The sequence below is a fragment of the Streptomyces sp. NPDC005784 genome (genome assembly GCF_042871525.1).
GTDB lineage: Bacteria > Actinomycetota > Actinomycetes > Streptomycetales > Streptomycetaceae > Streptomyces.
This window is the reverse complement of sequence record NZ_JBIAIQ010000003.1, coordinates 399,339-457,009: the sequence shown is the minus strand read 5'-3', so window position 1 is coordinate 457,009 and position 57,671 is coordinate 399,339. Positions and strand designations below refer to the sequence as shown.

Sequence of the window (57,671 nt, the reverse complement as noted above, 5' to 3'; positions counted from 1 at the left end):
CGCACCCGTGGTTGCCGCAGTGGCACAGCCGGCCGTCCAGCACGAGGGTGGTGTGGCCCCACTCGCCGGCGCTGTTGCTGACACCGCGGTGCAGCCCACCGCCGAGCGCGAGACCGGCGCCCACGCCCGTACCCAGATTGACCACCACGGCGTCACCGCGACCTCGGGCCGCGCCGAACCACAACTCGGCGACGGCACAGGCCCGTAGCGGGTTGTCGAGATAGAGGGGGTAGGCGATGTGCTCCGCGAGCAGATCGAGCAACGGCACGTCATGCCAGTCCCAGTTGGGCGCGTACTCCGCGATCCCCGAGTCGCGGTCGACCTGCCCGGGGACGCTGACGCCCACGCCCAGGACCCGGGCGCCCTCCACCCCGGCCTGCGCGACCACCGAGCCGACGGCGGCCGCGACATGCCCGACGACCTGCTCCGGGCGGCTCTCGCCGGGGCGCATGTCCTCGTCGGCGCGGGCGAGCACGTTCAGGGCCAGGTCGAACAGCTCGACGCGGACGTACGTTTCCGCGATGTCGACGCCGATGAGGGCGCCACCCGCCGCGTTGACCGCCACCAGCCCCCGCGGCCGGCCGCCCGCGGAGTCCTCGAACCCGACCTCGGTCAGCATCCTGAGGTCGAGCAGCTCACCGACGAGCGTGGCGACCGTGGCCAGACTGAGACCGGTCGCCGTCGCCAACTCCTGCCGCGAGGTGGGGGATTCGGCGATGATCTGGCGCAGCACCTCGTAACGGTTCGCGGTGCGGATGTCGCGTGATGTACCGCGCTTCATGGGACTCTCCTCGCTTCCGCGCACCGGGTACCGGGCGCGTCGGCCGACCAGATCTTCGGGCCGCGGTCCGGGAGTGCCCCGGGGCGGCACGGCGCCGAGCGGTGACCTCGGTCCCTCCGCGCCGTGACGAGGCCCGTCGGCCCCGGCGCTGCGCAAGGCTATGGCCTGGTGGGGACTTTCGACAAGGGGTTAGGAAAGGGGGTGGAGGAAGGTCGGGGTTCGGCCGGGCACGGGTCCTGGAAACCGGACTCACTCCCGCTCAGTCCCTAGGAACGGTGGAGGAAGTCCCCCACGAAGGCGTTCGTGAAGGTGCCCGCCGGGTCCAGCTCGTCCACCAGTGCCCTGAACTCGGCCAGCCGCGGGGACCGTTCGCGCAGCACCGTCGGCGGCACGGTGAACACCTTGCCCCAGTGCGGCCGCGGCCCGAACGGCTCCAGCGCTTGCTCGACCCGCCGCACCACAGGCAGCACGGCCTCGGTGTCCTCGACCCAGGTGAAGTGCAGAGCCACGGTGTCCCGGCCGTACGCCGGACTCAGCCACTGGTCGTCGGCGGCCACGGTCCGTACCTCGCAGATCTGCAGCAGTGGCGCGATCGTCCCACGGATCGCGTCCAGGGCGTGCAGCGCCGCCAGGGCGTCCGAGCGCGCCAGCAGATACTCCGACTGCAACTCGGCCCCGCTGCTCGGGGTGAACTCGGCCCGGAAATGCGGCAGTCGCTCGTGCCAGGGTCCCGGGACACCCAGCTGCTCGGTGCAGTTGCGGGCGGGCATGCCCGGCACGGGATGCATCGCCACGGTCGCGGGCGCCGCCCACGGGAAGTCGGGCAGCGGCTGGTCCGTACGCCGCTTGAGCCACACCTGCCGGAAGCCGGGGTGCCCCCAGTCGGTGAACAGGCTCACGCTGTACGCCGACCCCGCGACCGTCTCGAAGTCCAGCCCCTCCAAGGGGAGTTCGGTGAACACGTGCTGGCTCACCTCGAAGTCCGGCTCCAGGTCGAGCGTGAGCGCGGTGACCACACCGAGCGCGCCCAGCGAGGTCACGGCTCCGCCGAAGCGCGCGTCACCCCGGCCGATCGTCAGGGACGAGCCGTCCGCCGTGATCAGTTCGACCTCGCGCACGGCGGAGGCGAGCGACCCGTTCGTGACCCCGGACCCATGGGTGCCGGTGGCGACCGAGCCCGCCACGGAGATGTGCGGGAGGGAGGCCATGTTGTGCAGCGCGAACCCGTGCTCGTGCACCCGGCGGGCGAGTTCGGCGTACCGGACGCCGCCCGAGACCCGTACCGTACGGGCCGTCGTGTCGACGTCCAGCGCGGGCGGCAGCGCGGTCAGCGACAGCAGTACGCCGTCGGCACCCGGTTCGGCGATCTCGTTGAACGAGTGCCCGCTGCCCAGCACCCGCACCCGGGAGCTGTCCGCGACCAGCGCGCGCAGCGCGTCGAGCGAGGAGGGCCGGTGCAGCTCCTTGGCCGCGTACGTGATGTTGCCGGCCCAGTTGGTCAGGGTCCGAGTCATCCCTGTCGTCCCTTCCCGTGAAGTCGCTGTACGTGGCCCGTGCGATGACCACCCGGGGAACCTACCCTGCCTGTCCGCCCAGGTGGCAGACCTGTCCGTTGACCCTCTCACGTGGCGAGACCTACGGTGGAGAGCGGTTGCTGTCGCCGAAGTCACCGAACCGGAAGGCCACCTCCTTGCCCGAGCGTCCTGTGGCGATGTTCGCCATGACCGCCGAGAACGTGACCCGGATCTTCCCTCCCGACGCACTCGCCCGGCTGCGCGAGTCGGTGGACATCGACCTCTCCTTGGCGGCGGACGACTTCACCGATCCGCGGGTACGGGCCCGCCTCGCCGACACCGAGATCCTGATCACCGGCTGGGGGTGCCCCGTCCTCGACGCCGACATGCTCGACGCGGCCCCGAGGCTGCGGGCCGTGCTGCACGCCGCCGGCTCCGTCAAGAGCTTCGCGACCCCGGCGGTGTGGGAGCGCGGGATCGTCGTGTCGTCGGCCGCCGCTGCGAACGCGCTGCCCGTCGCCGAGTACACGCTCGCCATGATCCTGCTCGCGGGCAAGGACGTCTTCGCCCACCGCGAACGCCTGCGCACCGAACGGACCTTCCCCTACGGAGAGATCCTCCCCGGCCTCGGAAACTTCGGCCGCCGCGTCGGCGTCGTCGGCGCCTCCCGCATCGGCAGGCGCCTCATCGAACTGCTCCGGCCCTTCGACCTGGCGGTGAGCCTCGCCGACCCCTACGTCGACGCGGCCGGGGCCGCCGCCCTCGGCGTCCCCCTGCTGCCGCTCGACGACCTGCTCGCAGGCAGCGACATCGTCACGATCCACGCACCGGAGACTCCGGAGACCCGGCATCTGATCGGCCGCCGCGAACTCGCGCTGATGCCCACGGGATCGGTCCTCATCAACACCGCACGCGGCTCCCTGATCGACCACGACGCCCTCGTCGACGAGCTGCGCGCCGAGCGGATCAGCGCGATCCTCGACGTCACGGACCCCGAGCCGCTCCCCGTCGACTCCCCGCTGCACGACCTCCCGAACGCGTTCATCACCCCCCACCTTGCCGGTTCGCAGGGCAACGAGGTCGCCCGCCTCGGCCTGACCGTGCTCGCCGAGGCCGAACGCCTGCTGTCGGGAGGGGAACTTGAGTTCCGGATCGACCTGAAGGGCCTGGAGCGTGCCGCCTGAGCGGGGTGTTTGAGCGTGCCGCCTGAGCGGGGTGCTTGAGTTGGCCCCTGAGCGTGGCCCTGAGCGTGGCCCTGAGGGGGGCTCCGCGGCGGGGTGCTCGGGGTGGGCCGCCTGAGCGGGGGCTGGGTGGGTCCCCTGAGCGGGGCGCTTGAGTGGGGCGCCCGGGGGGCCCGTGAGCGTGGCCCGATTGGGGGCTCCGCAGAGGGGCGCTTGCAGGGGTGGCGTGCGGGCGGTTGGCGCGGGCACGCGGTCGATCACGCCACGCCTACCCGGCAGGCGGCCACCCCCAGGTGTCCTCCTCCTGGGGGTGGCCGCCTGCCGGGGGAGCACCCTTCGGGGTGCCCCGCCCGGCACGCGTCACACGGCAGGTCGTACGCCGTCGGCGGGAAGCCGCCCGGCCGGCCGGGCGAAGAACCCTGCGGTCGTCGCCACGAACCGCTCCCGGTCGTCGAGCCACGGGAAGTGCCCGGCCCCGGGCTGGACGGCCGACTCGGCGCGCGGGAACAGGGCGGCGACCTCGGCTATCGCGGGAGGCGGGGAGTTCAGGTCGACCTCCCCGGCGAGCACCAGCACCGAGGACGGCAGGTGGGCGAGCGCCGCCCGGGTGGCGTCCGGGGCGAAAGCGCCGTCGGCGTAGCGGGCCGCGGCCTCGTGGTTCTTGTGCGCGTCCTCCGCGTCCCGGTGCGCCCGGGCGGCCTCGTCCCAACGGCCGTACCAGAAAGGGGCGATGGCCCGGAACGCGTCCGCGTCCCCGTTTCCGGCGACGATCGCCTCCAGAGCCGCGAACGCCTCCGGGAACCACGGTTCGTCCCGGCGCAGCAGCGCCGTCTCCCGCCTGACCTCGGGAGCGATCTCGATCCCGACGGCGTAGACACTCGGGGTGATCAGCGCGAGCCGCGCGACGCGCTCCGGATGGCGCTGTACGTAGAGCAGCGCCAGATTCGTCCCGGCGGAGTGCGCGAGCAGGTCCATCCGGTCGAGGCCGAGGTGCTCGCGCAGCGCCTCGACGTCGTCGACGAGCCGGTCGCAGCGGTACGAGGCCGGGTCCGCCGGGATCGCGGACCCGCCGGTCCCGCGCGGGTCCGCCATGATCAGCCGCCGGTGCGCGGACAGCCCGCCCAGATCCCCGAGATACCCGCAGTCCTGCATCGGCCCGCCGGGCAGACACACCACCGGTGAGCCGTCCCCGAAGGTGTCGAAGGACAGCTCGGTCCCGTCGTACGCGGTGAAGGAAGGCATGGCGACGACTCTCGCAGCGGCGCCCGGACGGGGCAAACGAGATCCGGTGCTCCGGCGGACGTCGCACGGCGCGAGGGGACCCGGCACGGCCGATGTCCGAGCGGGGGCATACCGTGAGGAGTCGAACAACGACAGACGAAGCAGTCGGGAGCGAGGAGAACGGGATGGGCAGCCGTACCGCGCTGGTCGAGGATCTGATGGAGCGGTTCCCGCACGTGCCGCGGGAAGCCGTCATCAAGGAGGACCTGCTCCGCGGGGGCGTGGCCTTCGACGCGTCCGCCCTCAGCGACAACGAGAGCGGCGAGGTCAAGCCGAAGTCGTACTTCATCTTCTCCTTCGACCACGGCACCCTGCCCGAGCTCGGCGAGGCCGCGCTCCGGCGCCCGCCCGAGGAGATCATCCTCACCGGCGGCCCGTACGACCTGCGGCGAACCGTGGTCTCCGTACGCGTCAACCCGTCCTCGCCCTACCGGGTCGCCGCCGACGACGAGGGCGTCCTCGGGCTCTACCTCGACGGGAAGCGGATCTCCGACGTCGGGGTGCCGCCGATGCCCGAGTACTACCGGCACACCCTCTCGAACGGGAAGTCCGTGATGGAGGTGGCCCCGACGATCCAGTGGGGGTACCTCATCTACCTCACCGTCTTCCGCGTCTGCCAGTACTTCGGCGCCAAGGAGGAGTGCCAGTACTGCGACATCAACCACAACTGGCGCCAGCACAAGGCCGCCGGCCGCCCGTACACCGGCGTGAAGGACGTCGAGGAGGTCCTCGAAGCGCTGGAGATCATCGACCGCTACGACACCGCGAAGGCGTCGACGGCCTACACCCTCACGGGTGGCGCGATCACCAAGACGGTCGCCGGGCGCGACGAGGCCGACTTCTACGGGCACTACGCCAAGGCCATCGAGGAGCGGTTCCCGGGGCGGTGGATCGGCAAGGTGGTGGCCCAGGCGCTGCCGCGCGACGACGTGCAGCGGTTCAAGGACTACGGCGTGCAGATCTACCACCCCAACTACGAGGTGTGGGACCGCTGGCTGTTCGAGCTGTACTGCCCCGGCAAGGAGCGCTACGTCGGCAGGGACGAGTGGCACAAGCGCATCCTCGACTCCGCCGAGATCTTCGGCGCGCGCAACGTGATCCCCAACTTCGTCGCGGGCGTGGAGATGGCCGAGCCCTTCGGCTTCACCACGGTCGACGAGGCCATCGCGTCGACGACCGAGGGGCTGCGCTTCTTCATGTCGCACGGCATCACGCCCCGCTTCACCACCTGGTGCCCCGAGCCGACCACCCCGCTGGGCAAGGCCAACCCGAGCGGCGCACCGCTGGAGTACCACATCCGTCTGCTGGAGGCCTACCGCGCCACGATGGACGACTTCGGGCTCAAGTCGCCGCCCGGATACGGAGAGCCCGGTCCCGGCCGAGCGGTCTTCTCCGTCAGCTCCTTCATGGACAGCCTTCCCGCGCAGGAGCCCGCCTCCCAGGTGTGACCAGCGCCCCGAGGCGTACCCCGCACGGCCCGGACGTCATCCGTACGTCCGGGCCGCACGTGTCTTACCACGCCTGTACCGCGCCCGGACCACGAGCTGCCCTGCCCGGGGAGTGGTAGGTCCTGTGAAAGTTGAAGCAATCGGTTCCTGCCGGCCCGCGTTCCGTACGACACTCAGGGCGACCGGAGTCGGTCGGTCCGCCGGAGTCGGTCGGGTCACCGGAGTCGGACGGTCCACCCCGTGATCGCGCGACCGCATGATGTGACTACGTCGCTTGTCAGTTGTGTCGAACCCGTGAAAGGCTCTGGCCCGTTGTTGAGATGGTCCCCAACTCCGGCCGAAACATGGCGAGTTGGGCGTTGTGCGACGTCGCACATGGAAGCAATGGATGCAGGAGCCCCCCATGCCAGACCTGCCGACCCCCCAGGATGCCGCCGAGGCCGCGCTGTTCTCGGAATGCTGGGACGCGGTCCTGTCGTACGCCGATCTGTGCACATCCGGCTCCGCCGCGGCCACGCAGCTGGCCACCGAGGCGTTCACCCATGGCATCCATGAGGCGCGCTCGGTCATGGCCCGCACGAAGAATACCGGCCGCCGAACCCCCCGGCTGCCCCGAATTCCCTTGCTGCTGAACTCGGTTCGGACCACCGCCGCCGCCTGGGAGGCGCACGGCCAGGGCCACCGGCTGGACCCCGACCTCAGACTCTGGCTCAACTCCGAGAAGGCCGACCGCTATACCGGACCTCCGCTGCACCGCCCGATCGCGCTGCGGGGCTTGAGGGATCTTCAGGAACCCGACGCGGCACTGCTGTGGCTGGTCGAGGTGGAGGCGCTCCCGCTGCCCGCGGTGGCCCGGCGGCTGGGGCTCGACCCGGTGGCGGCCGCCGAGGAACTCGGCCAGGTGCGGGCGCTGTTCAGGGACCGGTGCCATCGCAACCACCTCGACACGCCGATGGACGCGAACTGCCGCAGCTACGCCCGCCTTCTCGACGCGGTCACCCGCTCGCCGGGCGCCGAGACTCCCGAGGACCTCTCGCAGCATCTCTCCCGCTGCGTGGAGTGCGCGGAGGCCGCCGCCTGTCTGCGGCTGCACGGCGGCGGACTGCCCGCGGCGCTCGCGGGCGGGGTGATCGGCTGGGGCGGCCTCGCCTATCTGGAACGCAGACGCCGCGCCGCCGAAGCGGGGCTGGTGGGCGGGCGCACGGACGCGGCGGTCGACACCGGTGTCGCCGAGGCCAAGGAAGCCGCGCCCAGAGTCGGCCGCACCGGACTGCTGGTCGCCGCCGTCATCGTCTCCGGCCTCGCGCTCACGGTCTCACTGATGCCCTTCGGTGCCGGGAACGACGGCGGCGCCGCCGCGCGTGGCGACTCGGCCGACCGTCAGCCGGTGGCCGACCCCGGTGTGTCGTCCCCGCTGGCGACCACCCGCGCCGAGGGCACTCTCGTCTCGCCCGAACCCGCGGACCCCAGCGCCGACGCGGGCTCGAAACCCGACCCCGAACCGCAGAGCACGTCGTCGCCCTCGGCCCACACCCCCGGCAGCACTCCGGGCTCCAAGGTCTCCACGAAACCCACGGACTCCACGAAGAGCCCCGCGTCCTGCCAGGTGAAGTACGACATCGTCGACCAGTGGACGGACGGCTTCCAGGCCACCGTCACCGTCACGTCCGCCGAAGCCCTCGACTCCTGGCAGATCGCCTGGACCTTCGACGACGGCCAGCGGGTCACTCAGATGTGGGACGGCACGGTCGCCCAGAACGGCTCCCACGTGACCGCGACCGCCGCCGACTACAACAAGTCGGTCGCCGCGGGCGGTTCCTTCGCCGTCGGCTTCCTCGGCAGCTGGCACGACAAGAACGCGGCCCCGGACGCCTTCACCCTCAACGGCGGACGCTGTACGACCGCTCACTGACCCGTCGGCCCGTCGGCGCGTCGATTCCCCGGGCGATGGACGGGCGGGCGAGGACCCCGTACGGATCCGCCGGCTCCGCGACTTCGCGGCTGCACCGAGCACTCCACCGGCACCGGGCCGGGCAGCCCCGCCGTCGCCTACGCCGAGTGCCGCGTCGGCGACGTCACCTGCTGGGGAGCGGGCTGGGACACCTCGGTCCTGACCGCATCGGTCCACGCGGTCATGTCAGCCGTCAACCGTTCCGGCCAGGCCGCCTCGTAGGCCGACTCTGGATACCGCACGTCACAACTCCGTGTGGCGCGCGGGGTGCTGGTTCGGTGATCGGGGCACACAACGCAGAAAAGGGCGGTTGCGCCACCGGGAAATCGGTGGCGCAACCGCCCCTGACCGTACGGAGGATCAGGCCGCGCCGATGCTTTACCGGCCGCAGGAGCCCGCATGGGATTCGACTTCGCTGAAGGCCTGCGGTGGGAGGCTGCTCGTCTCGGCGACCCGGTCGTTCTCGCGTACAGAGCCACGGCGGCCCTGGTGGGGGGACCCGTCAGGCGGTTTCGGCGTTGAGGACCGGCCTCGCGGGCTTGCGGGTGTGGGCCCATGAGGGCTTCCTGTGTCCAGGGCCCGACTCACTCTGCTTTCACTATCTGTGACGGTGAGACAGGTCGGCTGCAGTCAGTCAGACCCACTCAAGCTCCAAGGCCCGCCGTCGGGGCCCTCCGCACGGCCGGAGTGAAGAACATCATGGCCGGCCTGCGCCCCAACGCCCGCAACCCCCGCCCTCCTCGCGCTCCTCGGCCTCGGATGAGCGCGAACCGGACATCACGCGACTACGTCGAAGCCTTGGCTCCCGGACCATCGATGACAGGGACCACGGCTGGGGTGTCAGTCTGCTGAAGTATCCTTCCCGGCGCCGCACACCGACTGGGAGGACCAAGAGAATTGACTGGCCTGGCTGCTTTCCCACTGCCCTTTCATGCTGCCCGTTCCATATCGTTCGCGACACCGCGAACGCTGCGGGAACTTGAGATGATGCAGTGCAGCGCACACATTCGAGCGAAGCCGGCGTGGTTCGACAAGATGAACGACGCCGACATCGTCGCCAGGTGGACGCAAGAAGCGGTCGCCCAGGGCCTCACCGAAGCGCAGGTTCGTTACGTGCTTGCCGAACTCGTGCATTACGCCGCGCTGCGGGACGGACGAACCGGCGTCGAGGTGTCCGCCGTCGACGGGGTGTGGCAGTCGGACGCACTGGTCGACGACAAGCTCGGATCCCGGCTGCGCGAGGCGGTTCGGGTTCTGGAACAGGTCCCCGAAGCAGAACGGGACTGGCATCCCGGATCCGACGGCCAGGTGCTGGATCTGGTTCATCCCTCACTGTTCTGCCTGGTGAGAGGGGTGAGCGGCGGGCCCGAGCGGGCATGGCAGAACCCGACGAACCGCTACTCGAAGTACGAGTTCTCGGAGAAGTTCCAGTGGCTCCCCACGGACGTCGACGTCAGTGACGACGGCGATGTCACCTTCCGTTCGTACGTCAACAACGTCCACCCCGAGACTCATCACGAACTGGCTTCCGTCCTGCCGGACTTGTTCGCACGCTTGCGCCCGCTGCTGGAGAACGTGCTCACCGATCTGCGCCATCCGCGCCCCTTGCGGATCGAGGCCGATCCTTACGGGTGGTACGAGTCGCGGGAGCCGGAGTGTCCGGACAAGTCCTCCTACAGTGATGGTGAGGCCTACGAAGAAGCCTTCCGCGCATGGGAAGAGGCCCACGACGAGTGGTGGGAAAACCGTCGCCCGACCATCCCGGACGCCCCGGCCTTCACCCCGCCCGAGCTGCCTGACGAATCCGCCCGAGTCGACCTGCGCGGTCGCCGTCTCCAGGTCATCGTCAAGCTCGCCACCATTCATCTCACCCCGGACAAGCCCGAGTACCCCGGCGGTTCCTGGCATGTCGAGGGGATGCTGAACGAGCGGATCGTCTCGACCGGCATCTACTACTGGGACAGCGAGAACATCACCGAAAGCCGGCTGAGTTTCCGGGCGGCACTCGACGACCCGAACTACGAACAGAACGACGACAACGGGCTGCGTGAGGTCTACGGCCTGGAGGACGAGGACGCACTGAACCAGATGCTGGGCTCGGCATCGACCCCGGCGGGCCGCTGCCTGGCGTTCCCGAACATCCTGCAGCACCGCGTCGGCTCATTCCGCCTCTCGGACCACACCCGCCCGGGACATCGCAAGATTCTCGCCTTCTTCCTGGTCGACCCGTCGGAAGAGATCACCTCGACGTCCGACGTGCCACCGCAACAACCATGGTCCGACACCTCGACCATGACGCTTGAACAGGCCAAGAGCTACCGCGAACAGCTCATGCAGGAACGCAAGTTCTTCGTCGACGAACACAACGAGCAGCTCTACGAACGAGAGTTCTCCCTCTGCGAGCACTGAACCTCTTCTGTCCTGAATACGTGCAGGTCAGGAGGGTGTGGACGGCCTGGACGATGATGCCGATGCGGCGGGTGGAGTATCTGGCCCGCCGGAGCAGTCGCCAGAAAAGAACTGGCCCCCCGCTGAGACATGCGGCTAGGGTCAAGTTGTTCCAAGGCGGCCACTGGTCGCCGTTGTCGGCTGAGCGTGATGGGGAGGTGTGACCGATGGCTGTCGTTGCGATGGGCGTTGCCCGCATCCAGAGGTTCATCAAGTCCACCTCCGTGGCCGCCGGCTGACCTTCCTCTTCCTTCGCGCCGCAGTGCGCGTCGCCGGGGCCGCCCTTGTGAAGGGTCTCCCTTGACTTCCAGCTCCGCCCTCCCGACCTCGTCCGCCTCCCTGGGCCTCTCCCCGCTCGTTCCGTACGGCTGGGACGACGCCTGGGCGGAAGAGTTCGCTCCCTACGACGCCGAAGGGCTCGTCGCCGGACGAGTGATCCGGGTCGACCGTGGCCAGTGCGATGTCGCCACCGCCGACGGGGTCATCCGCGCCGACACCGCGTTCGTGACACCGCACGATCCGCTCCGGGTCGTGTGCACCGGCGACTGGGTCGCTGTCGAACCGTCCGGCAACCCGCGCTACGTACGGGCGTATCTGCCGCGCCGTACGGCCTTCGTACGCTCCACCTCCTCCAAGCGGTCCGAGGGACAGATCCTCGCGGCCAACGTCGACCACGCCGTCGTGGCCGTCTCGCTCGCCGTGGAACTCGACCTCGGCCGCATCGAACGCTTCCTCGCGCTGGCCTGGGAGTCCGGCGCACAGCCCGTGGTCGTCCTCACCAAGGCCGACCTGGTTCCGGAGGCGGCGACCCTCGGGCATCTCGTCCAGGACGTGGAGACCTCCGCGCCCGGCATTCCCGTGCTCGCCGTCAGCTCCGCGACGGGGGCGGGGCTCGACATCCTCGAAGCGGTGCTCGCCGGTGGTACGGCCGTCCTGCTCGGGCAGTCCGGCGCGGGCAAGTCGACCCTGGCCAACGTGTTGCTGGGCGAGGACGTCATGGAAGTACAAGCCATCCGCGACATGGACGGCAAGGGGCGGCACACCACGACGACCCGCAACCTTCTCGCGCTGCCCGGCGGCGGTGTCCTCATCGACACCCCGGGGCTGCGCGGAGTCGGACTCTGGGACGCCGCGAGCGGGGTCGGGCAGGTGTTCTCCGAGATCGAGGAGTTCGCCGCCGACTGCCGCTTCCAGGACTGCGCCCATGTCGCCGAGCCCGGGTGCGCGGTGCTGGCGGCCGTCGACTCCGGCGAACTGCCGGACCGACGGCTGGAGAGCTACCGCAAGCTGCTCCGCGAGAACCAGCGGATCGTCGCCAAGACGGACGCACGCGTCCGGGCCGAGATCCGCCGCGACTGGAAGCGCAAGGGGGCGGAGGGCCGCGCCGCCATGGAGGCCAAGCGCGGGCGCTGGTAACCGGCGACGGGGTGGAGGACCGCAGACTCCCCACGGCCCTCCACCCCGGACTACCGGACCCCACCGGACCACCGGACCACCGGACGAGCCCGGACCACTTCGGACTGCTGGACGAGCCCGGACCACTTCGGACTGCTGGACGAGCCCGGACCACTCCGGACTGCTGGACGAGCCCGGACCACTCCGGACCGCCGGACCGTCCCGGACCGCCGGACCGTCCGACCGTCCCGGACCGCCGGACCGTCCGACCGTCCCGGACCGCCGGACCGTCCGACCGTCCCGGACCGCCGGACCGTCCGACCGTCCCGGACCGCCGGACCGTCCCGGACCGCCGGACCGTCCGACCGCCCGACCGTCGGGTCCCGTCCCGGGCCGGTCCGGGACGGGACCGGCCTGCGCTCGGGCCGGTGTGTCGTGGCGTGGGTCCGGGCCGTAGTGTCGTGTCCGATTTCCGCCAGCTCTGTCGTGGGGTCCGGGCCACACTGGAAGGGTGGACGACGAGGACGCCAGGTACGAGGACACCAGGTACGAGGCCGTGCGGAGCCGGGACGCCCGGTTCGACGGGGAGTTCTTCTTCGCCGTGCGGACGACGGGAATCTACTGCAGGCCCAGCTGCCCCGCGGTGACGCCGAAGCGGCGGAACGTGCGGTTTTACGCGACGGCCGCCGCCGCGCAGGGTTCGGGCTTCCGGGCCTGCCGCAGATGTCGCCCGGACGCCGTTCCGGGCTCGGCGGCCTGGAACGTACGGGCAGATGTCGTCGGCCGCGCCATGCGCCTGATCGGTGACGGCGTGGTGGACCGCGAGGGCGTCGGAGGCCTCGCCACGCGCCTCGGGTACAGCGCCCGCCAGGTCCAGCGGCAGCTCACGGCGGAGGTCGGCGCGGGTCCGGTCGCGCTGGCCAGGGCCCAGCGGGCGCACACCGCGCGGATCCTGCTCCAGACCACGGAACTCCCCGTCACCCAGATCGCGTTCGCGGCGGGGTTCGCCAGCGTGCGCCAGTTCAACGACACGATCCGCACGGTCTACGCGTCGACACCGAGCGAGCTGCGTGCCGCGGCGCCGCGCACCGGCCCGGCCGCCCCGAGCGCGGCCACCCCCACCGCGGGTGTTCCGCTCCGGCTCGCCTACCGGGGGCCCTACCAGTCCACCGCCGTCTTCGACCTGCTGGCAGCCGAGGCCGTTCCGGGCGTCGAGGCCGTCGGCGGCACCCGTGGCCGTCGTACGTACCGGCGCACGCTCCGGCTGCCGTACGGCACCGGAATCGTGGCCGTGGAAGAGCGGCCGGGCACCGGCGCGGGTCGCCCCCGCTCCGGAGGGACGAGCGGCACCGCGCGAGCACCGGGCCCCACCGACGCCGCCCACCCCGGTGGCTGGCTCGACGCCCGGCTGCACCTCACCGATCTCCGGGACCTCACCACCGCCGTACAGCGGCTCAGGCGCCTGTACGACCTCGACGCCGATCCGTACGCCGTCGACGCGCGGCTGGGAGCCGACGCGCGGCTGGGTCCACTGGTCGCGGCACGGCCGGGCCTGCGGTCGCCGGGCGCCGCCGATCCGGACGAACTGGCGGTGCGCGCGCTGGTCGGAGAGGCGGAGGCCGAGCGGCTGGTGCTGCGGTACGGGAAGGTGCTGGACGCCCCGTGCGACACGCTCACGCATCTCTTCCCCGAGGCCGCCGTGCTCGCGGAGGCGGAGCCGGACGGCCCGCTCGGCGCGCTGACCACCGCCCTCGCCGACGGCACCCTGCGTCTCGACCCGGGGGCCGACCGCGAAGAGGCGCGAGCGGCGCTGCTCGCGCTGCCCGGCGTCGACGAAGGCACCGCCGCCGTCATCCGCACCCGGGCCCTCGGCGACCCGGACGTGGCACCGCCCGGCGCCGAAGCCCCGGAGACTTGGCGCCCGTGGCGCTCGTACGCCGTCCAACATCTGAGGGTGGCGCAGGAGTTGTAGCGGAACGGCGCGAGCAGGGCGGTGGCCGCTCAGTCGTCGAGGCCCCAACTGTGGATCCGTCTCGGATGGATCCGGATCAGTTCCTCACTGAAGTGGGGTCCCAAGTCGTGTGCGCCGGTGAGGAGTTCAGCTTCACCGCGGATGTCGATGCCGCGGACCTTCCACGGCTTGAGGCTGACGATGTCGTCGACGACCAGGGCGACCTTCGGGTTCTTCTGGAGGTTGCGCCACTTCTTCGTGGTGCCCATCGCGTAACCGCCGATCAGGATCGTCCCGTCCTCCTGAGGGAAGAAGCCGACGGGGTTGGCCTGGGGCTGCCCGAGAGGGTCGACGGTGGCCAGTCGCCCCAGCCTCTGCGACCTCAGATACGCGCGCTCGGCTTCACTGAATTCGGTCATGACAGCAGCCAAACACGCCCCCGCCCGCGGCGCATCGGGTTCCGGCCCCAGGACCGGGGGAGGAGGGGTCTCGTACCCCGTCCGGTTCAGTCCGGTCCGTTCGGGCGCGGCCGATGGTGTGACGGTGCGTTGTGGGGGGACCAGGCTCGGGGAAGCCATGGCCCCATGACCCGCGCGATCATTTTCCGGCGTCTTCTCGTCCTCCTGGTGACCGCCCTGGTCGTCACCTCGCCGAGCGAGATCGCCGAAGCGCGGTCCACACCCGCCCGCGTCGCCTCGAAGCCGGCCGGGACCTGGACGGGCGCCTGGACAGGCACCTGGGAGGCCGCGGCCTCCGGTACCGTGCCCGCGCTGCCCGGCGCCTCGATCCGCAACGTCGTGCACACCAGCGTCGGCGGTCGGGCCGCTCGCGTCCGTCTCTCCAACCGGCTCGGCACGAGACCGCTCCGACTCGGTTCCGTGGCACTGGCATTGCAGCGGCCGGGTGAGCCGAGGAGCCCCCGGGCCGTCGAGGGCTCCGTGCGCGCGGTCACCTTCGCCGGGGCCAGGTCGGTCACCGTCCCCGTCGGCCGGGACCTGGTCAGCGACCCCGTCGCCCTGCCGGTCCCCGCCGACGCCAACCTCCTGGTCTCGGTGCACACCCCGGCCGACTCGGGCCCGGCGACCTACCACCGCTCCGCGCTCCAGGCCAACTTCATCGCTCCCCGGGGCGATCGGACCGCCGAGGAGAGCGGCGCCGCCTACACCACCACCGTCGACAGCTGGTACTACGTGACCGGCGTCGACGTGCTCGGCTCTTCGGCCGCGGGCAGTGTGGTCGCGCTCGGCGACTCGATCACCGACGGCACCGGCTCCTCGCCGGACGCCAACCACCGCTGGCCCGACCGGCTCGCCGCCCGGCTGCGCGGCCTTCCCGCGCACCGCGGGCCCGGCGTGCTCAACGCGGGGATCGCCGGGAACCGCGTCCTGCTCGACGACCGGGGTCCGAGCGCTCTGACCCGCCTGGACACCGACGTCTTCTCCCGCGCGGGCGTCCGCACGATGATCGTGCTGGAGGGCATCAACGACATCAAGGGAACACCGGAGCAGAAGGACCCCCGCGCCCTGGAGAACGCCTACCGGCTCGTCGTGCGCCGCGCCCATGCCCGCGGCATCCGGGTCATCGGCGCCACGATCACCCCGTACGGCGGTCATGTCGCGTACACCCCGGCCCGGGAAGCCGTGCGGCAGGCGGTCAACGCCGCCATCCGTACGCACCGGATCTTCGACGGGGTCGCGGACTTCGACGCCACCGTCCGGGACCCGGCGCGCCCGAGCCGTATCCTCCCCGCCTACGACCCCGGCGACCATCTGCACTTCAACGACGCCGGCATGCGCGCGCTGGCCGACGCGGTCGATCTGCGTTCCCTCGCATAGAACTCGCATAGAAGACGTACGCGCGCCGGCCCTGATCGGCGGAGGCCCGGACACGGGTCCCCCGCCAGCGGGCTCAGCCCCAGATCACCGCGCCCAGCCACGCGCCCAGGATCAACAGGCAGGCGAAGAGTTCCGTCAGCACGCTCCAGCCGCCCGCCCGCATCGCGGTCCGCACCGAGGTCTTCGCCGGCCCGTGCCCGCCGAGGCGCAGCCGCTCGCTGAGGTAGATCCCGCCGACGAAACCGGGGACGGCGCCGACCACCGGCACCAGGAAGAATCCGAGGATCGCCCCGCCACCCGCGTACACCGCCATCCGGGTGGTGGCGCCGCTCTCACGCAGCCGTCGTGGCGGCAGCATCCAGCGGATGGCCTGGGCGAACAGCAGGACCGCGGTCGCCCCGACGAGGACGGCCCAGGACAGGGTCTGCGGGTAGCTCAGCGCCCACCACAGGACCGCGGCCCAGACGAGCCACGACCCCGGCAGACCGGGTACCAGTACTCCGACCAGGCCGAGCAGAATCACCACGCCGACCAGCAGGAGTTCCCACACTCCCATCTGCCCAGCCTGCCCGAGCGGGCGGGAAACCGCAGGTCAGTCCCGCGCCACCCAGTCGCGCTCGTACGCGTGCCAGCCCAGTTGCAGCCGGGTCGTCACGCCTGTCAGCTCCATCAGGCGCTTGACCCGGCGCTGTACGGTCCTGAGGCCCAGGTCGAGCTGTTTGGCCACGCTCGCGTCGGTGAGCCCCGCGAGGAGGAGGGAGAGGATCTCCAGATCGGTGCCGTCCGGGCCCTCCGGTTCCTGCTCCAGCACGCCCCGGCTGCCCAGCCGCAGCGGCAGCGCGTCCCGCCACACCGACTGGAACAGCCCCGACAGCAGCTCCAGGAGTCCGCTGGCATGCACGACCAGCGCGGCCGGCTCCGCGGTGTGCGAGGTGAGCGGCACCATCGCGAGCGCCCGGTCGGCGATCACCAGCTTGGTCGGCACCTGGTCCACGACCCGCACCTGCTCGTCGCGGCCGAGAGCGGCCGACAGCTCGGAGATCCCACCGGGCTGGTCGAGGACGGACCGTTCGACGACCACGCGGTAAGCGACACCCCGGCCCGCGGCCTGCTCCTCGGCGTCGTTGTCCGCGCCGGAGACCACCATCGGGGTCCCGGTGACCAGCGCGCACACCTCGTCGCTGGCGCCCAGCTGGAGCTGGAGGAACCGCTGCGAGACCGCCGCCGCGCCGATCACCACCTCGACCAGGTCGTGCACGGCCGGCTCGCCGGCCGCGCCCCGGTACTCCTCGGCCAGCAGCGCGGCCGCCAGCTCCGCCTTCTCCAGCTCGTGGCGCTGCTGGGTGAGCAGCGCGCCGAGGGCGACTCCCGGCGGCGCGGCGACCCAGCGTCCGGGCCGTGCCGAGGACTGGGCGGCCAGACCGTGCCGCTCCAGCCGGCGCAGCGCGCGCTCCGTCTCGTACTCGCCGAGCGTGAGCCGACGCGCGAGATCGGGCACCTCGGCGGCGCCCACGGACACCAGCGCGCGGTACGCCGACTCGTGAGTCTCGTCCAGACCTATCGCTCCCAGCATGCGGCGATGTCCCTCCCGTGGATGCGTTCCGGCCGGTCGGCGGAGCCGTGGCGGAAATCGGCCACGGCACAAACCCGCCGCGGCACATCATCGCCGTACCCCCCGCCCCTCTGACAAGCTCACGTCACCGCAGCATCAACTACCGTCCTTAATGCCCCGCTTGGGGCAGTCCAGTAGGAAAGAGGCTGAACCGGCTCGCGGACCGCGACCCTTCACGGCTCGCAGACAGTCGGGATCGGACTCGGGACCGAACCAGGTGCTGAACTCACTGCTCGACTGGCCGACGCCGAACGGCATTCGGCCATCCGGACAGTGACCCGGGTCTGTCCGCCAGGTGCGTCGGGCCCCGGTCGTCCAGGCGCCGCCGGGCGGTTCTCCCGTGGGGGGTGGGACCGCCCGGCGGTCAGGTGTTCGCACGTTTCAGTGCGCATTCCTGTTCGACGGTTCACTCGGCACGCCGTTCGACGGGCTGCACCTTGGCCGGTTTTTCCGGATGCCCCGTTTTCAACCGGCTGTCTCGGTGGACAATCGGGAGCATGAGCCAGCAGGGGGAGAAGCCCACCGGTCACGAGGACGACTGGTGGAGGCAGTTGTACGACGACTCCACCGAGGACACGGGGCCCGCGGCCGTGGCCGATTCCCTCGACGACCGGTTCGAGTCGGCGTCGGGAACGGTCGGGGGCGGGCTCGATCCGGGTCCGGAATCCGGGTCGGACACGCGGCGAGCATCGGAACCGGCGCAACCATCGGAACCGAGGCCCCCGTCCGATGCGAGGCCCGTTTCGGATTCGAGGTCTGTGCCGGATTCGGCATCCGTGTCCGACTCGGCGGCCGACCTGGGGCGCGGCTCCGTCCGGCGGTCCGACGCGGGCGGGCTCGACGGTCCGCCGCGCCCGGAGCGGCCGCCCGCCGTGCCGGGGTCCTCGTCCCCCGAGCCGGGGAAGCAGCCTCCCCCGCTGCCGAGGCAGCCTCCCGCCGTATCGGGACAGCGCGGTGGCCCCTCGGCCTCCGCTGCCCGGCCCGACGCGACCCCGCACGACGAGTCGGTGTCGCGGCCCGGCCGGTGGGAGCGCGGCCCGGTGCCGGGGCCCGGTGCCGACATGGGCCCGCCCGGCCGGGGCGGAGCCCCTTCGGAGCCGCCCTCCTGGGAACCCACCCCCTGGGAGCCCACGGCTTGGGAGCCCCCGTCCTGGGAGCTCCCGCCCCCCGCCCAGGCCTCTGCCCCGGCCCAGGCCGTTCCCGCGCCCTTCCCGCCCGGCCCGAAACCGCCGGGGTTCACCGCGCAGGAGCCGTCCCCGGACGCGTCCGGGGACACCCGGAGCGACACGTACTCGGAACCTCCCGCGGCGCGGGTGCCCGCGTCGAGGGCGCCGTCGGGCGTGCCGCCGAAACCCGTGTCGGCTCCTGCCCCACCCCCGGGCGCGGCTCCCCCCGGCCCCGCAGCGGCCGTCCTGCCCAGCACCACCGGGGGCTTCCGGACACCGCCCGAGTCGGCCCCCGAGGACATGCCCGCGGGCGAGCCCCGGGAGACCGTCCTCTCCGTCGTCCAGCCGCCGCCCTCCGTCGGCCACGTCGGCTCCGGCCCGCCCACCTACGACCCCGAACCGACCGCTCTGCCGCCCGCCGAGCCGGACGAACTCGCCGACCTGGTCGCCGACACCGTGCTGGACGGCGCACGCTACGGAACGAGCACGCTGCGGGCCGTGTCCGTACGCGGGGACTCCGCGCGGTACCGGGGCGAGCCGCGCCGGGACGCGCTGCTCACCGCCCGTTTCGGGACGGGCGAGCAGGCGCTCGTGCTGGTGGCGATGGCGACCGGCGCCCGCGCGACCCCGGGAGCGCACCGGGCCGCGGCGGAGGCGTGCCGGTGGATCGGGCAGGCCGTCGGGCGCAGCCACGAGCGGCTGGCCGACGACATCAGGGCCGCCCGGCGCGGCGACCTGAAGTCCGGGCTGCAGCGGCTCACCGACCGCAGCCTCGGCAAACTGCGGGCGAGCGCGGCGGAGCAGGGCGTCGAACCCGAGGAGTACGCCGCCGGCCTGCGCTGTCTGCTGCTGCCCGCAGATCCGGAGTGCCGTACCCGGGTCTTCTTCGGCGTGGGCGCGGGCGGTCTGTTCCGGCTGCGGGACGGCGAATGGCAGGACATCGAACCGCGCGTCGCCGACACCATCGGGGAGCCCGTCGTCGGCTTCGGATCGCCGCCCCACGAGACCCCCGAGGGCGACCGGCTCACCATGGACCTGGGCATCACGACGCCCCCGAGCCCCTACGAACCCGCTCCGCGGCCGCCGCACGCCCCCTTCAGGTTCCGGGCCTCCATCGCCCGTCCGGGTGACACGCTCCTGCTGTGCACGGGCGGCCTGGCGGAGCCGCTGCGCGGCGAACCCGAGCTGGCCGAGTATCTGACGACACGGTGGTCGGCGGGGGAGCCGCCCGGCCTCGCCGCGTTCCTCGCGGACAGCCTCGTGCGGGTCAAGGGGTACTCCGACGACCGGACGGCCGCCGCCGTGTGGGAGGCGTAAGCGCGCAGGCTGTGAATTGATGGAACCGAGGGACGGGCCGAGGGGCAGGGGGACCCGAGGCACCCGAGGGCATCGAGGATCACGAAGAGGTGCGTGCAGCATGGCCAAGCAGAACGTCGCCGAGCAGTTCGTCGACATCCTGGTCCGCGCCGGCGTCAAGCGGCTGTACGGAGTCGTGGGCGACAGCCTCAACCCGGTCGTGGACGCGATCCGGCGCAACGCGGCCATCGACTGGATCCAGGTCCGCCACGAGGAGACCGCCGCCTTCGCCGCGGGCGCCGAGGCCCAGATCACCGGCAAGCTCGCGGCCTGCGCCGGCTCCTGCGGCCCGGGCAACCTCCACCTCATCAACGGTCTGTACGACGCGCACCGCTCGATGGCCCCGGTACTGGCCCTCGCCTCGCAGATTCCCTCCAGCGAGATCGGTCTCGGCTACTTCCAGGAGACCCATCCCGACCAGCTCTTCCGCGAGTGCAGTCACTACAGCGAACTCATCTCCAGTCCCAAACAGATGCCGCGGCTGCTCCAGACCGCCATTCAGCACGCGGTGGGCCAGTCCGGTGTCAGCGTGGTCTCGCTGCCCGGCGACATCGCCTCCGCGCCCGCCCCGGACAAGACCGTCGAGACCGCGCTCGTCACCTCCCGGCCCAGCGTCCGGCCCGGCGACACCGAGATCGACAAGCTCGTCGCGATGATCGACGAGGCGGAGAAGGTCACGCTCTTCTGCGGCGCCGGCACGGCGGGCGCGCACGCCGAGGTCATGCAGTTCGCCGAGAAGATCAAGTCCCCGGTCGGGCACGCGCTGCGCGGCAAGGAATGGATCCAGTACGACAACCCGTTCGACGTCGGAATGAGTGGGCTTCTCGGCTACGGCGCGGCCTACGAGGCGACCCATGAGTGCGATCTCCTCATCCTGCTGGGCACCGACTTCCCGTACAACGCCTTCCTCCCGGACGACGTCAAGATCGTTCAAGTCGATGTGCGGCCCGAGCACTTGGGGCGCCGGTCGAAGCTGGACCTGGCGGTGTGGGGCGATGCGAGGGAGACGCTGCGCTGTCTGATCCCGCGAGTGCGACCCAAGGGCAATAGGCGCTTTCTCGACAAAATGCTGAAGAAACACGCGGACGCCCTCGAAGGGGTCGTCAAGGCGTACACCCGCAAGGTCGACAGGCACGTCCCGATCCATCCCGAGTACGTCGCCTCCGTGCTCGACGAACTCGCCGACGACGACACGGTGTTCACTGTCGACACCGGGATGTGCAACGTCTGGGCGGCCCGCTACATCTCGCCCAACGGCAGCCGCCGTGTGATCGGTTCGTTCTCGCACGGGTCGATGGCGAACGCGCTGCCGATGGCGATCGGCGCCCAGTTCACCGACCGGAGGCGGCAGGTCGTGTCGATGTCCGGCGACGGCGGATTCTCCATGCTGATGGGCGACTTCCTCACTCTCGTGCAGTACGACCTGCCGGTGAAGGTCGTACTCTTCAACAACTCCTCCCTCGGCATGGTCGAGTTGGAGATGCTCGTCGCCGGGTTGCCCTCCTACGGCACCGCCAACAAGAACCCCGACTTCGCGGAGGTGGCCCGTGCGTGCGGGGCGTACGGCGTCCGGGTCGAGAAGCCCAAGCAGCTCGCCGGCGCCCTCAAGGACGCCTTCCGCCACAAGGGGCCGGCCCTCGTCGACATCGTCACCGACCCGAACGCGCTCTCCATCCCGCCGAAGATCAGCGCGGACATGGTGACGGGCTTCGCGCTCTCGGCGTCGAAGATCGTGCTGGACGGCGGAGTCGGCCGCATGGTGCAGCTGGCCCGCTCCAACCTGCGCAACGTGCCCCGCCCGTAAGGGCGTCGGCCCCGTGCGCCGGTGGCCCCGCTCAGTCCGTGAGAGTCCAGCCGCCGCTCGCGTACCAATAGTGCGGCAGGCCCTTGGTGCCGCTGGTGCGGAAGGGGACGCCGTGGTCGTCGATGCGCTCGGTGCCGGTGCGGCCCTGCGAGGACCATTCGAGCTCCAGATACCAGCGGCAGTCGCAGCCGACGGTCCGGGCGTCGACCATCAGCACCTCGGGATCCGTCACGGACACCCGGTAGGGCATGCGCATCGCCGCAGTGCTCGTTGCGCCTTCCCAGCCCGGGACCGAGCGGGCGATCGGCCGGCCCTTGTCCAGATCCACGATGAACGAGCGGGGAGCCATGCCGCCGCCGCAGCCCTGGCCCGTGGAATAGACGTTGCCCTTCACCGGGGCGTCCCGTCCCACGACGCGGACCCGCAGCGCCTCCAGGACGACGGCCGCGTCCGTCCGCCCCTGTACGGAGATGTCCACGAGTGTCTGGCCGCCGTGGACCGCGTTCTGTGTCCGCGCCCAAGGGGAGGCGTCCTGCGGGGCGGGGGGCGGCGGCACCTGCTGGGGTGCCTTGTCGATGACGTAGTCGTGCTCGCAACCGGTCGCCCAGCGATGGGAGTTCGCGGTCCAGGTGAGGGGGGTGGCGGCGGAGGCGGCCGTGGGGGAGGGGCTCGCGGACGGGCCCGGCGAGGCGTCTCGTTTGCCGGATGCCTTCGGGGACGGCGTGTCGGCCGGCAGGCCGCGCGTGGTGGAGGGGAGTGCGGACGGTGTCGCGGAGCCGCTCCGAGCGCCCGCCGTCCTCGCGGTCTTCGTGCCGGACGCCTGCTCGTCGGCGGTGGCCGAGGAGTGCCCGGACGGCAGGGCGGAGAGGCCGCCCAGGGTGGCGAGCAGCGCGGTGACGACAGCCGCGGCGATGGCGACACGGCGACGGTGCCAGGGCTTTCGCGGTGTGGGACGTGACGCCGCGTCATGCTCGGACGGCGAACCGGGGAGGCCTTCCACTGGAGCCGTTCGGGGACCGGGCGAGGCGGCGGGTGCTGCCGCGTGCACGGAGCCGGCGGCGGACTTCGGGACGGAGTCCGCGGCCGTCACAGAGTGGGAACTGGCGGCCGTGTCCGAGACCGAGCCGGTGACCGTTTCCGGCACAGAGTCGTCAGCCGTCGCGGAGTCGGAGTCGGAGTCGGTGGCGGCCGCCGGCTCCGGTCCAGTGCCGTCGGTCGGCGCCGGGACGGGGTCGACGGCCGGCACGGACACCGGTTCGGCAGCTCCGGCGGTCGTGGGGCTCGCGCCCGCCGACAGGGCTTCGGCGACTCCCGCCACGGACTCGACTCCCGCCACGGACTCGGCCACCGTCGGTGTCCGGGACCGCTGTCGTGCCGCCACCGCCAGGATCCAGCGTCGGTGCAGCTCGACCCGTTCGGCCGGACCGGCCTGGCACAACGCGGCGAACCGCTCCACAGGTGCGAAGCCGAGCGGTACCGCCTCCCCCGCGCAGTACCGGTGCAATGTCGAGGCGTTCATGTTCAGCCGACGCGCGAGTGCGGCGTAACTGCGGTCCGTCCGCGCCTTCAGACGCCGCAGCAGCGCCGCGAATTCCTCCACGTCGTCCTGGGATGACACCGGTTCTCCCCGCCTCGCGTCCCAGGACGGCATCCCAGGCACTCCCGGTAAAGAGAGGTCGGAAGGCCTGGGACGGTTCCACCGTTGCGGATGGGGCGCCGTCCGTTGTGCCCGGACCGAGGGGCCGCCGATGCTCAAGGCGTCGCCGGAGCGGCCTCCGCACCACGGACAACCGAGGGGGCCACCCCGTACAGCGCGACACACTTCCGCACCGACCGAAACCGGGGAAGCACACTGATGAACAGCAACACGACCGCCCGCAAGCACGTCCGCCGCACCGCCCTGATCGCCGGCCTCGTCGCCGCAGCGGCCCTGCCGCTCGGGCTCACCGCCTCGGCACAGGCGACCACGGGAGGGACGGCCGCGGGGGCAGCCGCGCAGCGGACGGTCAGCGGCACGGCGTCCGACGACGTGACCCGCGTCGCCGACTTCTACGGCGCCTACATCGACGCCAAGAGCGACCCGGACCACGGCGGCAGGCTCGCCACCGAACTCCGGAAGTACTACGTCCAGGCCGGCGGGCTCCGTGAGTTGACGGCCTGGGAGAACCGCAACCACGCGGACGGCGTCCTGCGTGCCCAGAACGTTCCGGGGAAGTGGACGGTCAAGGACGCCGGCGCGGCCGGACACACGAAGGTCAATGTCACCCTCACCTGGGGCGGCGGGCAGACCACCAAGCTCGTCGTCGGCCTGGACCGCAACCACAAGATCATCCGCATCGACGGCAACTGACCTCGCCCGTCCTCCGGGGGCCGCGGGCCGGGCACGCGTTCCGCGGGCCCGGCCCCTGGGTCCCGGCCGCCCTACCGGGCCGGCCGCAGCCGCAGGGTGAGGATCTGGAACGGCCGCAGCTCGATCTCCGACGGGGCTTCGCGCAGCGGCCGTTCCAGCAGGTCGGTCACCTCGGCCCGGGAGACCGGGAAACCGGCGGTCACCTTCGCGCGGGCCCGCCCGCCCCGGGACTCGTACAACCGCACCACCACATCGCCGCTGCGGTCCTCCGCGAGCTTGACCGACTCGACGGTGACGGCCGGGTCGTCGACACTCACCAGCGGTTCCAGTGCCCGCACCGCGACCTGCCGCAGCGGCAGATTGAGCGCGAGCCCCTCCGCCACGGCGTCCCCCACGCCTGCCCCCGGCAGCAGCGCGTACGTGAACCGGTGCGTGCCGAGATCGGTCTCCGGGTCCGGGCTGTGCGGGGCGCGCAGCAGGGTCAGCCGTACGGTGGTGCCGAGGCCGTCGGCGTGCGGTGCACGGGTCACGTCATGGCCGTACGTCGAGTCGTTGAGCAGCGCGACACCGTACGACTCCTCCGCGACGCGCAGCCAGCGGTGGGCGCAGATCTCGAAACGGGCGGCGTCCCAGCCGGTGTTGGCGTGGGTCGGACGGTGGACGTGCCCGAACTGGATCTCGGCGGCGGACCGTTCGGCCTGGACGTCGAGCGGGAAGGCGGCCTTGAGGACCTTCTCCGACTCCTGCCAGTCGACGTCGGTCACGATGTCCAGCCGACGGCTCGCGGCCGTCAGCCGGATCTCCTGGGTGATCCGGGAGGAGCCGAAGGCCCGGGTGACGCGCACGGTCGCCCGCAGCGGCCCGCTCTCCACCAGCTCCACCGACTCGGCGGCCGTCAGGTCCTTGTGCGTGCGCCGGTAGTGCCGGTCGATGTCCCAGGCGTCCCAGGCGTTGGGATGGTCGGGATGGAGCTGGAGCAGATTGCCGGGACCGCACAGCACCTCCCGGCCGTGCGCGAGATCCCGTACGGAGGTCAGCAGCCCGTCACCGTCGATCCGCACCCGGAGCCGGTCGTTCTCCAACACGATGCTGCCGTCGGCGTGTTCGGCCCGCACGGTGGGGCCGGGTCCGGCCGGTACGGCGGCGCCGCCCAGCCCCGGCACCGTCACCAGCCCGTCCCCGACCACCTCGGTCCGCTCGTACGGCGAGGCGTTCAGGACCCCAGGGGAGGGGCCGGTGCCCAGAGCCCCTACCGCCTCCGCGGTGATCTCCTCGAGTTCCGCGAGCACCCGCGCGTACGTCTCGCGTGCCTCCCGGTGCACCCAGGCGATCGAGGAGCCCGGCAGGATGTCGTGGAACTGATGCAGCAGCACCGTCTTCCAGAGCCGGTCCAGGGCGTCGTACGGGTAGGTGTACGACGGATCGCGCACGGCGGCCGTGGCGCACCACAACTCGGCTTCGCGCAGGGCGTGTTCCGAGCGCCGGTTGCCCTGCTTGGTCTTGGCCTGCGTGGTGTAGGTGGCCCGGTGCAGCTCCAGATACAGCTCGCCCGACCACACCGGCGCGTGGACCCCGTACTCCTCCTCGGCGGCGGCGAAGAACGCCTCCGGTTTCTCGATCCGGACCCGCGGTGAGCCCTCCAGGGACCGCAACCGCCGGGCCTTCTCCAGCATTTCGCGGGTCGGGCCGCCCCCGCCGTCGCCCCAGCCGAACGGGACCAGTGAGCGGGTGGCCCGGCCCTTCTCCGCGAAGTTGCGCTCCGCGTGGGCGAGTTCGCGGCCGTGGAACTGGGAGTTGTAGGTGTCCACGGGCGGGAAGTGGGTGAAGACCCGGGTGCCGTCGATGCCTTCCCACCAGAAGGTGTGGTGCGGCATCTTGTTGGTCTGGTTCCAGCTCAGCTTCTGGGTGAGGAACCAGCGGACACCGGCGAGCTTCGCGAGCTGCGGGAAGGCCGCCGTGTAGCCGAAGGAGTCCGGCAGCCAGATCTCCTCGGTCTCGACCCCCAGTTCCTCCCGGAAGAACCGCTTGCCGTGCACGATCTGCCGGGCCAGCGCCTCACCACCCGGCATATTGGCGTCGGACTCCACCCACATCGACCCCACCGGAGACCAATTGCCCTCCTCCACGGCCTTCTTGATCCGCTCCCAGATGTGCGGCTGGTGCTCCTTGACCCAGGCGTACTGCTGGGCCTGTGAGCAGGCGAAGACCAGCTCCGGGTAGTCGAGGGCAAGCGCCGTGACGTTGGCGAAGGTCCGGGAGGCCTTGCGGACCGTCTCGCGCAGCGGCCACAGCCAGGCCGAGTCGATGTGCGCGTGCCCGGCCGCCGAGACGCGGTGCGCGCTGGCCGACGCGGGCCGCGACAATGCCTCCGTCAGCTCGGACCGGGCCGCCGCCGCCGTGCCGGAGACGTCGTGCAGATCAAGGGCGTCGAGCATGTTCTCCAGCGCGCGCAGGATCTCGTGCCGTCGCGGCCGCTGCGGATCCAGCTCGTACATCAGCTCCGAGAGGACCTCGACATCGAGGACCAGATGCCACACGTCCTCGTCGAGTACGGCGAGATCGGCAGCCGCGAATCGGTAGATCGGCCCATCACCGGCGGTCAGTACGTCTCCCAGACGCGTGGGCTCGAAGCCGTGCAGGACGGCGGGGTTGGCCGCCGCCTCCAGCAGCAGACGCACCTCCTCGCCTCCCGTCGCCGGTGCTCCGACCGTCAGGTGGCGGTTGCGCGGGTGGATGCCCTTGAGGGGGATGCCAGCCGCGTCGTACAACAGCCCCTCCGCCTGGAATCCGGGCCCGTCCCCCGTGAACCCGGGGTCGATCACCACCTCCACCGGGCGGCCCGCCCACTCCTCGGGCACCCGGCCCTCGATCCGGAACCAACTCGTCGACCAGGGCTTTCCCCAGACCGTGCCGGTCGTGAAGGGCTCGTAGGAGGCCTGGAGCGCCTGGCCGACGGGCACCGGCTCGCCCGGCACCTGCCATACGGAGAGCGTGAGCGGCACCCGATCCGCGTACTGCGCGGGGCGCATGCACTGCCGCAGCGCGCGCTCCAGGCGCGCCTCCACCAGCGAACGGTCGTCGTGCACGGCGGCTCCTCGGTGCTCGGACGGCTCTGTCGAACCCTTCACTTCCCCGTGCCGGCGTCGCGCACCCGTGACGGTACGGCAGTCGGTCGACGATCGACATGACTGCCACCTTCCCGATGAGGGCATGGATTCCCGTGAACGTGTTCGAGCAGAGGGGAACCGACATCGGCACGCAGGCGGGGGTCATGAAGCGGCATGCACCAGGAGGTGGTCCCATGACCAGGGGGGCCTTCTCCACCGATCCAGTGGAGGAAGCGTCCGACGGGGCGATCGACCAACCGGACGGCGCGCAGCTCCGGCGCCGGCTGGGCAAGGCGGATCTGCGAGCGGTGCCCGAGGCGCGCAAGGCGCTGAGGGAGCTGTTACGGCACTGGGGGAAACCGGGAAGGTCCGAGATAGCCGAGCTCCTGACCAGTGAGCTCGTCACGAACGCACTGATTCACACCGACGACGACGCCCTTCTGACGGCGACGATCGGACCGCGCGGACTGCGCGTGGAGGTCCGGGACTTCGTGGCACGCAGGCCCAGAATGCGCGTACCGAACGCCGACGACGGTACGCACGGCAGAGGTCTCGTCCTCGTCCATTCCCTGGCGGACGCGTGGGGCGTACGGGCGCACGGGGTGGGCAAGGCGGTGTGGTTCGAACTGAACGGCGGCACGGTGTAGGAACACCGCGCCGCCATTGTCGTGTCCGGGCCCGGCCGGAGATCCCGGCCGGGCCGTCCGGGCTGCCGCCCGGGGTCGGTCGAGTGCGCCTCAGCCGAACTGCTGTTCGAGATCCTTGAGCTTGCGCTCCAGGGAGTCGAGCCGCGGCAGGGCCATCGTCTCGTCCTCCGTGGTGAGGTCGACGGTGATCGGCTCAGTGCTCTTGCGGACGGGGGTGAGGGAGGGCCGCGATCGCACGGGCAGCTGCTCCGCGGTGGATATGGCAGGCTCCGTGGAGGCCTGGGCGGGCGCCCGCTCCACGGTCGCTGTCTCCAGTTCCCGGGCGCCACCGCGTCCGGCGAAGCCGCGGTGACCACGGCTGAGCGCCTTGAGGTGCGCTCGCTCGACCCGCTGCTCGTTCCGGCGGCGCAGTCGGTTCTGCTCCTTCTGGCGCCGGTCCTCGCGCACCTCGTCCACGGCCTCGTCCAGGGAGCGGACGTTCTCCAGGAGCATCAGCGACCACGCGCTGTACGTCTCGCGGGGCGCGCGCAGCCAGCGGACCATACGGATCTGCGGCAGCGGACGCGGCACCAGGCCCTGCTCACGCAGCGCGGCACGACGGGTCTGCTTCAGCGCCCTGTCGAACAGCACCGCGGCCGACAGGGACATGCCCGCGAAGAACTGCGGAGCACCGGCGTGGGCCATGCCCCGGGGTGCGTGCACCCAGTTGAACCACGCCGCCGCACCGGCGAAGGTCCATACGAGTATGCGGGAGCCGAGTGCCGCGTCACCGTGGCTGGCCTCGCGCACGGCGAGGACGGAACAGAACATGGCCGCGCCGTCCAGGCCGAACGGGACGAGGTACTCCCAGCCGCCGGAGAGGCCGAGGTTCTCCTCGCCGAAGCCGACCAGGCCGTGGAAGGAGAGTGCCGCCGCGACCGCGGCACAGCAGAACAACAGAACATAGGAGGCCGTGCCGTAGACGGCCTCCTTACGCCTGCGGCGCTCCTCGGTGCGCTCCCACGAGTCGTCGCTGCTCGTGCTGTCCCCGGACCGCTTGCCGCGCGCGAGCACCGCCACCGCCGCCAGCAGGCCCAGGAGCAGAACGGCGCCTGGAAGCAGCCAGTTCAGCGATATGTCGGTAAGTCTCATCTGGGGTCCCTTGCATTGGGATAGGGCGTAACGCCCGCCATAGTGGCCCAATCACGTCGGCCCTCAGGGGGTTTCGGGGCAAGAGGCCGCCAAGGAAGTGCAAGGAGGTACGCAGGGCGACTCTCTGCTCGAACTGCCGCGCGAGGGACGGGAGTTGAGTACGAATAAGACTACCCGTAAGGATGGTTCCACGGAGAGTTCCCGTGACAAGTGAGGAATTTGTGAAGCACCTGTGATCTGTGGGCGGTCCGAGGGGCCGCGATCGGTGACGGGCGCCGGGCGCATCGGGGCAGGTGCTCGCGCCGGGAGTCTCAACTCGCCGCGGCGGCCGTCAGCTTGGTGATCCGGTCCGCGTCGCAGGTGCGCGGGCAGGTGGCGCACGTGTCCGCGGGGCGCAGTGTGTAGAAGAGGCAGCAGCTCACCCGGTCCCGGGTGGGCAGCGACTCCCCGTCCGGACCGGTCAGCTCGCGGAAGGCCGCCGAACCCACGTACGGCCGCGTCGAGCCGGGCAGCAGCAGCTCCAGCTCGCGCGTCGCACGCCGCTCCTCGCCGAACAGCTGGGCGACGTACCAGAGGCCCTCGACGATCTCGTCGGTCGCCATGCCCCACAGTGCCCGGCCGCGCCGTCGCATCCGCGGCCCGAACCCGCCGAGGACCGGCTCCAGGTGTTCGGCCACGGCGGCCCGCACCTCCGCGCGCAGCGCCTCCTCGTCCGGTACGACCCTGGCGCCGGGCAGTGTGGCGGCCGGGTCGTCCGGCAGGCAGGCGAACGTGGTGACGCGGACGGCCATCCGGCCGGCCTCACGCTTGAATGTGACGTCCTCCACTGGCAGGCGCGGAACCCGGCGCAGCAGGAACCACGGCACGGTGATCAGCAGGCAGGCCGGCCAGGCGTACCGGTGCAGTCCGAAAGTCGCCACGACATCGGGCCGTGCCCGTCGGCCGTGGTCCCGGACCACCTGGCCCTCGTCCCAGGCGAGGAACGCGTCGAGGTCGGGGCCGCCCTCCGCGAGCCGGGCGGCGGGGGCCCAGCCCGGGCCCCGCGGGGCCGCTTCGCCCGCGGCCAGCTCGGTGACGCCCAGTCCGGGGAAGACCTCACTCAGCCGCGCGTACGCGTCCGCCACGGCCGACGCGGCGACGGGTGGCGTGCCGGGGCGGGCCGCCGGGTCGGCCGGGGTGCTTGCGCCGGCGTCGGCGGACAGGGTGGGAGCGGACATGCGGAACCATCGCTTCACGATCGTTAGCAGGTAAGCCTTACCTTACCCCGCCTCGCGGGTGTTTGAACTGAGGCCATGTGCGCCTATCGTGCTTGACGGACGAGTAACAACCGACACCATGACCCCAAGTACCACCGACCCGGAGGAGGACCCGTGGAGCAGGCCGGTCCGCGCAGCGCGCACGGCTCCGCCGGGTCATGGGACCCGGACATCCAAGCGAGCGCCTTCCGGGTTCCGCCGCAGCCGGGGCCCGCGGACCTGGGCCGGGCGAGGGTGGTCCCCGCGGGAGTCCCGGGCGACTGTCCCGGTGCCCGGCCGGGTGGTGGGTCGGACGGTGGGTCGGTGAATGGTGGGTCAGGTGGTGGGCCGGGTGGCGGCCCCGCCGTGGCCTCGGCCCGCGGCGAGCACACGCACAGTGAGACGCCGATCCCGCACCCGCGCACCGAGGACACCCGCCCCGCCGCAGGCACGGACGGCGCACGCCCCGGGAACGTCCGGCCCGTACACGTCGACGAGACGCGTCCCGCCGTACGCGCGGAGACCGCCCGCCCCGTGCAGGTGGAAGAAGCTCGCCCCCGAGTGCGTGACGAGAACGTCCGGCCCGCGCGCGCCGAGGAGACCCGTCCTGCCCTGCGCGGGCAGAACACCCGCCCCGCGCACGCCGAGGAAACCCACCCCGCCGTACGTGCCGAGAACGTCCGCCCCGGACGCGGCGACGACGCCCGCCCCGCCGTACGTGCCGAAGCCGCCCGGCCCGTCGTGCAGCGTGCCTCCGTGCGTGGGCAGATCCTCGATGCCCTGCGCACGGCGCTCGTCGTGGGTGAACTCGCCCCCGGCGAGGTGTACTCGGCACCCGCGCTCGGCGAGCGCTTCGGGGTGTCCGCGACGCCCGTCCGCGAGGCGATGCAGCAACTCGCCCTGGAAGGCGCCGTCGAGGTCGTACCCAACCGGGGCTTCCGCGTCATCGAGCGCGGCACCCGGGAACTGGCCGAACTCGCCGAGATCCGGGGCCTGATCGAGGTCCCGGTGATGCTCCGGCTCGCGCGCACCGTGCCCGCCGCCCGCTGGACCGAGCTGCGCCCGCTCGCCGAGGCCACCGTGCGGGCCGCGTCCTCGGGCTGCCGCGCGACCTACGCGGAGTCCGACCGGTCGTTCCACCGCGCGGTCCTCGCGCTCGCGGGCAACGCGCAGTTGGTGCGCATCGCCGACGATCTGCACCGCCGCGCCCAGTGGCCCCTCGTCGGCGGTCCCGTCTCCCGGGGCCGCGCCGACCTGGTGGCGGACGCGGCCGAACACACCGCGCTGCTGGAGGCGTTGATCGCCGAGGATCTGACGGTCGTCCAGGCCCTGGTACGGGAGCACTTCACCGGCGCGTCCTGAAGAGCCCGGCTCGTCCCGCCCGCCTGCCCGCCTCTTCGGCGGGGCGGCCGGCACGGGCTGTACGTATCCCGTGCCGGTCGGGCCGTACGCGTCCGTGCCGGTCGGGCCGTACGCGTCCGTGCCGGTCGGGCCGTACGCGTCCGTGCCGGTCGGGCCCTCACATCCGTGCCGCGAGGGCCGTGCGGGCCGTACGCATCCCTGCCGGACAACTGGAGCTTGCCCCGAACGGCCGGTGCCCGCGGCCGGTGCCCGCGGCGGCTGGTGCCCGGGGCGGGCGGAGCGTCCGCCCGCCCGTGCGTGATCAGGCCGTCGCCGCGGGCGGAGTCAGCTGGCCCGCCAGCCAGATGGGCACGCCCCCGAGCAGCCGGAACAGCCGTCCCGCCTCCGCCCGCAGCCGCGACGCCTCCGGCTCGACCTCGGCGTCGGCCAGGGACGCCAGCGCCGGTGCCGTACCCACGAGGTACCCCAACTCCTCGCGGATCCTGAGGGATTCGGCGAAGCCGTGCCGTGCCTCCGCCAACTCCCCCTCGCGCAGGGCGAGTCCGGCGAGATGCCGCCAGGTGAAGGACAGCAGCAGTGCGTCGTTCTGGGCGGTCGCGCCCGCGTGCGCCCGCCGGTACGCCGCACGGGCGGCCTGCGGGGCGTGCGCGAGGTTCTCGGCGAGCAGCCCGCGCCGGAAGTCCAGCAGGGCCCTGCCCGGCGCGCCCGGCGCGAGCAGCGCCGCGGCCCGGCCGAGCGCCGCACGCGCCTCGTCGGCCCGGTCGCGCACGGTCAGCAGCGTTGCGGCGTAGGCGAGTTGGCCCCGCTCGCAGGCCGCCGCGCCCCGCTCGTCGTCGCTCTGCGCCAGCGCCTCGGCGGTACGCAGGGCGTCCTCCGCCTCGGCCCAGCCCTGCTCGGTGTAGAGACAGCGCTCGACCAGGAGCGACGCTCTCTGCAGGGCGGCCCCCGCCGTGCGCGGCTGGATCAGCGCCGCCGCGTCGGCCCAGCAGGCGCGCGAGCGCAGCCGCCATACCGCGGTCTGGAGTGGATCGTCCCCTGCAGTCGTTCCGGTACCAGACATGGCGGTATGCGCCACGTTGCCCTCCCCGAGCACACCATTGAGCTGTTGAGTGGTGGCATCTCAGCACGGATCACCGGGCCCGGCCAAGAGGGTGGGTGAAGGATTTCACAAAGTCATTGGATGCGCGCGGCCCACCCGGGGCTCCTGAGGTCAGCTCATCCGCAGTGCCAGGAAGAAGTCCAACTTGTCCTCCAGGCGCGACAGATCACGACTCGTCAACTGCTCGATACGGCCGACGCGGTAGCGCAGCGTGTTGACGTGGAGGTGCAGACGGGCGGCGCAGCGCGTCCAGGAGCCGTCGCAGTCGAGGAACGCCTCCAGGGTCGGAATCAGCTCCGCGCGGTGCCGGCCGTCGTACTCGCGCAGGGGGTCCAGCAGACGGGCGGTGAAGGCACGGCGTACGTCGTCCGGGACGAACGGCAGCAGCAGGACGTGCGAGGCCAGCTCCTGGTGTCCGGCCGCGCAGACCCGCCCGGGGCGCGCCGCGGCGACCCTGCGGGCGTGCCGGGCCTCCTCCAGGGCGCCGCGCAGCCCCTCCGCCGAGTGGACGGCGGCGCTGACGCCGAGCGTGAGCCGCCCGTCGTCGTTCAGGCCGGCCGACAGCGGGTCCCGTACGGCCGCCAGGAGCGTGTCGGCGTGCAGGCCGGGCTCCGGGCCTTCCTCGTCGGAGGGGACCGCCGGAAGGGGTACGAGCGCGACCGCCTCGTCCCCCGTGTGGGCGACGGCGATCCGGTCGGAGTGCTCCGGCCCCGGCGACAGCGGGTCCACGAGGATCTCCTCCAGCAGCGCCTGGGCGACCGGGCCGCCCTCGATCTCGCCGCCGTCCCACTCGACGCGTGCCACGACGACCTGCCAGTGCGGGGCCGCTCCCAGGCCGGGCAGCAGCACCGGCGCCGCGACGCGCAGCCGTGCCGCGATCTCGGCGGGCGCCGCCCCTGCCTGGACCAGTTCAAGGACCTCCTGCGCGAGCCGCCGCCGAACCGTGCGCGCCGCGTCCCGCCGGTCCCGTTCCACCGCGATCAGCTGGGTGACGCCCTGGAGCAGGTCGAGCCGCTCCTCGGGCCAGTCCCCGGCGTCCGCCTCGACCGCGAGCAGCCAGTCGGAGAGCACCGTCTCGCGCACGTCCCGGGAGGCGCCCGCGGCACGCACCGACGAGCGGATCGGGAAGAGCGAGTACATCGCCGGGCCCACCGTCACCCGGTGCGGTCCGCGGCGCCCGGTGCGGGCCGCCGCCAGATGTTCGGCGGCCAGCTTGGCGCAGGTGTCCGCGGGCAGCGCGCCGCCCGCGACCTTCGAGCCCGCGATGGGCCGGCCGGCGGGCGAGAGGACCCAGGCACGCAGGTCGAGGTCGCTGCCGAGCAGATCGAGGACCACGTCGGGGCCGCCGCCCGCCGGGCCCGAGGTCATCATCCGCCGGTGCCGGTCGACCACGGCGGCCAGATCCCCGGCGCGCTCGCCCGACACCTGGCGCACGACGTGTTCGGTGATCGTGGCGAAGGCGACCGACTCGTTCACGGCGAACAGCGGCAGCCGGTGCCGGGCGCAGGCCACGACCAGGTCGTCGGGGATGTCGCCGAGCTCCGCCTCACCGGCGGCCAGGGCCGCGACCCCGGTGCTCGCGAGGATGCGGACGAAGGGCTCGGAGTCCTCGGCGTCGTGCCGCCAGGCGAGGCCGGTGAGGACCAGTTCGCCGCCGGAGAGGTAGCGGCTCGGGTCCTTGAGGTCGGTGGTCATCACACCGCGTACGGTGCGGTCGAGCTCGTCCTCGCCGCCGAGCAGCCGCAGGCCCAGCGCGTCGGTGTCCAGCAGTGCGCGCAGCCGCATTCTCGTCGCCGCCGTTCTTTGTCTCGAAATCTACGATGGATACGTGGTGAGGCCCGCCGGCGGTCCCCGGGCTCCACGGAGCCGGTCCGTGGGTTCCGAGGATCGGTGGTCCCGGCCCCTGTGGGCCTGTGTCCTGGGCTTTCGAGAGCTGTGCTCACTGTTTCCGGGACTGTTCTCAAAGTTTCCAGAAAAAACCGAAGAGGTTGCTGATGACCTCGGTTCATACGAATCTACAAGATGCACGCGCTGGCCAGCCAACTCCTTCATGGTTTCGGTGACTGACCCCGGTGCGGGACGCGGCTGTGTACTGGCCCCACTCCGCGTAAACACCTCATGAACGAGCCGGGCCGCCCGCACACGATCTGGCTTGATCAGAACGACCCACGATACGAATGAAGAGAGCCACTCATGGACTTCCTTCGCCCCGCCAGTTGGGAGGAGGCGCTCGCCGCCAAGGCTGAGCACCCCACCGCTGTGCCGATTGCGGGTGGCACCGATGTGATGGTCGAGATCAACTTCGATCACCGCAGGCCCGAGTACCTACTCGACCTGAACCGCATCGGAGAGCTGAGCGAGTGGGAGGTCGGCGAGGGGAGCGTGCGCCTGGGCGCCTCCGTCCCGTACACCCAGATCATGGAGAACCTGCGCGGCGAGCTCCCCGGGCTGGCCCTCGCCTCCCACACCGTGGCCTCCCCGCAGATCCGCAACCGCGGCGGCGTCGGCGGCAACCTCGGCACCGCGTCCCCGGCCGGCGACGCCCACCCCGCCCTCCTCGCGGCGGGCGCCGAGGTCGAGGCCGAGTCGGTGCGCGGCTCGCGGCTGATTCCGATCGACGCGTTCTACACCGGCGTGAAGCGCAACGCGCTGGCACCCGACGAGCTGATCCGCGCCGTCCACATCAAGAAGGCCGACGGACCGCAGCAGTACTCGAAGGTCGGCACCCGCAACGCGATGGTGATCGCGGTGTGCGCCTTCGGCCTGGCCCTGCACCCCGAGACCCGTACGGTCCGCACCGGCATCGGCTCGGCCGCGCCGACCCCGGTCCGCGCGAAGACCGCCGAGGAGTTCCTGAACGCGGCGCTCGACGAGGGCGGCTTCTGGGACAACGGGAAGATCATCACCCCGTCGGTGGCCAAGCAGTTCGCCGCTCTGTGCTCCGGTGCCTGCAACCCGATCGACGACGTCCGCGGTACGGCGAGCTACCGCCGCCACGCGGTCGGCGTCATGGCCCGCCGCACACTGACCTGGACGTGGGAGTCGTACCGCGGCACCGCCGCCCGCACGGAGGGAGTCGCGTAATGCGTGTCAATTTCACGGTCAACGGCCGTCGGCAGGAGGCCGACGACGTCTGGGAGGGCGAGAGCCTCCTGTACGTCCTGCGCGAGCGTCTCGGTCTGCCCGGTTCCAAGAACGCCTGCGAACAGGGTGAGTGCGGCTCCTGCACCGTCCGGCTGGACGGCGTGCCCGTGTGTTCGTGTCTGGTCGCCGCGGGCCAGGTCGAGGGCCGCGAGGTCGTCACCGTCGAGGGGCTCGCCGACTTCGCCGAACAGCGGGCGGAGCACGGAGGTTGCGCCGCGGACGCGTGCAACACCCCGGAGGGGAACGGGATTTCCCTCGACGAGGCCAAGGGCTGGGCGGCCAAGGGGCAGGACTCGCACACCGGCGAGGGCACGCGACTCGCGCCCATCCAGCAGGCGTTCATCGACGCCGGAGCCGTCCAGTGCGGCTTCTGCACCCCGGGTCTGCTGATCGCGGCGGACGAGATGCTGGAGCGCACCCCGAACCCGACCGACGCGGACATCCGCGAGGCGCTCTCGGGCAACCTGTGCCGCTGCACCGGCTACGAGAAGATCATGGACGCGGTCCGCCTCGCGGCCGCCCGGCAGTCCGAGGCGGTCTGACCATGGGAACGACCGGTACACCCACGAACATCACGCAGGGCTCCCGGACCAAGGGCGGCATCGGCGAGTCCACCCTCCGCCCGGACGGCACCCTCAAGGTCACCGGCGAGTTCGCGTACTCCTCCGACATGTGGCACGAGGACATGCTGTGGGGCCAGATCCTGCGCTCCACGGTCGCGCACGCCGAGATCGTGTCCATCGACACCTCCGAGGCCCTCGCACAGCCCGGTGTGTACGCCGTCATGACGTACGACGACCTGCCCACCGCGGTGCGCAACTACGGCCTGGAGATCCAGGACACCCCGGTTCTCGCGCACGGCAAGGTCCGCCACCACGGCGAACCCGTCGCCATCGTCGCCGCCGACCACCCGGAGACCGCGCGCCGCGCCGCCGCCAAGATCAAGGTGGAGTACAGGGAGCTGCCGGTCATCACGGACGAGGCGTCCGCGACCGCGCCCGACGCGATCCTCGTCCACGAGGGGCGCCGGGACCACCACATCGGCCACGTCCCGCACCCGAACATCGTGCACCGCCAGCCGATCGTCCGCGGCAACGTCGAAGAGGCCGCGAAGAAGGCCGACTTCATCGTCCGGGGCGAGTACACCTTCGGCATGCAGGACCAGGCCTTCCTCGGCCCCGAGTCCGGCCTCGCCGTGCCCTCGGAGGACGGCGGAGTCGAGCTGTACATCGCCACCCAGTGGCTGCACTCCGACCTGCGCCAGATCGCCCCGGTGCTCGGTCTGCCCGAGGACAAGGTCCGGATGACGCTCTCCGGCGTCGGCGGCGCGTTCGGAGGCCGCGAGGATCTGTCGATGCAGATCCACGCCTGCCTGCTGGCCCTGCGCACCGGCAAGCCCGTCAAGATCGTCTACAACCGCTTCGAGTCCTTCTTCGGACACGTCCACCGCCACCCCGCCAAGCTGTACTACGAGCACGGGGCGACCAAGGACGGCAGGCTCACGCACATGAAGGCGCGGATCGTGCTGGACGGCGGCGCCTACGCCTCGGCCTCCCCGGCGGTCGTCGGCAACGCCTCCTCGCTCAGCGTCGGCCCGTACGTCGTCGAGGACGTCGACATCGAGGCCATCGCCCTCTACACCAACAACCCGCCCTGCGGCGCCATGCGCGGCTTCGGGGCGGTCCAGGCGTGCTTCGCCTACGAGGCCCAGATGGACAAGCTCGCCGACCAAGTGGGCATGGACCGGGTCGAGTTCCGTCAGTTGAACGCGATGGAGCAGGGCTCGCTCCTGCCGACCGGGCAGCGCGTCGACTCGCCGGCCCCGGTCGCCGAACTCCTGCGCCGCGTCAAGGCGATGCCGCTGCCGCCCGAGCAGCAGTGGCTCTCCGCGGGCGAGGACGCCGACGTACGACAGCTGCCGGGGGGTCTGTCCAACACCACGCACGGCGAAGGCGTCGTCCGCGGGATCGGGTACGCCGTCGGCATCAAGAACGTCGGCTTCTCCGAGGGCTTCGACGACTACTCGACCGCACGGGTCCGAATGGAGGTCGTCGGCGGTGTGCCGGTCGCCACCGTGCACACCGCGATGGCGGAGGTCGGCCAGGGCGGCGTCACCGTCCACGCGCAGATCGCCCGCACCGAACTGGGCGTCGCGCAGGTGACCATCCAGCCGGCCGACACCCAGGTGGGCAGCGCCGGTTCGACGTCCGCCTCGCGTCAGACGTACGTCACCGGTGGCGCGGTCAAGAACTCCTGCGAGCTGGTCCGAGAGAAGGTCCTGGAACTCGGCCGCCGCAAGTTCGGCACGTACCACCCCGCGTGGGCCACCGCCGAACTCCTCCTGGAGGGCGGCAAGGTCGTCACCGACGGCGGCGAGGTCCTCGCCGATCTCGCCGACGTGCTCGAAGGAGAGGCCGTCGAGATCGAGGCCGAGTGGCGGCACCGTCCGACCGAGGCCTTCGACCTGCGCACCGGCCAGGGCAACGGCCATGTCCAGTACTCGTTCGCCGCGCACCGCGCCGTCGTCGAGGTGGACACCGAACTCGGCCTGGTCAAGGTCATCGAACTGGCCTGCGCCCAGGACGTCGGCAAGGCCCTCAACCCGCTGTCCGTCATCGGCCAGATCCAGGGTGGCACCACCCAGGGCCTGGGCATCGCGGTCATGGAGGAGATCATCGTCGACCCGAAGACCGCGAAGGTGCGCAACCCCTCCTTCACGGACTACCTGATCCCCACCATCCTCGACACACCGACCATCCCCGTCGATGTGCTCGAACTCGCCGACGACCACGCCCCGTACGGACTCCGTGGCATCGGCGAGGCCCCGACCCTGTCGTCCACCCCGGCCGTCCTCGCGGCGATCCGGAACGCGACGGGTCTGGAGCTCGACCGGACGCCGGTACGCCCCGAACACCTCACGGGTACCGCGTAGGCGCCGGGCAGTTCTCTCCGGTCGGCGCCGGGAACGTCACACTTCGTCGCGCCGCCCGGAGCACCCGGTCACCGCACCGCTCGCGGAACCGGGACCCAGCAGGGAGCAGTAAGCAACAGGCACGTACCGCAGCAGAGTTCACATCGTTCTTCACGTTCGTCCCGGGCCGTCCCCCGGGTCGTGCGGCCCAAGCACCATCCCAAATCCCGCAACCGCTCTCGCGGTTGACCAGCCGTCAGGACGGCTGTCCGGGTGCCCCTTTGAACCTTGGGAGCAGGCCCACATGACCCAGCAGTCACTGGAGCCGAAGACCACCGCGCAGGACGCGGGCGCGGGCAGCCGCGTTCCGGCGGGACGGTCTTGGCTCGACCGGTACTTCCACATATCCCAGCGGGGAAGCTCGATCGCGCGTGAGGTGCGCGGCGGCGTCACCACCTTCATGGCGATGGCGTACATCCTGCTGCTCAACCCCCTCATCCTGTCCGGCAAGGACGTGGCGGGGGACATGCTCGGCCAGAAGGCCCTGATCACCGCGACCGCGTTCGCGGCGGCCTTCACCACACTGCTCATGGGGTTCGTCGGCAAGGTGCCGCTCGCCCTCGCCGCCGGACTCTCGGTGTCCGGTGTGCTCTCCTCGCAGGTCGTCCCGCAGATGACCTGGCCGCAGGCCATGGGCATGTGCGTGCTGTACGGCGCGGTCATCATGCTCCTGGTCGTCACCGGGCTGCGCGAGATGATCATGAACGCGATCCCGCTGGCGCTCAAGCACGCCATCACCATGGGCATCGGCCTGTTCATCGCGCTGATCGGCCTGGTCAAGGCCGGCTTCGTGCACCAGGGCAAGGCGACTCCCCTCACCCTCGGCCCCACCGGCGAACTCGCCGGCTGGCCGGTGCTGCTCTTCGCCGCCACCCTGCTGCTGATCTTCATGCTCCAGGCGCGCGGCATTCCCGGCGCGATCCTCATCGGCATCGTCTCCGGCACGGTCGTCTCCGTCGTCCTCGACGCCGCCGGGGTCATCGACCCGAAGCAATGGGCCGGCGGCGCCCCCGAACTGCACGGCAGCGCCGTCTCGATGCCGGACTTCTCGCTCTTCGGCAAGGTCGAGTTCGGCGGCTGGGGCCAGGTCGGCGCGATGACGGTCGGCATGATCGTCTTCACGCTCGTGCTCGCCGGGTTCTTCGACGCGATGGCCACCATCATCGGCGTCGGCACCGAGGCCGGACTCGCCGACGCCCAGGGCCGGATGCCGGGCCTGTCGAAGGCGCTGTTCATCGACGGCGCGGGCGGAGCGGTCGGCGGGGTGGCCGGCGCCTCCGGTCAGACGGTCTTCGTCGAGTCCGCGACCGGCGTCGGCGAAGGTGCCCGTACCGGCCTCTCCGCCGTCGTCACCGGCCTCTTCTTCGCGGCCTGCCTGTTCTTCACCCCGCTCACGGCGATCGTCCCGGGCGAGATCGCGGCGGCGGCCCTGGTGGTCATCGGCGCCATGATGATGATGAACGCCCGCCATGTCGACTGGGCCGACCGCGCCACCGCCGTCCCGGTCTTCCTGACCGTCGTGATCATGCCGTTCACCTACTCGATCACAGCGGGCGTGGCGGCCGGCGTGATCAGCTACGTCGCCATCAGGATCGCCCAGGGCAAGGCCCGGGAGATCGGGGCCTTCATGTGGGGTCTGACGGCGGTCTTCTTCGTCTACTTCGCGCTCAACCCGATCGAGAGCTGGCTGGGCGTCCACTGACGCCCGCGCCCCTTCCACGCAACCGCAGACAAGCGGACAGGCAGACAAACAGCCAAGGAGACCGAGAGATGCTGGACATCGCCGAAGAGCTCCACCGGTGGGTCGAGCAGGGCCGCGACTTCGCCGTCGCCACCGTGGTGGCGGTCGGCGGCAGCGCGCCCCGCCGGCCCGGCGCCGCCCTCGCCGTCGACTCCGACGGCACGGCGATCGGCTCGGTCTCCGGCGGTTGCGTGGAAGGAGCGGTCTACGAACTGTGCCGGCAGGCGCTGGAGGACGGCGAGACCGTCCTCGAACGCTTCGGCTACAGCGACGACGACGCCTTCGCGGTCGGCCTGACCTGCGGCGGCGTCATCGACATCCTGGTCACCCCGGTCCGCTCGCGGGACACCGCCCGCCGGACGGTGCTCGCGACCGCGCTGGCCGCCGCGGCGGGCGGGGAGGCGGCGGCACTCGCCCGCGTCGTGAGCGGGCCCGCCGAACTGATGGGCCGCGCCCTCGTCGTGCGCTCCGACGGCTCGTACGAGGGCGGCTTCGGTGCCCATCCCGAACTCGACCGTACGGTCCTGGGCGAGGCGGCGGCCCAACTGGACGCGGGCCGCACCGGCACCCTGGAGATCGGAGAGCAGGGCTCTCGTTGCGGAGCACCGCTCACGTTCCTGGTGGAGTCGTCGGTCCCGCCCCCGCGCATGATCGTCTTCGGCGCCATCGACTTCGCCTCCGCCCTGGTCCGCATGGGCAAGTTCCTCGGCTACCGCGTCACGGTGTGCGACGCCCGCCCGGTCTTCGCGACGGCGGCCCGCTTCCCCGACGCGGACGAGATCGTCGTGGACTGGCCGCACCGCTATCTGGAGCGCACGGAGGTCGACTCCCGCACCGTCCTGTGCGTCCTCACCCACGACGCCAAGTTCGACGTCCCGCTGCTCCGGCTCGCGCTGCGGCTCCCGGTGGCGTACGTCGGCGCCATGGGCTCCCGCCGCACCCACCTGGACCGCAACGAGCGGCTGCGCGAAGTCGGCGTGACCGAGATGGAGCTGGCCCGCCTCCGGTCACCGATCGGCCTGGACCTCGGGGCGCGCACACCCGAGGAGACGGCACTGTCGATCGCCTCGGAGATCGTGGCCGACCGGCGCGGGGGCAGCGGGGTTTCCCTCACGGGGGCGCACACGCCCATCCATCACGACGCGTCCTCGGTTCCGGCGCGGCGGATCGGGTCGGTGGCCTGAGAGACGGTTGCGGGAGGGGGGGGGCGGAACCAGCATCGGTCATCGGTGCCTACTCATCCCGGCTCCTCGTCTCCTCCCCGGCTCGTCTTCTCCTTCCGGCTCGTCTTCTGGGCCTGTCCACTGTTTCTGCGCGTGTTCTTCTGTGTCTTGTATTGACGCAGGCATGCCTCTCGGCGAATCTCCTGTGGGAGCGCTCCCGCAAGTCCCTCGTGACCGTTGCGAACCAGGAGTGAACGCGCATGAGACGACGTACCCACACATGGCTCGCCGCCCTGTCCGTCGGGCTGGCCGCCCTCTTCGCGGTACCCCCGGCGCACGCCGCGCAGTCCACGGACCGCGGACCGTCGCTGTACGTCCCGGACCCCAACCCGGCGGCGTACCAGCAGGCCCTCGGCCTCGCCCGGGCCGGCCGGTTCCGCGACGCGGCCGGCCTCCTGGCGATGGTGAACACCCCGCAGGCCGTGTGGTTCGGCGATGAAACACCGGCCGAGGTGGAGCGACTGGTCCGCACGGTGGTGCGCGACGCGGGCCGTGACCACGCGATTCCCGTGCTGGCGCTGTACGACATCCCCGGCCGGGACTGCTCCAACTACTCCGCGGGCGGCGCCGCCGACACCGCCGAGTACCAGGCGTGGATCGACGCCGTGGGGCGAGGGATCGGGCGCGGCGACGCGATCGTCACCCTCGAACCCGACGCCCTCGCCCTGCTGCCCTCCGACTGCGGCCAGGACGACGCACAGGGCACGAAGACCGCCGCGCGGTACACCGAGGTCAACTACGCGGTCGACGCCCTGGAACCACTGCCCGGGACGCGGGTCTACCTCGACACCGGGCACCCTGGCTGGCACACCGTCAACTCCATTGTGCCGCGCCTGATCGAGGGCGGGGTGGCCCGGGCCTCCGGCTTCTACACCAACGCCTCGAACTACCAAACCGATGACGCCAACTCCTGGTACGGCAAGCTGATTTCGTCCTGTCTGGCCTACGCCGACGGCGGTGGTGACGTCGCCGACTGCCCGAACCAGTGGTGGCCGCGCGTCGACGCGCAGGCCTGGCTCGAAGCGCACGTGCGGACGTCGCCGTCCCGGATGAAGCACTTCGTCACGGACTCCAGCCGCAACGGCCGGGGCACCTGGACCCCGCCCACGGGCAAGTACACGGACGCGCAGGACTGGTGCAACCCGCCGGACCGGGGGCTCGGCGCCCGCCCCACGCTGCGCACCGGCGACCCGCTCCAGGACGCCCGACTGTGGATCAAGACGCCTGGTGAGTCGGACGGGCTCTGTCTGCGCGGAACGGCGGGGCCCGAGGACCCGGAGCGGGGGACGGTCGACCCGAAGGCGGGGGACTGGTTCCCGGAACAGGCCCTGGAACTCGCCCAGTTGGCCAATCCGCCCCTTCTTCCGGAGGGCTGACGGATACGGGACGGGGTGTGGGCGTCGACCTCTGGGCCGCGTCCCGCCGCTCTCACCCCGCCCCCCGCCGCTTTCCCCTCAGCCCGCGCCGCTCTCCCCTCGACCCCGCCCCTTTCCCCCGACCCCGCAGCTCTCCCCTCGACCCCCGGCGCTTTCCCCCCGACCCCGCAGCTTTCCCCTCGGCCCCCGCGCTTTCCCCCCGACCCCGCCGTTCTCACCTTGACCCCGCCGCTCGCACCTTGTCCCCGGGCGCTCTCCCCCGACCCCCGCCGCTCCCCCCGCCCCTGCCGCTGTCACTTTGACCGCGCCGCTCTCACCCCAGCCCCAGCAACCCGTCCATCGCCCGCCCGAACATCCACCGTGCCGACCACCCCAGCGGCCGATCGGTGAATCCCGGCAGCCCGCGCACGCTCAGATCCTCCCGCCAGACGACCCGCGAACCGCAGCCGCCGCCGTCCGTCGGGCGCACCTCGAACTCCGCCCAGCCCGTGACGAACATGCCGCGCTTGACCAGCCGGCACGTCCCTGGGCCTCCGTCGACGGGCGGCCGCCACGCGACGACCTCCATCGGGTCGTCGAAGGCGAGCGGCCCGAGCCCCGACCGCGCCACGAACACCGTGCCCTCCCGCGTCGGCGGCGGTGTGCGCACGGTGACCCGGGTCAGCGGGACGACGTCCGCGTGCCGGGGCCAGTCGGTCAGACGCCGCCAGCTCTCGGCGACGGAGTGCCGGGACACGCGTTCCAGGACGAAGAGGACCACGGCGTGATCGTAGGCGCCCGAAGGCCGTCGAACCGAAGGTGAACTCTCCCGCAACCGGATGAAATCGGCCGCCTTCGCCCCAGCCTCTTCCTCCGGTCGGCGGGCAATGCCGCCCTGCCCACGCGGGGAGTTGGTCACCAGGCCGCTGAAGGCGTACGGGGTCCTGATCGCACGGGCCCCGACACCCATCGGGAGGGTGCGTCCAGCAGGCCCGCAGGCCCGACGCCAATGCTGGACGGGAGTGTTCTGCGGCTCCGCCGTCCCGCCCACCGTGCGGCCGCGAGCCCCGCTGCCCCGACCGGACCCTTTCGGCCGGGAGCGCCGCTGCCCCGACCAGCCCCTCTTGTCGGGACTCCTGACCGGGGCCCGCTCGACTCCCCCGCGCAGCAGGCGTGTTGAGCGCTCTCTCTGTGCTCCCCGGTCCGGAGGTCCACCCGTTACGATGCGGCCGAACGTGATCCACCGTTTGCCCGAGAACCGCACCTCGACTGGTGCCACTCCCGCGACAGGAGCCCGCGTGCCGGACCAGCCCTTCGTCATCGACCCCACAGGTGCCGACATCCACGGGGAGGCCCAGCGGTTACGCGGCCTCCGTCGCACCCCGCACGACACGGGAGCCGCCCCCGCCGCCGCCCTCGTCGAACTCCCGGGCGGGATAGCGGCCTGGTTCCCGACCCGGTACGAGACGCTCAAACAGCTCCTCGCCGACGAACGGGTCTCCAAGGACCCCAACCAGCACTGGCCCGCCTGGATCGACGGCGCCCATCACGAGAGCTGGGTCGGCCTCTGGGTCGGCGTCACCAACATGTTCACCGCGTACGGCGCCAACCACCGCAGGCTGCGCAAGCTCGTCTCTCCCGCGTTCACGAAGCGGCGTACGGACGCGCTGGGGCCCCGGATCGAGGAGATCGCCGCCGAGTTGCTCGACCGTATGGCCGAAGCACCCGGCGACCGGGCCGACCTCCGGTCCGCCTACGCGCACCCGCTTCCGATGCGGGTGATCTGCGAACTGTTCGGCCTGCCGGAGGAGAAGCGGCCCGACATCGCGCGCCTCATCGAGGCGAACATGGACACCACCCTCACCCCCGAGCAGGCCATGGCCACTTACCGGGAGGTGCACGAACTGCTCGCGGGGCTCGTCGAGTCGAAGCGGGAGCAGCCGGGCGACGACATGACGACCGCGCTCATCGCGGCCCGCGACGAGGAGGGATCCCAGCTGGCCGAGGCCGAGTTGATCGACACCCTCCTCCTCGTCGTCGGCGCGGGCCACGAGACGACCGTGAACCTCATCGGCAACGCGGTCCACGCCCTGCTCGCCCACCCCGACCAGCTCGCCCGCGTGCTCGCCGGCGAGATTGCGTGGGGCGAGGTCATCGAGGAGACCCTGCGCTGGGACCCCTCGATCGCCAACCTCCCGCTCCGTTACGCCGTCGAGGACATCAAGCTCCCCGACGGCACCCTGATCCCGCGCGGTGACGCGATCCTGGCGACCTACGCGGCGGCCGGCCGTGACCCGTTGCGACACGGCGAGAGCGCGGCCCGCTTCGACATCACCCGCGTGGACAAGGAGCATCTCGCCTTCGGCCACGGCGTCCACTACTGCATCGGCGCGCCACTGGCCCGGCTGGAGGCCTCCATCGCGCTCCCGGCACTCTTCGAGCGCTTTCCCGCCCTGAGCGCGGACACCTCGCGGGGTCCGGCGCGCCTGGCCGAGTCGTTCATCGGCCACGGCTATCGGACGCTGCCCGTGCGCTGGAGCTGATCACCAGTCAGGATGGGGCGCGGGAGCGGTGGTTGGGGAGTCGACCTCGGGAGCGAACGGGCGGCCCCTTCGAGAGTTATGGACCGTCAGGGGCGGTACACCGTACCGGGCTCGGCCTTCCCCGGTGCCAGCAGTTGCGGCACCGTCACGAACACGTACCCGCGCTCCTTCAGCGCGTCGATGATCCCGGGTACCGCGGGTACGGTGCCCGGGTAGAGATCGTGCAGCAGGATGATCCCGTCCCGGGAGGACTGCTGCAGGACGCGCTCGCGTATCAGGCCGGAATCGTTCGTCCGGTAGTCCTTGGCGGTCACGCTCCACAGGATCTCGGCGAGCCCCTGCTCGCGCGCGATCTTCTGCACCGTGCCGTTCGTCCGGCCCTGCGGCGGCCGCATCAGCGTCGGCTTGTGCCCGGTGAGCCGCTCTATCTCCTCGTTCGGACGGCGCAGTTCCTCTCGTATCTCAGCCGGCGAGATCCGGGTGAGGATCTTGTGGTCCCAGGTGTGGCTGGCCACCTCGTGGCCCTCGTCGGCCATGCGCCGCACCAGCTCCGGGTACTTCTCGATGTGCCGCTTGCCGAGCAGGAAGAAGGTCGCCTGGACCTTCTTCTCCTTGAGGATGTCGAGCAGTCGGGCCGAGTGCTCGCTCGGCCCGGCGTCGAAGGTCAGGGCGATGCACTTGGCCCTTCGGCAGTCCACCGTGCCGAATGCGGCCCGTCCGGCGGCGCCCGCTTGCGCCCTCGCGGCGCTCGGCGCTGTGGTCTTCATGGATGTGCACCCCGTCAGTGGCAGGGTCAGCGCGACGGCGGCGGAGATCGCGGCCGCCGCGCGGAACCTGGTCGCCGGTCTTTTCATCTTCCTGGTCAGAGAAGGCATGCGGCGACTATATATGGGGTGTATACACTCGATGTATAGCACTGTGAGCTGCGTAAACGCGCTGATCGGCTGAGGTCGTCAGGAGTCCTTGCCGCGCCGTTCGGTGGTGCTCACGAGTGGTCGGATCGTTGCTCCGGCCGTCAATCCGGCCGTTGCTCCGGCCTCGGTTTGTGGCCGGGGCGGTGTACGCCGGCCGTGCGGCTCACGAGCATCGCCATGGCGAGCAGTCGCCGCCAGTCCAGGGCGGGTTGGACCGTGGGGACACCCGGCCGCTTCTTCGGGACGCGGACGCGGAGCACGCCCGGTTCGACGCGGCAGTGCACCGGGGTGGGCAGGATCATGGCCTCGCCGTCGATGCCGACCTCCAGCTCGTCGCTGTCGGCGCCGACGACCACTTCGAGCGCGGTGAGGACCGACAGTCCCTGCGGGTCCGGGGAGAGCAGCAGGGCGGCGGCCTCGACCGCGCTGTCCACCTTGACGCCGAGGATGCCGAGCAGCCCCGAGTCGAGCCGCTCGCGGCGGCCCAGACCGGCCGGATCGTCCGTGCGGTAGGGGTTGTTGCTCACCAGCAGCGCCTGCGGCGCGTCGAGCGTCGTGCCGGCGGCCCGGGCGGTCAGCCGCGGTCCGCGCTGGCGGGTGAGCAGGTCCGGAAGGAGCTGCATGATGGTGCCGATCTTGTCGTCCCGGTAGGCGGGATCCTGGACGACCGCCGCGTACGCGCCGAACGAGGCGTTGTTGACGAAGGGATGCTTCCCGGCGAAGCCGAGGTCCACCCGGAGTTCGACACCGTTGCTCAGCGCGTCGAGGCAGGTCGCCGGATCGGCGCGGTCGAGGCCGAGGTCCATGGCGAAGTGGTTGCGGGTGCCGGCCGAGACGACGAGGAACGGGAGACCGTGTTCGGCGGCGACGGCCGCGACGAGAGCCTGTGTCCCGTCGCCGCCCGCGACGCCCAGCAGATCCGCTCCGTCCGCGACCGCTTCCCGGGCCAGCTCGGTGACGTCCTGGTGGTGCTCCGGGTCGAGGAGGACGACGCGGGCGCCGAGTCGCTCGGCCTTCTCCACGAGACCGAACCGCTCCACCTTGCCGCCACCGGACCGGGGGTTCATGAGGACGAACGGCCGCAGCGGCGGTGGGGTGCGCCGCTCCTTCATGGGCCGGACCCGGCCGCGGGCGCTCCGCAGCGCGTATCGGCCGCTCCACACGGCGACGATCCACAGCACGGGGGACAGCAGCAGGGTCCACAGCAGCGTCACCGCGAGGACCACGATGACGGCGATGGGCACGACGACCGCCAGCAGCCCCGCGATCCAGCGCACCGGGCCGCGCAGGGTCAGCATCCACCACAGCGCCGCCGCCGCGACGGCCATGCCGGCGAGGGCGGCGAGGAGGAGCAGGAACCCGCGTACGCCTCCGAAGACGAGCGGCAGTGCCACGGCGAGCGCCGCCGATGTCAGCGAGGCTCTCGCCGCCCACCGTTCGCGGGCCGGCGGCCCCGTATCCGTGCTCATCGTTCCTCCACTGGTCGGCCCTCGCGCGCCGCGGTCACCGGGCGGGAGGCACCGTTCCATCCGTCACGCGAACCTGGCATCCGTGGGGTGGACGACCATGGCCGACGTGCCGGAACGGCCCGTATGGGGTCACGCTGTCACGAGCCGGGCTCCGGCACCACGAGGCGGCCTGTGTCCCGGCCCGTTTCCTGGCTCGCCTCCCGGCCCGTTCCCCGTCCGGATGCCGGTCGGCCGACGGCGGGGTCCGCGTGCCTCGCCGACGGGCCGGGGCGGGTGCGTGCCTCCGGCGGAATCAGCGCGCCGTGCCCGGCGCCGCACACGACGACCGTGTGTACCTGCTCGCCGCAGTCCGCGTGCACGACCTCCAGGGGCGGGCCCTCGGGATCCGCCGTGTAGCGGTCGCCCCACTGCTTGAGGGCGATCATGGCGGGCCACAGTTCCCAGCCCTTGCGGGTGAGCCGGTACTCGTACCGGGTGCGGCTGCCGGGCTCGCTGTACGGCACCGTGTCCAGGATCCCGGCCGCGACCAGCTTCCTCAGCCGGTCCGCCAGCACGCTCTCGGAGAGCCCGACATGCCGCCGGAAGTCGTCGAAGCGCCGTACGCCGTTCATCGCGTCCCGCAGCACCAGCATCGACCACTTCTCGCCGACCAGGTCGAGTGTCCGCTGGACCGTGCAGTTCTCGGTACTTGTGTCGAGCCACGTCATGCGCCCCATCGTAGGCTGACTGTGAGATTGACAGCCAGGGGTCGCGCTGGCTAGCTTCGAAAAGCAGAGTCAGAGGGACGGAACCGGATCGCCGAAGAACACGGAACCGGATCGCCGAGGAACAGGGAGAGTGGCAGCGCCATGGGCAGGTCTCGTAAGTACGACTGGGAGGACCCGGCCGTCTCCGCGGCCGCCGTCGGCCAGTACAGCGGTCTCGACTTCCTCCGTGAGGTGCAGGCCGGACGGCTCCCCGCAGCGCCGATCTCGGCGACCCTCGGCATGACCCTCGAAGAGGTCGAGCACGGCCGGGTGGTCTTCGCCCTGGTTCCGGGGGAGGAGCACTACAACCCGATCGGAAGCGTCCACGGAGGCATCTACGCCACCCTGCTCGACTCCGCGGCGGGCTGCGCGGTGCAGACGGTGCTGCCCCGGGGCACCGGATACACCTCACTCGACCTGAACGTGAAGTTCCTGCGGCCGATCACCCTGGACACCGGCAAGGTCCGCGCGGTCGGCACCGTCCTCAACAGCGGCCGCCGTACGGCCCTCGCCCAGGCGGAGCTCTTCGACGCGGCCGACCGGCTGCTCGCCCACACCACGAGCAGCTGCCTGCTGTTCCCCGTCTGACCTGCTGCCTGCTGCCTGCTGCCTGCTGCCCGCTGCCCGCTGTTCCTCGTCCGAGGATGAGGACGGGTGATGCGCCGAGCGGTGCCGTCACCCTCGGCCGGGGCGACGTGTTCCGCCGGGCCGACGGGCGGTCCCGCGGGATACCGTGGCGGCATATGAGGAAGACCCTGCCGCGCCTGCCCCGGGATGCCGTGCCGCGCCTGATCGGCGCGGTGGTCCTCGGTGCCGCGGTCGGCGCGGTCGTCGGACTGTCGACCGACGTCTTTCTGGGTCTGCTGGCCGGGATTGCCGCCACGGAGCTGTTCTTCGTCCTGGCGGGCTGGGCGGTGCTGTGGCCGATGACGGCCACGGCCACCCGCGACAACGCGCGACGCGAGGACTTCCGGCCGCTGACCGACGAACTCGTGGTGGTCGCGGTCGCCCTGTGCGGGCTGTTCGCCATCGTGCTGCTGCTCCTGCGCGGCAAGTCCGACAACGGCCACGCCGCGGCCGTGACCGCCCTGTGCGGGGTGTTCCTGGCCTGGTCGGCCCTGCATCTGATGTACGCCACCCGTTACGCCTACGTGTACTACGAGGCCGGCGGCGGCATCGACTTCAACACGGACAACCCCCCGGCGTACCGCGACTTCTTCTACTTCAGTTACAACCTCGGAATGACCTACCAGGTGTCCGACACCGGCGTCTCGAGCTCGAAGATCCGCTCGATCGTGCTGAGGCACTCCCTCCTGTCGTACGTGTTCGGCACCAGCATTCTCGCCACGGCCATCAACGTCGTCGTGGGACTCGTGGGCGGCTGACGGCATCGACGGTTCGCCTGGTTCTGGTGCGGTTTGTCGGAGGACGAAGCAGGATGGGAGGAAGAACCGACCGGTCCGCGTACGACGGACACCTCCGCGTCTCATGAGGAGGCCGACTCTTGGCCGAGCCACAGGCTGTGATCTCCCGACCGGCCAGGGCCACCGTGTTCCTCGTGGTCACCGTCACGCCGGGGCACGAGGACACGGTCCGTAGCCTGCTGGAGGATGTCTCGGGACTGCGCCGTTCCGTCTCCTTCCGGGCACCCGGCGACGACCTCGGCTGTGTCGTCGGTATCGGATCGACGGTCTGGGACCGGCTGTTCAGCGGGCCTCGCCCCCAAGAGCTGCATCCCTTCGTGGAGTTGGCGGGCAGGCGCCACCGGGCCCCGTCCACGCCGGGAGACCTCCTGTTCCACCTCCGGGCCCGCCGGACGGACCTCTGCTTCGAACTCGCCCGGCTGATCGTGGAACGACTCGACGGCGCGGTCACGGTCGTCGACGAGGTCCATGGATTCAAGTACTTCGACGACCGGGACCTGCTCGGATTCGTCGACGGCAGCGAGAACCCCGAGGGCCGTCCGGCCGCCGACGCCGTGTTCATCGGCGACGAGGACCCCGCCTTCGCGGGCGGCAGTTACGTGATCGTCCAGAAGTACCTGCACGATCTGCGGACATGGAACGCGCTGCCCTCGAACGAGCAGGAGAAGGTCATCGGGCGCACGAAGCTCGCCAACGTGGAACTGCCCGACGACGTCAAGCCGGCCGACTCCCATGTCGCGCTCAACACCATCACCGACGAGGACGGCGACGAACGCAAGATCGTGCGGGAGAACATGCCGTTCGGCACCCTGGGGGAGGGCGAGTTCGGCACCTACTTCATCGGCTACGCCCGCACCCCCGGAGTGACCGAGCAGATGCTGCGGAACATGTTCCTCGGAGACGGCCGCGCCTCGCACGACCGCATCCTCGACTTCTCGACCGCGATCACCGGATGCCTCTTCCACGTGCCGACCGTCGACTTCCTCGACGACCTCCCCGCCGCCCCGGGCGAGCAGGCGGCGGACGAGCGGCCGGCGGACCTCCCCGCCGCCTCCGGCGTGCGGGTGGCGGCGGACGGCTCGCTGGGGATCGGCAGCCTCAAAGGAGTCCGCACATGACGACCACGCCCGATGCCACCGCCTCCGCTTCTGCCACCGCCTTCACCACCGGCAACCTGCACCGCGAACTCGCCCCCATCACACCCGCCGCGTGGAACGAGATCGAGGACGAGGCGCGCCGCACCTTCCGGCGCAACCTCGCCGGCCGCCGCGCCGTGGACGTCTCGGGCCCCGACGGCCCCGGCCTCGCCGCCGTGGGGACCGGCCACCTGTCCGGCATCGACGGGCCGTCACCCGGTGTCGCGGCACGGCTGCGCCAGGTACAGCCCCTGGTCGAGCTGACGGTGCCGTTCAGGGTGAGCCGAGCCGCCGTCGACGACGTGGACCGGGGCGCGAAGGACTCCGACTGGCAACCGGTCAAGGACGCCGCCCGCACCATGGCCTTCGCCGAGGACCAGACCGTCTTCAACGGGTACACGGCGGCCCGTATCGACGGTCTTCGCGCACGCACCTCCAACCCCGTGCTCCGTCTTCCCGCGGAGCCGCGCGACTTCCCGGACGCCGTCAGCCATGCCCTGAGCACCCTCCGGCTGGCAGGCGTGCAGGGCCCGTACGCGCTGCTGCTGGGCGCGGAGGCGTACACGGCGGTCAGCGAGACCTCCGACCACGGCTATCCCATCGCCGCCCACCTCGGCCGGATGCTCGACGGCCGCCTGATCTGGGCGCCCGCCATGGAAGGCGCCTTTCTGCTCACCACCCGGGGCGGCGACTACGAACTGCGGCTCGGTGAGGATCTGGCCATCGGCTACACGGCCCACGACGCCACCGGCATCGACCTGTATTTCCGCCAGACCCTGACCTTCCTGGTCCACACGGACGAGGCCGTGGTGGCACTCGACCCGTGGACCGACACGAGCGCGGACACGGCCTGACCTCGCCGGGTGCGCGGCGCTCAGCCGGGGTTCGCCCCGGCCGCCGGCTCCCTTTTCCGACGTCTCTCAACGCACCTTTCCCCTGGGCGAGTTCCGGCCTCTCCAGGGAAAGGCCGCAGGCCAGGACCCTCGCCCTGCGGATGTCCGCTCCGGTTGCGGAGCAATAGGCGCCGCGAAATGGTGGAAAGGACTCACGCCGCACCGGGAGCTGCCCCATGTCGATGTCGTCCTACGGTTTCGGCCCGTCCGACCCCTTCGGTGACCTGCTGAACCGCTTCTTCGGGATGTCACCCGCGTCCTCTCCCTCGGCGGTGCAGCGGGTGCCCATCGGACGGCTGCTGACAGAGTCCTCGCAGGAACTCCTGAACCTGGCCGCGCGGCGGGCCCAGCAGGACGGGTCGTCCGATCTCGACACCGAGCACCTGCTGTGGGCCGCGACGAAAGTGGAACCCGCGCGCTCGCTGCTGGCCCGCGCGGAGGTGGACCCCGACGCCCTCGCGGCCCAGCTGGCCGAGGTGCTTCCCCGGGAGAGCAGTGAACCGTCCTCGGAACCGGGACTCACCCCGGCGGCCAAGCGGACCCTCGCCGCCGCGTACGCCCGCTCGCAGGCGGCCGGAGTGTCCTACATCGGCCCCGAGCACATTCTCGGCGCCCTGCTGGGCGACGCCGACACCGGTGCCGCCCAGCTGCTGCGCGCCGACGGGCAGGACGCACAGAAGCTGGCGGGCCTCACGGAACGGACGGCCCGCCCGGACAACCGTGCCGCCGAGCCCGACAAGCCCGCCACGACCTTGGACGAGTTCGGCCGGGACCTGACGGAGGAGGCGAAGGCCGGGCGGCTCGACCCGGTGGTCGGACGGGCCGAGCAGATCGAGCAGACCATCGAGATCCTCTCGCGGCGGTCCAAGAACAACCCCGTGCTCATCGGTGAACCCGGCGTCGGCAAGACCGCGATCGTCGAAGGGCTCGCGCAGCGCATCGTGTCCGGAGACGTCCCCGACACCCTGAAGGGCAAGCGGGTCGTCTCGCTCGATCTGTCAGGCATGGTGGCGGGTGCCCAGTACCGCGGGCAGTTCGAGGAGCGGTTGAAGAAGGTCATCGAGGATGTCCAGGCCTCGGACGGAGAGATCATTCTCTTCATCGACGAACTGCACACGGTCGTAGGCGCGGGTGCGACGGGCGAGGGCTCGATGGACGCCGGCAACATGCTCAAACCCGCTCTCGCCCGCGGGGAACTGCACGTGGTGGGTGCGACGACCATCGACGAGTACCGCAAGTACGTCGAGAAGGACGCCGCGCTCGAACGGCGCTTCCAGCCCGTGCTGGTTCCGGAGCCGACGGTCGAGGAGACCGTGCAGATCCTGGAAGGTCTGCGCGACGCGTACGAGGCGCACCACCAGGTCAGTTTCGCCGACGGCGCCCTCGCCGCCGCGGCGGAACTGTCCGACCGGTACATCAGCGACCGGTTCCTGCCCGACAAGGCGATCGACGTGATGGACCAGGCGGGCGCACGGGTGCGGCTGCGCGGTGCCTCGCGCTCGACCGAGGTCGCCGAGCGCGAGGACCGCATCGCGAAACTGCGCCGTGAACGCGATCAGGCCGTCGCCGCGGAGGACTTCGAGAGAGCGGGACAGCTGAAGGGGCGGATCGCCGAGGCGGAGGGCGAGCTCGCGGGCATCGAGGAGCGGCGCGCCGGTGTCGCCTCCGTGGCCGCCCGTGACATCGCGGACATCGTCTCCCGGCGCACCGGCATCCCGGTGTCCCAACTCACCGCCAGCGAGAAGGAGAAGCTCCTCAAACTGGAGGAGGAGATGCACGCCCGCATCGTCGGCCAGGACGAGGCGGTCACCGCCGTCTCGCAGGCGGTACGCCGCAACAGGGCCGGCATGGGCGACCCGAACCGTCCCGTCGGTTCCTTCCTCTTCCTCGGCCCCACCGGTGTGGGCAAGACGGAGCTGGCCACGACGCTCGCGGAGCTCCTGCTCGGTGGCGAGGCCGAACCCGGCGACACGATCGTCGCCGACGACCGGGACGGCTCCGTCCACTGCACCGTGCGCAAGGCCGCCTCGGGCGACGGCGCCTCGGGCGACGGCACGGACGCGGCCCGGGGGAGCGGAAAGTTCGCCGACGCCACGCAGAACGAGTGATCAACGCACGACGAAGGACGGGACGGAGGACTCCTGACACCGAAGACGTACCCGGGCGCGCGAACGCCGGGTAGTGGTTTGAGGAGGCTGCGCATGACGCACCACAAGTCCAACCGGGCTGTCGAAGGCGATCCGGAGCATGCCCACAACAGGGGAATGCCGCTGCGGTCCGACGATGACGAACTCCACGCACGTACGGTCCGTGAGCGGCGGGAAGCCGGTCTGCTGGGCGGTCCCATGGACGACCCCGAGGCCGCGTACAGGCGAGAGCGCGTGGAGATCGATCTGGAGGTGGGCGCCGGTCGGATCCCGACGGGCAACTCCACCCGGCGGACCCGGGACCCCTACCCGCCCTCCAGTTACGGGGACTGAATTCACCGTAGGACCGAGATCACCGCAGGACTCAAATCAGTCGGGCGACTCGCCCAGGGAGACCACCACCGCGCTCTCCGGTCCGTCGGGTGCCTGGAAACTCACGGTGTCTCCCGCCCTGCGGCCGAGGAGAGCACGACCGAGCGGGCTGTCGGCCGTCACGAGCGTCCGGTCCAACACCGCCGCGGTTTCGCCGATTTGAACGGTGTCCGTCGTGCCGTCCGCGAACCGGACGGTGACCGTGCTGCCCACGCCGACCAGGTCGGTGGGCGGCGGACCCGCCACGTCCGCCTGATGGAGCCGCGTGGTGATCACGGAGATACGGTCGTCCAGACGCCGGAGATCGTCGGCGCGCTGCAACTCGTCCGCTTCGTCGGCGCGGTCGCCCACCTCCGCGTCGGATTCCCGCAGGGTCGCCGCGACCGTGGCGCGCTCGGCGTGGACGTCGGTGAGTTCCTGCTCCAGAGCGTGCCGGGCAGCCTCGCTGATCGGTGCTGGTTCGCTGGGCATGCCTACTCCTCGGGTGCCGATAGGTGAGTCGAATCGGGGCGGTATCAGCATATCCATGCGCTTCGATGCGCTATCGAGTCGAATCGCGACGATATGTGATGTATGGAATCGTGGGTCCCTGGAATTCAGGACGCTTCCTGATGCGCTTCCTGATGTCCTGCGAGTGAGGGAGGTCCCCATGTCATCGAAGCGACGCCGGAAGAAGAAGGGCCGCCGCAAGCACGCCGCGAACCACGGGAAACGACCCCAGTCCTAGGCTCGGTGAGACTCTTGAGCGCATCCCGGAACGGTCAGGACGGACGGGAACCCCACGTGGGGCCCGACCCCCAGGGTGAACCGGAATTCCATCCGTACCATCACCCGGCCGCCGGCTGGGGTGCGGCCAAGAGCGTGAGCCGGTTCCTGGTGCGCGAACGTGCCTCGTGGACGGCCCACGGGCGATCATGCGCATGAACCACGAGAACACGGGCTTCGACTGCCCCGGTTGCGCGTGGCCCGACGACACCAAGGGCCTGCACCTGGACATCTGCGAGAACGGCATCAAACACGTCACCTGGGAGATGACGAACAAGCGGGTCGGCCGTGAGTTCTTCGCCGCCCACTCGGTGACCGAGCTGTTCGGCTGGAGCGACTACGACCTTGAGGACCAGGGCCGGCTGACCGAACCGATGGTCTACGACCCGGAGTCGGACCACTACGTGCCGATCAGCTGGCGCGCCGCGTTCGAACTCGCCGGCCGCACCCTGCGGGAACTGGACGATCCGAACCGCGCCTCGTTCTACACCTCCGGCCGTCTCGGCAACGAGGCCACGTTCCTCTACCAGTTGATGGCCCGCGAACTGGGCACCAACAACCTGCCCGACTGCTCGAACATGTGCCACGAGGCCAGCGGTCGCGCTCTCGAGGCATCGCTCGGCACCGGCAAGGGGACCGCCGACCTCAAGGACTGGGAGGCCACCGACGCCCTGTTCATCATGGGTGTCAACGCCGCGTCCAACGCGCCCCGGATGCTCACCGCGCTGGCCGAGGCCTACCACCGCGGCGCCCAGATCGTGCACATCAACCCGCTGGTCGAGGCGGCCGCCACCCGCACGATCGTCCCGCACGACTTCACGGACATGGCTGTCCTCAAGTCCACCCGGACCAGCACCCTGAACCTCCAGCCGCGCATCGGTGGCGACATGGCGCTGCTGCGCGGCATGGCCAAGGCGATCCTGGAGCAGTCCGGCACCGACCCCAAGGCCCTGGACCAGGAGTTCATCGACCGGCACACGGCGTACTTCGACAAGTACCGCGCGGTGTGCGAGGCCACGTCCTGGGACGAGATCGAGCGCCAGTCCGGGATCGACCGGGACGGCATCCTCAAGGCGGCGCGGGTGTACCGCGACGCCGACCGCTCCATCATCAGCTGGTGCCTCGGCGTCAGCCAGCACGAACACGGCGTCGACACCGTGCGGGAGATCGTCAACCTCCTTCTGCTGCGCGGCAATCTGGGCCGGGAAGGCGCCGGTCCTTCACCGGCGCGCGGCCACAGCAACGTCCAGGGCAACCGGACGTGCGGCATCGACCACCGGCCGAGCGAGGAGTTCCTGGACCGGCTGGCCGAGGTGTGCGGGATCGACCCGCCCCGCGAGCACGGCAAGGACACCGTGGCCACCATCCGGGCCATGCACCGCGGCGATGTGTTGGTGTTCGTCGGCATGGGCGGCAACTTCGCCCTCGCGGCGCCCGACACCCCGTACACCTACGCGGCACTGCGCAACTGCGACCTCACCGTCCAGGTGAGCACGAAGCTCAACCGCAGTCACCTCGTGCACGGCCGCCGGGCGCTCATCCTCCCGTGCCTGGGCCGCACCGAGAAGGACCACCAGCGGGCCGGTATCCAGAGCACTTCGGTCGAGGACTCGATGAGCATGGTCCACCTGTCCGTCGGCATGAAGCGCCCCGCCTCGAAGCACCTGTTGTCCGAGCCCGCCATCATCGCCGGCATCGCGCGCGCCGCCCTCCCGGACAGCGGCACTCCGTGGGAGTGGTACATCGAGGACTACGACCGCATCCGCGACACGATGGCGCAGGCCCTCGACGGGTTCGAGGACTGCAACCGCCGTGTGCGCCTGCCGCTCGGCTTCCGCATCAAGCAGCCGGCCCGTGAGTTGATCTTCCTCACTCCGTCCGGCCAGGCCGAGTTCTCCGCGGCTCCGCTCCCCGACGTGGTCCCCGCTCCAGGCACCCTGGCGCTCGGCACCATGCGGTCCCACGACCAGTGGAACACGACGATCTACTCCGACAACGACCGCTACCGGGGCATCAAGAACCTGCGCACGCTCGTCTTCATGAACGAGGACGACATGCGGGAACGCGGCATCTCCGAGTTCAACCCGGTCGACATCGTCAGCACCGCCAAGGACGGCAGTCACCGCAATCTCGACGGCTACCTGGCCATTCCCTACGACATCCCCCGCGGCTGC

41 protein-coding genes and 5 pseudogenes (2 of these 46 cut by a window edge) are annotated in these 57,671 nt (G+C 71.3%); 28 read left to right on the top strand and 18 right to left on the bottom strand.

Going from position 1 to position 57,671, the window contains the following annotated elements; translation table 11 throughout:
* Both ACFYR3_RS07430 and ACFYR3_RS07425 read right to left on the bottom strand, forming a co-directional pair.
* Window positions 1–781: the 5' portion of an ROK family transcriptional regulator gene (locus tag ACFYR3_RS07430; RefSeq protein ID WP_355840104.1), read on the bottom strand. It extends 467 nt beyond the left edge of the window; the window shows 781 of its 1,248 coding nt (coding positions 1–781); its start codon is at window positions 779–781; its stop codon lies beyond the left edge, outside the window.
* Window positions 782–1,047: 266 nt separating this feature from the next.
* Entirely contained in the window at window positions 1,048–2,295 is a 1,248-nt protein-coding gene (locus tag ACFYR3_RS07425) for an FAD-binding protein (protein ID WP_355840105.1), read from the bottom strand.
* Window positions 2,296–2,471: 176 nt separating this feature from the next.
* Here ACFYR3_RS07425 and ACFYR3_RS07420 point away from each other — a divergent pair, with 176 nt between their 5' ends.
* Window positions 2,472–3,479: a hydroxyacid dehydrogenase gene (locus tag ACFYR3_RS07420; RefSeq protein WP_355840106.1), complete on the top strand. Its 1,008-nt coding sequence runs from the start codon at window positions 2,472–2,474 to the stop codon at window positions 3,477–3,479.
* A gap of 357 nt (window positions 3,480–3,836) precedes the next feature.
* Here ACFYR3_RS07420 and ACFYR3_RS07415 read toward each other — a convergent pair whose 3' ends face one another.
* Window positions 3,837–4,718: an alpha/beta hydrolase gene (locus tag ACFYR3_RS07415; protein ID WP_355840107.1), complete on the bottom strand. Its 882-nt coding sequence runs from the start codon at window positions 4,716–4,718 to the stop codon at window positions 3,837–3,839.
* Window positions 4,719–4,882: 164 nt separating this feature from the next.
* On the opposite strand from ACFYR3_RS07415, the gene ACFYR3_RS07410 reads away from it, so the two are divergent.
* From ACFYR3_RS07410 to ACFYR3_RS07395, 4 genes and pseudogenes are all read left to right on the top strand, one after another.
* Window positions 4,883–6,205, top strand: a complete 1,323-nt coding sequence (locus ACFYR3_RS07410; protein ID WP_389281927.1) for a radical SAM protein — start codon at window positions 4,883–4,885, stop codon at window positions 6,203–6,205.
* A 403-nt stretch (window positions 6,206–6,608) separates the two neighbouring features.
* The gene (locus tag ACFYR3_RS07405) at window positions 6,609–8,117 is read left to right on the top strand and encodes a cellulose binding domain-containing protein (protein ID WP_355840109.1); all 1,509 of its coding nucleotides are present in this window, start codon (window positions 6,609–6,611) and stop codon (window positions 8,115–8,117) included.
* A gap of 153 nt (window positions 8,118–8,270) precedes the next feature.
* Window positions 8,271–8,378 (top strand): annotated as a pseudogene (locus ACFYR3_RS07400) (alpha-isopropylmalate synthase regulatory domain-containing protein); the annotation flags it as partial.
* 675 nt (window positions 8,379–9,053) lie between these two features.
* A complete protein-coding gene (locus ACFYR3_RS07395) occupies window positions 9,054–10,565 on the top strand; it encodes a DUF4246 domain-containing protein (protein ID WP_389281925.1) in 1,512 nt (503 codons plus the stop codon).
* A gap of 10 nt (window positions 10,566–10,575) precedes the next feature.
* On the opposite strand, the pseudogene ACFYR3_RS07390 reads toward ACFYR3_RS07395, so the two are convergent.
* A pseudogene (locus ACFYR3_RS07390) lies at window positions 10,576–10,668 on the bottom strand (IS5/IS1182 family transposase); the annotation flags it as partial.
* A 236-nt stretch (window positions 10,669–10,904) separates the two neighbouring features.
* On the opposite strand from ACFYR3_RS07390, the gene rsgA reads away from it, so the two are divergent.
* A complete protein-coding gene (gene rsgA, locus ACFYR3_RS07385; protein WP_355840111.1) occupies window positions 10,905–12,020 on the top strand; it encodes a ribosome small subunit-dependent GTPase A in 1,116 nt (371 codons plus the stop codon).
* 490 nt (window positions 12,021–12,510) lie between these two features.
* Window positions 12,511–13,971, top strand: a complete 1,461-nt coding sequence (locus ACFYR3_RS07380; protein ID WP_355840112.1) for an AlkA N-terminal domain-containing protein — start codon at window positions 12,511–12,513, stop codon at window positions 13,969–13,971.
* A 29-nt stretch (window positions 13,972–14,000) separates the two neighbouring features.
* Here ACFYR3_RS07380 and ACFYR3_RS07375 read toward each other — a convergent pair whose 3' ends face one another.
* On the bottom strand, window positions 14,001–14,369 hold the full coding sequence (locus tag ACFYR3_RS07375; protein ID WP_355840113.1) for a PPOX class F420-dependent oxidoreductase: 369 nt from the start codon (window positions 14,367–14,369) through the stop codon (window positions 14,001–14,003).
* Window positions 14,370–14,534: 165 nt separating this feature from the next.
* Here ACFYR3_RS07375 and ACFYR3_RS07370 point away from each other — a divergent pair, with 165 nt between their 5' ends.
* Complete coding sequence (locus ACFYR3_RS07370) at window positions 14,535–15,785, top strand: SGNH/GDSL hydrolase family protein (RefSeq protein WP_355840114.1); 1,251 nt, start codon at window positions 14,535–14,537, stop codon at window positions 15,783–15,785.
* Between the two features lie 73 nt (window positions 15,786–15,858).
* Here ACFYR3_RS07370 and ACFYR3_RS07365 read toward each other — a convergent pair whose 3' ends face one another.
* Both ACFYR3_RS07365 and ACFYR3_RS07360 read right to left on the bottom strand, forming a co-directional pair.
* Window positions 15,859–16,341 (bottom strand): DUF456 domain-containing protein, encoded by a 483-nt coding sequence (locus tag ACFYR3_RS07365; protein ID WP_389281922.1) that lies wholly within the window; start codon window positions 16,339–16,341, stop codon window positions 15,859–15,861.
* 36 nt (window positions 16,342–16,377) lie between these two features.
* The gene (locus tag ACFYR3_RS07360; protein WP_355840116.1) at window positions 16,378–17,358 is read right to left on the bottom strand and encodes a helix-turn-helix domain-containing protein; all 981 of its coding nucleotides are present in this window, start codon (window positions 17,356–17,358) and stop codon (window positions 16,378–16,380) included.
* A 536-nt stretch (window positions 17,359–17,894) separates the two neighbouring features.
* Here ACFYR3_RS07360 and ACFYR3_RS07355 point away from each other — a divergent pair.
* Both ACFYR3_RS07355 and ACFYR3_RS07350 read left to right on the top strand, forming a co-directional pair.
* Window positions 17,895–19,880, top strand: coding sequence for a protein phosphatase 2C domain-containing protein (locus ACFYR3_RS07355; RefSeq protein ID WP_389281919.1), 1,986 nt, complete (start codon window positions 17,895–17,897; stop codon window positions 19,878–19,880).
* Between the two features lie 100 nt (window positions 19,881–19,980).
* The gene (locus ACFYR3_RS07350) at window positions 19,981–21,723 is read left to right on the top strand and encodes a pyruvate dehydrogenase (RefSeq protein WP_355840118.1); all 1,743 of its coding nucleotides are present in this window, start codon (window positions 19,981–19,983) and stop codon (window positions 21,721–21,723) included.
* A gap of 31 nt (window positions 21,724–21,754) precedes the next feature.
* On the opposite strand, the gene ACFYR3_RS07345 is transcribed toward ACFYR3_RS07350, so the two are convergent.
* On the bottom strand, window positions 21,755–23,374 hold the full coding sequence (locus ACFYR3_RS07345; RefSeq protein WP_389281917.1) for a helix-turn-helix domain-containing protein: 1,620 nt from the start codon (window positions 23,372–23,374) through the stop codon (window positions 21,755–21,757).
* A gap of 204 nt (window positions 23,375–23,578) precedes the next feature.
* Between ACFYR3_RS07345 and ACFYR3_RS07340 the strand changes: the two genes are divergently transcribed.
* Window positions 23,579–24,073, top strand: coding sequence for a hypothetical protein (locus ACFYR3_RS07340; RefSeq protein ID WP_355840120.1), 495 nt, complete (start codon window positions 23,579–23,581; stop codon window positions 24,071–24,073).
* 71 nt (window positions 24,074–24,144) lie between these two features.
* Here ACFYR3_RS07340 and ACFYR3_RS07335 read toward each other — a convergent pair whose 3' ends face one another.
* The gene (locus ACFYR3_RS07335) at window positions 24,145–27,159 is read right to left on the bottom strand and encodes a glycoside hydrolase family 38 C-terminal domain-containing protein (protein ID WP_355840121.1); all 3,015 of its coding nucleotides are present in this window, start codon (window positions 27,157–27,159) and stop codon (window positions 24,145–24,147) included.
* Window positions 27,160–27,374: 215 nt separating this feature from the next.
* Between ACFYR3_RS07335 and ACFYR3_RS07330 the strand changes: the two genes are divergently transcribed.
* Window positions 27,375–27,827: an ATP-binding protein gene (locus ACFYR3_RS07330; protein ID WP_389281914.1), complete on the top strand. Its 453-nt coding sequence runs from the start codon at window positions 27,375–27,377 to the stop codon at window positions 27,825–27,827.
* 90 nt (window positions 27,828–27,917) lie between these two features.
* Here ACFYR3_RS07330 and ACFYR3_RS07325 read toward each other — a convergent pair whose 3' ends face one another.
* Entirely contained in the window at window positions 27,918–28,958 is a 1,041-nt protein-coding gene (locus ACFYR3_RS07325) for a DUF2637 domain-containing protein (RefSeq protein ID WP_355840122.1), read from the bottom strand.
* Between the two features lie 311 nt (window positions 28,959–29,269).
* Window positions 29,270–30,175 (bottom strand): (2Fe-2S)-binding protein, encoded by a 906-nt coding sequence (locus ACFYR3_RS07320; RefSeq protein ID WP_355840123.1) that lies wholly within the window; start codon window positions 30,173–30,175, stop codon window positions 29,270–29,272.
* 630 nt (window positions 30,176–30,805) lie between these two features.
* Here ACFYR3_RS07320 and ACFYR3_RS07315 point away from each other — a divergent pair.
* Window positions 30,806–31,555, top strand: a complete 750-nt coding sequence (locus tag ACFYR3_RS07315) for a GntR family transcriptional regulator (protein ID WP_389282035.1) — start codon at window positions 30,806–30,808, stop codon at window positions 31,553–31,555.
* 301 nt (window positions 31,556–31,856) lie between these two features.
* Here ACFYR3_RS07315 and ACFYR3_RS07310 read toward each other — a convergent pair whose 3' ends face one another.
* Window positions 31,857–32,630, bottom strand: coding sequence for a hypothetical protein (locus ACFYR3_RS07310; RefSeq protein WP_356784594.1), 774 nt, complete (start codon window positions 32,628–32,630; stop codon window positions 31,857–31,859).
* Between the two features lie 135 nt (window positions 32,631–32,765).
* Window positions 32,766–34,439 carry a PucR family transcriptional regulator ligand-binding domain-containing protein gene (locus tag ACFYR3_RS07305; protein ID WP_355840125.1) on the bottom strand — a complete coding sequence of 558 codons (1,674 nt, stop codon included), beginning with the start codon at window positions 34,437–34,439 and terminating at the stop codon, window positions 32,766–32,768.
* 408 nt (window positions 34,440–34,847) lie between these two features.
* Between ACFYR3_RS07305 and ACFYR3_RS07300 the strand changes: the two genes are divergently transcribed.
* From ACFYR3_RS07300 to ACFYR3_RS07275, 6 genes are all read left to right on the top strand, one after another.
* Window positions 34,848–35,738, top strand: a complete 891-nt coding sequence (locus ACFYR3_RS07300) for a xanthine dehydrogenase family protein subunit M (protein WP_356784593.1) — start codon at window positions 34,848–34,850, stop codon at window positions 35,736–35,738.
* The gene (locus ACFYR3_RS07295; protein WP_355840127.1) at window positions 35,738–36,340 is read left to right on the top strand and encodes a (2Fe-2S)-binding protein; all 603 of its coding nucleotides are present in this window, start codon (window positions 35,738–35,740) and stop codon (window positions 36,338–36,340) included. The genes ACFYR3_RS07300 and ACFYR3_RS07295 overlap by 1 nt, the downstream gene beginning before the upstream one ends.
* Window positions 36,341–36,342: 2 nt before the next feature.
* Complete coding sequence (locus ACFYR3_RS07290) at window positions 36,343–38,730, top strand: molybdopterin cofactor-binding domain-containing protein (RefSeq protein ID WP_355840128.1); 2,388 nt, start codon at window positions 36,343–36,345, stop codon at window positions 38,728–38,730.
* 283 nt (window positions 38,731–39,013) lie between these two features.
* Window positions 39,014–40,471: an NCS2 family permease gene (locus ACFYR3_RS07285; protein WP_355840129.1), complete on the top strand. Its 1,458-nt coding sequence runs from the start codon at window positions 39,014–39,016 to the stop codon at window positions 40,469–40,471.
* Window positions 40,472–40,539: 68 nt separating this feature from the next.
* On the top strand, window positions 40,540–41,694 hold the full coding sequence (locus ACFYR3_RS07280; RefSeq protein ID WP_355840130.1) for an XdhC/CoxI family protein: 1,155 nt from the start codon (window positions 40,540–40,542) through the stop codon (window positions 41,692–41,694).
* A gap of 239 nt (window positions 41,695–41,933) precedes the next feature.
* On the top strand, window positions 41,934–43,109 hold the full coding sequence (locus ACFYR3_RS07275; protein WP_355840131.1) for a glycoside hydrolase family 6 protein: 1,176 nt from the start codon (window positions 41,934–41,936) through the stop codon (window positions 43,107–43,109).
* Window positions 43,110–43,422: 313 nt separating this feature from the next.
* Here the strand turns inward: ACFYR3_RS07275 and ACFYR3_RS07270 are convergent, their stop codons facing one another.
* Window positions 43,423–43,869: an SRPBCC family protein gene (locus tag ACFYR3_RS07270; protein ID WP_355840132.1), complete on the bottom strand. Its 447-nt coding sequence runs from the start codon at window positions 43,867–43,869 to the stop codon at window positions 43,423–43,425.
* A 517-nt stretch (window positions 43,870–44,386) separates the two neighbouring features.
* Here ACFYR3_RS07270 and ACFYR3_RS07265 point away from each other — a divergent pair.
* Entirely contained in the window at window positions 44,387–45,631 is a 1,245-nt protein-coding gene (locus ACFYR3_RS07265) for a cytochrome P450 (protein WP_389281909.1), read from the top strand.
* An 86-nt stretch (window positions 45,632–45,717) separates the two neighbouring features.
* Here ACFYR3_RS07265 and ACFYR3_RS07260 read toward each other — a convergent pair whose 3' ends face one another.
* The 3 genes and pseudogenes from ACFYR3_RS07260 to ACFYR3_RS07250 form a co-directional block, all read right to left on the bottom strand.
* A complete protein-coding gene (locus tag ACFYR3_RS07260; protein WP_355840134.1) occupies window positions 45,718–46,506 on the bottom strand; it encodes a polysaccharide deacetylase family protein in 789 nt (262 codons plus the stop codon).
* A gap of 140 nt (window positions 46,507–46,646) precedes the next feature.
* Entirely contained in the window at window positions 46,647–48,014 is a 1,368-nt protein-coding gene (locus ACFYR3_RS07255; RefSeq protein ID WP_355840135.1) for a diacylglycerol kinase family protein, read from the bottom strand.
* A 251-nt stretch (window positions 48,015–48,265) separates the two neighbouring features.
* Window positions 48,266–48,721 (bottom strand): annotated as a pseudogene (locus tag ACFYR3_RS07250) (winged helix-turn-helix transcriptional regulator); the annotation flags it as partial.
* A gap of 141 nt (window positions 48,722–48,862) precedes the next feature.
* Between ACFYR3_RS07250 and ACFYR3_RS07245 the strand changes: the two are divergent.
* The 6 genes and pseudogenes from ACFYR3_RS07245 (at window position 48,863) to ACFYR3_RS07220 (ending at window position 54,693) form a co-directional block, all read left to right on the top strand.
* On the top strand, window positions 48,863–49,348 hold the full coding sequence (locus ACFYR3_RS07245) for a PaaI family thioesterase (protein ID WP_355840136.1): 486 nt from the start codon (window positions 48,863–48,865) through the stop codon (window positions 49,346–49,348).
* A 155-nt stretch (window positions 49,349–49,503) separates the two neighbouring features.
* Entirely contained in the window at window positions 49,504–50,145 is a 642-nt protein-coding gene (locus ACFYR3_RS07240) for a DUF1345 domain-containing protein (protein ID WP_355840137.1), read from the top strand.
* A gap of 119 nt (window positions 50,146–50,264) precedes the next feature.
* On the top strand, window positions 50,265–51,302 hold the full coding sequence (locus ACFYR3_RS07235) for a Dyp-type peroxidase (protein WP_389281907.1): 1,038 nt from the start codon (window positions 50,265–50,267) through the stop codon (window positions 51,300–51,302).
* Window positions 51,299–52,174 carry a family 1 encapsulin nanocompartment shell protein gene (locus tag ACFYR3_RS07230; protein ID WP_355840139.1) on the top strand — a complete coding sequence of 292 codons (876 nt, stop codon included), beginning with the start codon at window positions 51,299–51,301 and terminating at the stop codon, window positions 52,172–52,174. Before ACFYR3_RS07235 ends, ACFYR3_RS07230 begins: the two co-directional genes overlap by 4 nt.
* Before the next feature lie 215 nt (window positions 52,175–52,389).
* Window positions 52,390–54,168: pseudogene (locus tag ACFYR3_RS07225) on the top strand (Clp protease N-terminal domain-containing protein); the annotation flags it as partial.
* Between the two features lie 246 nt (window positions 54,169–54,414).
* Entirely contained in the window at window positions 54,415–54,693 is a 279-nt protein-coding gene (locus ACFYR3_RS07220; RefSeq protein ID WP_355840140.1) for a hypothetical protein, read from the top strand.
* A 36-nt stretch (window positions 54,694–54,729) separates the two neighbouring features.
* Here ACFYR3_RS07220 and ACFYR3_RS07215 read toward each other — a convergent pair whose 3' ends face one another.
* Complete coding sequence (locus ACFYR3_RS07215; protein WP_355840141.1) at window positions 54,730–55,203, bottom strand: GreA/GreB family elongation factor; 474 nt, start codon at window positions 55,201–55,203, stop codon at window positions 54,730–54,732.
* Window positions 55,204–55,381: 178 nt separating this feature from the next.
* Between ACFYR3_RS07215 and ACFYR3_RS07210 the strand changes: the two genes are divergently transcribed.
* Both ACFYR3_RS07210 and ACFYR3_RS07205 read left to right on the top strand, forming a co-directional pair.
* On the top strand, window positions 55,382–55,459 hold the full coding sequence (locus ACFYR3_RS07210) for a 50S ribosomal protein bL37 (protein ID WP_373296929.1): 78 nt from the start codon (window positions 55,382–55,384) through the stop codon (window positions 55,457–55,459).
* A 56-nt stretch (window positions 55,460–55,515) separates the two neighbouring features.
* A pseudogene (locus tag ACFYR3_RS07205) lies at window positions 55,516–57,671 on the top strand (FdhF/YdeP family oxidoreductase); it runs 114 nt beyond the window's last position.

Coding starts and splice junctions, on each gene's coding strand:
- ACFYR3_RS07425 (WP_355840105.1), bottom strand. CDS start 2,295: ATGACTCGGACCCTGACCAACTGGGCCGGCAACATCACGTACGCGGCC.
- ACFYR3_RS07415 (WP_355840107.1), bottom strand. CDS start 4,718: ATGCCTTCCTTCACCGCGTACGACGGGACCGAGCTGTCCTTCGACACC.
- ACFYR3_RS07410 (WP_389281927.1), top strand. CDS start 4,883: ATGGGCAGCCGTACCGCGCTGGTCGAGGATCTGATGGAGCGGTTCCCG.
- ACFYR3_RS07405 (WP_355840109.1), top strand. CDS start 6,609: ATGCCAGACCTGCCGACCCCCCAGGATGCCGCCGAGGCCGCGCTGTTC.
- ACFYR3_RS07375 (WP_355840113.1), bottom strand. CDS start 14,369: ATGACCGAATTCAGTGAAGCCGAGCGCGCGTATCTGAGGTCGCAGAGG.
- ACFYR3_RS07370 (WP_355840114.1), top strand. CDS start 14,535: ATGACCCGCGCGATCATTTTCCGGCGTCTTCTCGTCCTCCTGGTGACC.
- ACFYR3_RS07365 (WP_389281922.1), bottom strand. CDS start 16,341: ATGGGAGTGTGGGAACTCCTGCTGGTCGGCGTGGTGATTCTGCTCGGC.
- ACFYR3_RS07360 (WP_355840116.1), bottom strand. CDS start 17,358: ATGCTGGGAGCGATAGGTCTGGACGAGACTCACGAGTCGGCGTACCGC.
- ACFYR3_RS07355 (WP_389281919.1), top strand. CDS start 17,895: ATGAGCCAGCAGGGGGAGAAGCCCACCGGTCACGAGGACGACTGGTGG.
- ACFYR3_RS07350 (WP_355840118.1), top strand. CDS start 19,981: ATGGCCAAGCAGAACGTCGCCGAGCAGTTCGTCGACATCCTGGTCCGC.
- ACFYR3_RS07345 (WP_389281917.1), bottom strand. CDS start 23,374: ATGCCGTCCTGGGACGCGAGGCGGGGAGAACCGGTGTCATCCCAGGAC.
- ACFYR3_RS07340 (WP_355840120.1), top strand. CDS start 23,579: ATGAACAGCAACACGACCGCCCGCAAGCACGTCCGCCGCACCGCCCTG.
- ACFYR3_RS07330 (WP_389281914.1), top strand. CDS start 27,375: ATGACCAGGGGGGCCTTCTCCACCGATCCAGTGGAGGAAGCGTCCGAC.
- ACFYR3_RS07325 (WP_355840122.1), bottom strand. CDS start 28,958: ATGAGACTTACCGACATATCGCTGAACTGGCTGCTTCCAGGCGCCGTT.
- ACFYR3_RS07320 (WP_355840123.1), bottom strand. CDS start 30,175: ATGTCCGCTCCCACCCTGTCCGCCGACGCCGGCGCAAGCACCCCGGCC.
- ACFYR3_RS07305 (WP_355840125.1), bottom strand. CDS start 34,439: ATGCGGCTGCGCGCACTGCTGGACACCGACGCGCTGGGCCTGCGGCTG.
- ACFYR3_RS07300 (WP_356784593.1), top strand. CDS start 34,848: ATGGACTTCCTTCGCCCCGCCAGTTGGGAGGAGGCGCTCGCCGCCAAG.
- ACFYR3_RS07295 (WP_355840127.1), top strand. CDS start 35,738: ATGCGTGTCAATTTCACGGTCAACGGCCGTCGGCAGGAGGCCGACGAC.
- ACFYR3_RS07290 (WP_355840128.1), top strand. CDS start 36,343: ATGGGAACGACCGGTACACCCACGAACATCACGCAGGGCTCCCGGACC.
- ACFYR3_RS07285 (WP_355840129.1), top strand. CDS start 39,014: ATGACCCAGCAGTCACTGGAGCCGAAGACCACCGCGCAGGACGCGGGC.
- ACFYR3_RS07280 (WP_355840130.1), top strand. CDS start 40,540: ATGCTGGACATCGCCGAAGAGCTCCACCGGTGGGTCGAGCAGGGCCGC.
- ACFYR3_RS07275 (WP_355840131.1), top strand. CDS start 41,934: ATGAGACGACGTACCCACACATGGCTCGCCGCCCTGTCCGTCGGGCTG.
- ACFYR3_RS07260 (WP_355840134.1), bottom strand. CDS start 46,506: ATGCCTTCTCTGACCAGGAAGATGAAAAGACCGGCGACCAGGTTCCGC.
- ACFYR3_RS07255 (WP_355840135.1), bottom strand. CDS start 48,014: ATGAGCACGGATACGGGGCCGCCGGCCCGCGAACGGTGGGCGGCGAGA.
- ACFYR3_RS07245 (WP_355840136.1), top strand. CDS start 48,863: ATGGGCAGGTCTCGTAAGTACGACTGGGAGGACCCGGCCGTCTCCGCG.
- ACFYR3_RS07240 (WP_355840137.1), top strand. CDS start 49,504: ATGAGGAAGACCCTGCCGCGCCTGCCCCGGGATGCCGTGCCGCGCCTG.
- ACFYR3_RS07230 (WP_355840139.1), top strand. CDS start 51,299: ATGACGACCACGCCCGATGCCACCGCCTCCGCTTCTGCCACCGCCTTC.
- ACFYR3_RS07220 (WP_355840140.1), top strand. CDS start 54,415: ATGACGCACCACAAGTCCAACCGGGCTGTCGAAGGCGATCCGGAGCAT.
- ACFYR3_RS07215 (WP_355840141.1), bottom strand. CDS start 55,203: ATGCCCAGCGAACCAGCACCGATCAGCGAGGCTGCCCGGCACGCTCTG.
- ACFYR3_RS07210 (WP_373296929.1), top strand. CDS start 55,382: ATGTCATCGAAGCGACGCCGGAAGAAGAAGGGCCGCCGCAAGCACGCC.